Source organism: Virgisporangium ochraceum (genome assembly GCF_016863655.1).
In the GTDB taxonomy this organism is placed as follows: Bacteria; Actinomycetota; Actinomycetes; order Mycobacteriales; family Micromonosporaceae; genus Virgisporangium; species Virgisporangium ochraceum.
Genome location: NZ_BOPH01000145.1, coordinates 1 through 57,217 on the forward strand (window position 1 = coordinate 1; position 57,217 = coordinate 57,217).

A 57,217-nucleotide genomic window follows, 5' to 3' on the forward strand; every position below is an offset into this window, starting at 1 on the left:
ATTGTGAGTCCGATGCTCGGACTTTCTGGCCACCACAGTCCGAGCGGGGTGTCTAACTGGGTGACAACGGGAGCACCCGCGGCCGGTCATGGATGGACGTTCGCAGACTGCTGGCCCACCTCACGATGATTGAACGCCCGGCCTGGGTGCCATGATCATTGCCTGGGGGTCAAGGGGTCGTCGGTTCGAATCCGGCCGTCCCGACACGATGGCGGGGCCGCTTGGCCGGATGAAAATCCAGGTCAGCGGCCCTTTCTGTTGCGCCATCATCGCTGGCTCATGATCTAGACCGCCCGGGGCCGGGGACCGTCTGGGGACCGGCGGACCGACAGGTGCCTGCTCAGCGCCTCACCGGCCGCTTCGATCGACCGCCTGTCCGGGTGCAGGTAGCGCTGCGTTGTCGACAGCGACCCGTGGCCGGCGATCTTGCGGAGCACGTGGACCGGTACCCCGGCGTCGGCCAGCCAGGTCAGCCCGGTGTGCCGTAGGTCGTGCCGGCGTAGGTGCTCGAACCCGAGCTCGGCCACCACGTCGTCCCAGTGGGTGGCGTCGCGGAGCACGGCCGTGCTGATGCGCCCGCCGCGAGGGCCGGTGAACAGCCGCGAGTCGGCGACTTGGCTTGGTCGAGCCGATGGCCGACCATCTCTCGGATCTCCTCGATGAGGGGCACCCGGCGTGCCCGCTTGCCTTTGGTGCCCTTGTCGACCAGACCGCCGGGACCTGGGGTGGTCTGGCGTCGGACGGTCCAGGTCCAGGTGTCCCGGTCGATGTCACCGGCCCGCACACCGGACACCTCGCCGATGCGCGCGGCGGTGCAGGCGGCGAACATGACCACGTCGCCCCAGCCGGCGAACCGGTTTGCGGAATGTTTCACGAGCGAGGACGCCAGCCAGACGAGGGAGTCCCAGTCCGGCAGCGCCAGCGAGCGCGGACACTTCTGATGCCGATGAGATGACATGCATCGGCTTCGCCTCGTGGACGCCTGCCATGCCTCCGAGGCTTGCTTGAGCCGTGTGCCGCGACGAGTGGCACGCACGGTTCTGCGAGGGCTCCGGCGCAGCAATGCGCCGGAGCTACCCGACATCGAACGGAGGGCCCACAGGTGGCCGTCGTAGCGGCAGGTGCGCAGCGGGGCGTCCAGGAAGCCGATGGTGTCGGCGTCGCCGCGGCCGGCGGACAGGGCGCGGCGACGATCTCGCTGCGCTGGGCGTCGGCGACCGCGGCGATCTCCGTGAGGAACCGCCGATCATGGCCCGCGGCTCTCGCCGATCGTGAGGGCCAGGGTGGCCCAGTCCATCAGCCGGCCGGCGATCTGATCGGCCCGGGCGTCGGCGCCCGGTACGAACGGCAGTATCAGCAGCGCCGGCCCGCTGACGATCGCGGTGATCACGAGCGTGACGCCGACCGCCACCGCGATGACGAGCCGGGGAACGACGCTGATGCGGACCTGGGGGATGGTGAACATGGCGACTCCATTCCGAGGGTGCCGCGTCCTTCGCGGCTCCACCCATCAGACGGCAGGCCATGGACGTCCGGCATTGGATCCGGAGAAGGTCGGAGCATCTCGGAGACGTTCAGACGATGTCACGGTCCGCGACGGGCAGGTTTCCTGCAGTAAGGCGAATCGGACACTGCGCACCCCCGGCAGGAGCTCATCTGACCATGCATCACGCGCGAGGAGCACTGGCGGCGGAGCTGGAGCGGCTGCTGCGAGCGGCGGGCTCGCCCTCGTACCAGGCCCTCGAGAGCCTGGGCGGCCCGCCCCGCTCGACGGTCAACAACTGGATCACCGGTGCCTCGGTGCCGCGGGAGCCCGATCAGCTGCTGCGACTCATCGACGCGATCGGGCGGGCGGCCCCCGAAGTGCCCCCTGACCTGCTCGACCGGGGCCGATGGCGGGTGCTGCTGGGCAACGTGCGCGCCGAGGAAACCGCGGTGCGCCGAGGGACCGCGCTGACCGGGCGGAGCGAGCCGGTGCCCGACGGGGTAGGCGGGCACTTGCCGCCGAACCCTCGGGCGGCCGCCGACGGCGCCGTGCCGGACCCTTGGCAGTCGCACGCGACGTGGTTCCTCGGCCAGATCCGGGCCGACCGCAACCCTCGGGTCTGCATCGTCGGTGCCGTCGACTCCGGCAAGAGCAGCTTCTTCCGGTTGCTCGCGCAGGACCAGCCGCACCTGATGCACGGGTTCCGGTACGCCTACTGGCGCCTCACCGCCGACCGGGAGGCGACCAGCGGCGCCGGCTTCTGGGTGTCCCTGTCGCAGGTGCTCGGCCTGACCGAGGTACTGAATCCGCAAACGGCCGTGCGGCGGCTGCCCGAGGCCCTGGCGGAGCGGTACGCCGACGACGGCACCCGCGTAGTCGTGCTGGTGCTCGACGAGTGGGATGACGCCCAGTGGCACGCGGACGGCTTCGTCGACGCGGTCAGTGTGTCGCGGCTGGTGCAGTTCGTGCACAGCGACCAGATGCACCACGAGCGGCCCGTCCGGCTCGGACTGTGCTACATCACCCGATTTCCGAGCATCCACTATCTGACCCGCTTCGCGCGGCGGTCCAACAGCAAGGAGCTCGTCCGCCTCTCCGGCGAGCTGGCCGAGCGCGGCTTCGTGCCGGCGCGGTTCCCCTTCCTCGACCGCGAGCCGGCCGCGGCCCTGCTCGCGGCGCTGGGCTGCCCCGGTGAGGACGCCGAGGAGGTGCTGGGCGCGTGCGGCGGCTGGGCCGGGCTGCTGGCCTCGGCTGTCCGCCGGATCGGGGCGGCGGGGCGGTGGGGTGCGGCGGCTCGGTCGGCAGTCCTGGACGACCTGGAGCTGATGCTGGACAAGACACTGCTCCCCGAGGTGATGGACCAGGCCAGACTCACCGACCGCGAGGCGGCCTGGGCGAGGATCCTGCGCGACATCGACGCCGGGGCCGATCCGCCCGGGCGGTACGGGCTGCCGACCGCGTTCGAGGCGGCCCCGGGCACCGGTACCGCGGCCCTTCCCGGCCTTCTGCGGGCGTTCCTCGCCCCGCCCGTCGATCTCGTGGTGGACCTCGAGAACCTGTGCATGCGGTTCAAGCTGCACTTCGACCGGGACCCCGTGGCGTACCCGACCGGTCTGCTGAACTTCTGGCGCAGCGTGCTGCCGGCGGCGATCGCGCACGCGGCCCGGGAGTACGACATCCCGGCGACGAACGTGGTGATCGCGGCGAAGAGCAAGGAGCGAGCCTACGAGGTGCTGGGGCCGCTCCCGACGGGATGGCGGGCGCTGCCGCCCGGCATCCGGGTCGAGGCCGGTCACCCGTCCGAGGCCGACGACAAAGTCGCGGTGGGGTACATCTCCGGCGGCGCCGGCGCGAACCCCGCCGCCCGGTTCGTGCTGCTCAGCGAGGACAGCGAGAACCTGGGGATCCTCAGGGCGCTGCACGTGGCGAACCTCGTGGCCTGGACACCGTTCGAGGCGCCCCGCGGCACCAAGGCGGCCGTCGCCGAGTCGTGGACGGTCCGCGAGAACCTGCTGCCCGCGGTCGGCGTGGCCCGCCCGCCCGTCAACCCGTCCAAGTGAGGAGTCGTATGGCAGCCGGTGCGGCGAACAGCCGGGCGTCGTGGTTCATGCTCAACCAGCGCGCGCAGACGCTGCGCCCCATGAATCTGCGCGGCGGCGGTCCGTCGGTGCGCTCGAACATCAGCGCGGTCCGCCTCGGCGCGGGCGGCGACGGTCTGCTGATCACCGTGGTCGACACCCAGGCCCCGGCGCTGCGGCCGCTGCACGTGCAGCACGAGCGATTCGGCCTGATCCTCGCCGCGCCGCAGCTGGAGCCGTGGGCCGCCGACCACGACGGGCCGCGGCCGGCCGACCTGGCCGGCGACCCGGCCGGCCGGCTGACCGTGTTCGGGCCGGGCGGGCAGGCGGTCGTGGCGCAGCACGCGCTCACCGTCGGCGACGCCGCCGAGGGTGGCCGGATCGAGCTGCGCCTAGCCGACGGACGCGGCAACCCGGTGGTCGCCGGCCGATGGCGGCTCGAGCTGCGGCGCGGCGGCCGCCACCTGACGATCGACCAATGGGCCGCGGCGACCACCGGCGACGCCGCGACGATGCTCGCGCACACCCTCGCCCGAGCCGACGCCCTCGGCGACCTGATGCCCCAATGGCCCGCCCTCACCATGATCGATCCGGCGCCGCCGCGGCGCGCCACGGTCGAGGCCTGGTTCGCCTTCCACAAGCGGCAGCTGAAGCTCAGCGAGCTGACCATTCCGCAGACGAACCCGTACCGCAGCCCGGTCATGCTGGTCGGCTTCCGGTCCTCGGCGCCGCCGCACATTCTCGTGTGCGAGACGACGCACGGCTGGTTCGACGCCGCCGAGGTGCCGACAGACACCGGGACGGCGGTTCGTGGCGCCGGATTCCTCGACTGCGTCACGTCGGCCACCGCCCATGCGGCCGCCGAGCGCCTGCTGTCGGTCCTCGGCGAATCCGAGGTCCTGATCACCGTGGTCGACGTGTGCCCGACCCCCGGCGTCGAGACGCCCCCGGAGCCCGTGTTCCGCCACGACCTGGTCGGCGGCCTGGCCGCGGCGGTGGAGCTTCGCGACGATGTCCCGGTCGTCAGCGAACCCATCGTCGAGCGAGTCAATGGCGGCTTCAGCATCCGCGGCCAGAGCGGGGCGTTCCTCGGCGGCGGCACCGAGGAGGCCGGACCGGCGCTGCTCATCGGGGTCGCCCATCCCAGCGGCCGCCGGTACGTGATCGAGTATCTGCTGCCGTTACCGGGCGGCGATCTGCTCCACGACCTGTTGCAGACGCTTGGGCAGCTACTGCGGGAGCTCGGCTTCCATGACGCGCTGGGGCTCGACTTCGGGCCGGTCCCCGCGCTGGAGCTGGTGCCCGGCGGAGAGCCGGCGGATGTCGCCGCGCGCGACACGTTCACCAGCCAGGAGCGCACCTTGGAGCGCGCGCGGATGCTCCTGCCCACCGAGGCCGAGGACGGCGATCCAGCGTCCCGGGCGGCGCTGCAGTTCGCGCTCGACGACCTGGTGCAGAGCGCGCTGCGCGACCCGGACGAGCACTCACGGATCTCCCGGCTGCTGCGGGTCTACCGCGTGCCGTTCGACGACCTGCTCGCCTTCCGGCAAGGGCGGCTCGTGCTGTCGCTGATCGTCGCCGAGCTGTGCGTGGAGGCCGCGTTCCCGGTCGTGTCGCCCTCGGCGGGCCCGGGCGAGACGGCGGAGCTGCGGCACCTGACCGCGTCGCTGTTCGCGGCGCGACCTGCGGTGGATGTCTTCACCGACGCCCTCACCAGCTTCATGCGGGCCCAGGTCACCGATCACGCCCGGACCCGGGCCCGCGCCGTGTCGCGGGTCCTGAACCTGGTCAACGAGTGGCTCGTCGGCCGGCAGAACCGGCCGCACCACAGCCGCATGACGCTCGACGCGCGCGGGCTCACGGGCCCGCAGCTGCTGCGGCTGCACGAACTGCTCCGGAGGGCCCCGTGGCTGGCCTGGTATGTGATGAACCGAACGGGTCCGCGCCGCTTCCGTATCAGGCTCGACCACGCCGCCTTGCTGGAAGTGCTCGGCCTGACCCGGCCCCGGACCCGGTACGTGCCGGGCGAGAACAGCGCGAAGAGCAACCCTGGCAACTGGCGCTCGGTCGTCGGTCAGCTCGACCTGTCCGAGCTGCTGGACCGCTACGTCATCGACGCGCAGGTCGCCGAGCGCCTGGCCGACGAGCCCCGGCTGCTGGACGACCTCGCCCGCGCCTGCGAGGCGATGTACCACCTGCCGTGGCAGGCCCGGCGGGCGGTGCAGTCTCTGACCGAGCTCGGCCCGCTCGCCGACGAGCTCGACGGGCTCGCCGGCCGCGGCGCCGAGCAGCGGACGGGATCACTCGCCGACGTGGCGGTGGTGGTGGACGCGCCCGGCGGCGAGCTGCCGCCCCGCGTGTGCCTGGTCAACGCCGAGGGCACCCGACGCTGCCAGGTGCTGCTGGGCGAGAACGCACGGTTCACCCTGGCCGAGTACGCCGTGGGCGTGCCGGACGCGGCGTTCTACATGAGCGCGCCGTTCGCGCTGCCGGGCACCGACGCGCAGCTCACGCTCGGCGACGGCGTCGAGGAACGGACGGTCGAGCTCAAGCCGCGCACCGGGCTCGACGGGGGCAGCGGGTCGGACTCGGAATGGGTGGACCTGACACTGTTCCGTGGCCGTCATGAGCAGCTCACCCAGATCCTGGGCACGATGCACCCGAGCGCGACGGTCCGGGCGCCCGTCGCCGTGTTCGGACCGCGGGGCGCCGGCAAGACCACCCTGGCCGTGCACGCCTGCCGGCAGGGGATGAGCCGCGGCTGGCTGCGTGGCTTCATGAAGGTCGACCTCTTCGTCGACCCGGTCGACGCCGAGGGCGATGCCTACCTCGAGTCACTCGCCCACGTCCTCATCGACAAGGCCGGCAGCGAGCTCGACCTGTCGATCGCCCGGCCCGTCGCCGACCCGGCCACCGCCCTCGACCAGATCGACCTGGCCGCGGCGGGGAGGCCGGTCGGCATCATCCTGGACGAGTTCGACCGGTTGCTCTCCCACGGGGCCGACTCGCCGCTGCAGCGCCTCGCGGTGCGCCTGGGCCACAAGCGGTGGCGGAACCTCGCCGTCATCGCCACCGTCCAGCGCTTTTACCGCAACGCCGCCGAGCTCGAGACGTGGGAGCTGATCGGCTGTCCGGCCGACCTGAGCTGGCGCGACGGCATCACCTACTTCGGGCCGCCGCTGCTCGCCGTCGAGGAGGGCGTACGGGTGATCGACGAACTGCGGGCCCCGGTGGTCCTGCCGATCGCCTTCCGCGACTTCGTCCACCGCCGGCTCGGACTGCGACCGTTCCTGTGGGGGCGGCTGCGCCGGCGTATCGAGAGCGGCCTGCTCATGAGCGGCGGCTACGCCGTGGCCGATCCGGCGGAGCTGGACCGGATCATCGACGGGTTCATCGATGACGTGCAGTACCTTGGGCAGCCGTTGCAGGAGTCGGACGGCGTATCGGTGTCGGAGGCGCGACGGCGCGACCTGTTCACCGCCGGGGAGAAACGGATCCTGGCGTGCTTCGCCACCTCACAGCGCAAACGGCTGTCGGTCGAAGAGGCGGTCCGGGTCGGCGGTGCGCTCGCGGTGCGGGAGCTGCAGGAGCGTGCGTACGCGCGGGTCGCCGACGGGCAGCTGCAGCTCGCGGTGCCACTGTTCGGGGAGTACCTGCGGGCGCACGCGCTTGACTTCGAGGAGTACGTGGTGCCCGCGTGAGGCCGCCGCGAGCCCGCAGCCGGTCGGTCTCCTGTTCGGAACCATCGCTCCGGACCCGGCAGGCCGCCTGCGCCGACGATCGACCGCCTGTCCGGGTGCAGGTAGCGCCGCGTCGTCGACAGCGACCCGTGGCCGGCGATCTTGCGGAGCATGTGCGCCGGGACCCCGGCATCGGTCAGCCAGGTCAGACCGGTGTGCCGCAGGTCGTGCCGGCGCTCTTGCTCGAACCCGAACCCGGCCACGACGTCGTCCCAGTAGGTGGCGTCACGGAGCACAGCCGTACTGATGCGCCCGCCACGAGGCCCGGTGAACAGCCGCAGGTCGGGCGCCTTGGCCTGGTCGAGCCGGTGGCCGATCATCTCCGGATCTCCTCGATGAGCGGCACCCGGCGTGCTCGCTTGCCCTTGCTGCCCTTGTCGACCAGGGCGATGGAGTTCGACCGTGAGGTGGTCAAACGTTCGGCTGAGGGGGAGGCGGGACCTTGCCTCCGCTCAGATTGCCGGCGGCGGTGACGCTGGCCGCCGAGTCCGCCGCAGCTCCACTTCCCGGTGACGGGGTTCCGGAACCGGCTGCGCAGACCACGGCCAGTGTGACCACGGCCAGGAAACGGAATGGTCGACGTGTGATGCGCATAGGACCTCCTAGGACAGGTGTCTTCGAGGCGTTCGTCCGTGTTCCCTGCCGTCTGCCCGGGGCGCCCAACGGATCGGCGCTACAGCCAGAGCCCACCCGGACCCGGTGGCGGCGGCGGGGGTGGAACCTTGTATGTGCCCATACCACTGGGTATGGCGGTCCCGCCCGTCGGCAATGCCTGGCTCAGAGCGGCGCCCATGACCGCGGAGAGCATGGTCGCAAGCAGCCCACGCGCGAGTATCGATCGTATTGACACGGTGTCCCCTCGGATCCGGTAGCCAGTCTCACCGAACGGGCGTTCCACAGACGTTCCGTGGACGGCAGCCTTCGCGGGTGGCAGCCGTGGTCGGGTACCGAGCCGGTCAGTGCACACACGTGGCGCTTCGGAACTGTAGTACGAGCGGCCGATCATCGCCCGGCATCGGCCCCCGCTCGGGACGAAAGGCGATTCGGTCAGCTCGTCGACGCATTCTCGGGTCGGCAATGAGGCGGCGCGGCCTCGACGAAGAAATGATTCGCTCACACGGACTTGGTTCTCCGCTGAGCAGCGGAGACAACACGAATGTGTTACTGCCTCGGTTGTTTTCGAGGCCGACAGTGAAAACGCCGAACGAGCCACCCTTTCCGCTATTCGTCCTTGTTGCCCATACCTTCGGTTGCGCTTTGACTCGAAAGGTTCCGCCGCCTGCCGGGCGTTGTTGTCCATGCTCTTTCCATGCTTAGTGTGGTGAAGCACCAAATCACCGGTCACTGACGGTTGAAACGGCTAGGGCTCTCTCTCCCGCCGTCGTCGGCAATCGCCAACTTGAACCTCACCACGAAGGGCACAGCACGCGTATTCTCGGCACCCTCATCTCCACCGTTGCCATTTCGGCGACGGCGCTCACCGTCGGCGTCGCCCCCGCGCTCGCGTCTGTCACCTTCGACTCGACCACCGGCAAAGGCTTCGTCGGCAAGGGCGACGTGCAGACCGTCCTCGGCTACAACAACACGGCGTTGCAGCGGGCCGTCGACAACAAGAGTCTCTCGTTCACGGCGACGCAGCCGACGTCCCAGTAGCTGTCGCAGGCCGCCACCCAGGCCGGTTCGCAGGTCGGTGTCCAGTCCGGTTTCATCCTCAACGGCTGGGCGGCGAGTCCGTCCTATGCGCCGGGAACCACCACTACACGTTCGTACCGGTCAGCAGCACGCAGTGGGGGGACTGGGACGCCGCCCCCGGCGAGAACCCGAGCTCGTGCCTCGGCGGCTCCCCGGGCGTCACGATCATCAGCAACGACACCACGGAAGGTGCCGTCACCGACGGAGCGATCGTCGACGGCACCGTCACCGACGGGGTGATCACCGCCGGCAGCACCACCGACGGCGCCATCACCGAGGGCGAAGCCACATACGGGACCGTCACAACCGGCGCTGTCACTCCCAGCGGACCGGCCCAACTGCTCGTCAACGGCAAGGCTCTCTGAACGCCCGCACCACAACGGCAGCCCTCGGCCACGTCCAATGGCCGAGGGCTGCCGCCATGACCGCAGGCCGGTAGCAGCGTGTCCGCCTGCGGTCATGACGATTCAGGCCGGCGGTGCCGGGGGCACGGCGGCACCGTCGTCCACTTTCGGCGGACGCCGAACGCCCGTGACCACTGGCAGTTCGGGTGATGGCCCTTGGGTCCGCCACAGGTTTGGCTGACCGGTGTAGCCGAGTGAGCCGAGGTGAGCCGCCGTGTGGTCATGGTTCAGGCCGGGAGATCAGATCCGCGCTGTCGGAGACATCCAGGGGTCCGGCGGCCTTCACGTGGGTCACGGAAGCATCGGACACGTCGAGGGGTCGGCACCCGGATCACGCATGTTCCGTCCGGCCACGTGACGCCCTGTCTCACGGGCCTGTACGGCGCGGCGGAGCCGGTGCGGTCGGGCCGGTACGTCGAGGGCTCGTCGAGCGGCTCGGGCCCGGGCGACCTGGCAGCGGCCATGGCCGTACCGGTGTTCCTGTACCTGGTGGTCACCGGGCTGACGCTGCCGCCGCTGATGCTTCTGGGCAGCTGGGTCGGCGCACGGTGGTGGCCAGTCGGGTCCTACCCGGTCGACGGGATACACATTCCGCTGACGGGGGCGGTCACGGCGCTCGCGGCAGTCTCGGTGCTGATGGCGCTGCGGTGCCTCCTCAGGGCCGGGCGCCGCGCCGGTCGTCGCATTCGCTGTGTGCGCGGGACTGGCGTGGACGGGCTGGTTCAACACACTGGCGGATCGGTTCGGATCGCCTCTGATGTGGCGTCAGCCCGTCGCCGTCGGATGGGCACTGGCCATCGCCGTGGTGGTGGCGGTGGCGGTGGCGATCGTGCTTCGCCGGCTGCGGCGCGTGATCCCGGGCTGGCTCTACCCGGGCCTGCTCGCCGTCGCCCTCGGCGTGGCTGCCGCGGCGGCGTACCGGTCGGACGCATGGAGGACGTCGTACTGGGCTGCGCAGTGGTGGAGCAACTGGGTCCGGGAGAGCCGGTACCCGCTGTCGGCACCGGTCGGGGCTCTGGTGTCCCTCGGTGTCCCCGCCGTGCTTGCCCTGGGGCTGGCGGTGGTGCGGGTCAGGACTTCAGCGGGGCGGTACCGGTCAGCTGGCCGATGAGGTCGGGCACCGCCATCGATTAACCTTCGCGCGCGTGGTCACGACGGCCGCCGGAACCGAAGGAGGGGCGAGGTGCGACGGATAAGGGCAGCCGTAGCGACAGCGACGGTGGGCGCGGCAGTCATCGCGGGTGGCCTGTTGGCACCGGGCGCCGCGTACGCGGCGAATGCGCCGGTGGTCAACTGGGCCACCACCAACGAACAGGACCTGTCGCGGATCCAGGTATCGGTGACCGCCGACGCGCCGATCACCCGGATCACCGCGCATTTGTTCCGGCAGTTCACCACCGATGAGGTGGCAACCACCAGCGCGTTCAGCCTGGTGCAGGATTCCGGCGCCACCACCGTGTGGGAAAGCGCGTCCCTCCGGTTGCCGGACCTGGGGGTCTACCGGCTGGACATCGAGGTCACCGACGCCGACGGCGCCACCACCCGACGCAACGACGCCGGTGTCCTCGCGTACTTCGCCCGCACGTTCTTCGACCAGATGAGCACCAACCGCACCGAGGTGACCTACCAGCAGCGCCAGGTCACCATCCGCGGACGCCTGATGGGACGGTGGCCGACCGGCCTGGTCCAGCCGCTGGCCGGCTTCCCCGTGTACGGGACGGCATATCCGCCGGCCGGTCCGGGTGGCGCCCCCTCGACGACGACACGCGCAGACGGCACCTTCGCCGTGACCGTGACCATGGGCGGCCAAGGTTGGGTCCAGGCCCAGTACCCGTCCACCGACGACCACCCCGGCTTCTTCGCCGGCAACTCGCCGCAACTGCCGATCGGTGTGCGGGGAGCGCCGACGCGGCTGACCCTGTCGGTGAGCAGCACCAGGTTGGTCTACCCGCAGGAGCTCACCGTCACCGGCCAGCTCACCCGCAACCTCGGCGAGGGATGGCAGCCCGTTCCCGACGCCTACATCGGCATCTCGTGGTGCTCGGTCTTCGGCGGCGAATGCAACCCCGGCGTGGACAGCGTCACCACCGACGCCAACGGCAACTACACCGTCACCATGACGCCCGCCATCAGCGGCTGGTTGGAACTCGGCCACCACGACATCGACCCGTTCCTCGGATCGGTGACCAAGACCAGCGCGCAGGTGGTGGTGCTGCACCGGACCGAGTTCGTCGACTTCACCGCCACCCGCACCGGCACCGACCAGGTCGCAGTCCAAGGAAGCCTGAAGTTCGTCACCGGTGGGAACCCCACCCGCCAACCGGTGGAGATCCAGTACCGGCCGCTGACCGGAGGCGAATGGCAAACCGTCGCCACCGTGACCACCACCACCTCCGCCCCGCAGGGACACCGCTTCGCCGGAACCGTGACCCAACCGGCAGCCGGATTCTGGCGCGCCCACTACGCCGGACGGCCACAGCAGACGCTCCCCGCCACCAGCGGCCGTGTACGCGTCGACGACACCGCCCCGCGGGCGACGTAGTCGACGTCCTGGGCGGTGACCCACCCGGCCACCGCCCGGGACCACCGACGGCCCGCTCGCCGATCGCGTGGGGCTGCACCCCGGCCTCGCGCCGCCGCTCGACCTGCGCGGCGAGCTCACGCTCGCGGTCAGGAAACGAGTGGGTGGCGGGACGGCGACCGTGCATCGGGAAGGCGCCGACCGAGAGGCTCCTCGTCACGGTGGATGCTCGACCTGCGGCGTGGTCGTGGAGGTCGTCGGGTGTGAGCGGCCCCCGATAGTCTTCCGGTACCGTCCCGCATGAACCGGAAAGAGGCTCGACGTGTCAGTGAAGCGACTCCCCCCGGGCGACGCGCACGCGATCGGCGACCGGGTGTGGGCATACGTCCAACCGGACGGCACCTGGTGGGTCAACAACGCCGGGTTCATCCTCGGCGACGACGGCGTCGTGGTGGTCGACACCTGTGCGACGGAGGAGCGCACCCGCGCGTTCCTCGCCGTGGTGGACGCGCACACCGGCGCCACGCCCGTGCGCTGGGCGGTGAACACGCACACCCACGGCGACCACACGTACGGCAACAGCCTGCTGCCCGCCGCGACCACGATCGTCGGACACGAGGCGATGCGCGAGCACCTGCTCACCGATCCCATCATCGAAGGGTGTCCACCGTTGTGGGATCCGGTGCCGGACTGGGGCGACGTCGAACGGCGCGTCCCGTCGGTGACCTTCCGCGACGCGCTGACCCTGCACCCCGGCGGCCACCGGGTCGAGGTGCGGCATCCGGGCCACCCGGCCCACACCACCGGCGACGCGGTGGTCTGGCTGCCCGACCAGCGGGTGCTGTTCTCCGGCGACCTGCTGTTCCACGGCCTCACCCCGCTCGTCTTCATGGGCTCGGTCACCGGTGCCATCACAGCGCTGCGGTGGATCGCCGACCTGGACCCGGCGGTCGTCGTACCCGGGCACGGACCGCTGATCCACGGTCCCGACCTGGCCCGCGTCCTCGACGAGCACGAGCGCTACTACCGGCTCGTCATCGACCTCGCCGAACGGGCCATGGCGTCCGGAACTCCGGTGCTGGAGGCGGCCCGCGCCGCGGACCTCGGACCGTTCGCCGACTGGGCCGACCGCGAACGGCTGGTCGCGAACATGCACCGGGTCGTCGCCGACGCCCGAGGCGAGCACCTGGACCCGGCCACCGCCCTGATCGACGCGGTCACCTACCTCGGCGGCCCCATGCCCACCTCGGTCTGACCACCTGCGGTCGGCCGTGTCGGCGGGGAGACCCGTCGACGGTGCGGTGTGGCCCGTCCGATCGCTCATGCCGATGACGACGGACCGTCAACCTCGAGGATCAGCACAGTCATGTCCAGGATTCGCTGATAGTACGCACGGCCGTCGTCGTCCAGTTCGGGGATGACGCGAAGGAGCCGCTGTTCCTGGTCCGAAAGGATCTCCAACTCCAATCGTCGAGGACGCCACCCTGCTGCAGCCACACGGATATGCAAGCACTCGGGTCGCTGTCGAGCAGGACCATGTCGGAGCCGGCCACGTCGGCGCCGCGCCACTGGCTCGGGAAGGGCGCGTTCCGGTGGGTCTCATACAGCGCTGCGACCGCCGGGTACACGACACCCGAGGTCCCGACGATCAGCAGTACCCCGCACGCGGCCGCGGCGTTCACCGCGGCGTTCACCGCGGCCTCCAACGCCGCTTCCGGCAATACCTCGCCGAACCACACCACACCCGGCCGGACGAGCGCGCCACAACGGTCGCACCGTGGCGGCGGTACCCGGCGGCCGTCACCGTGATCGTCGACGCCCTGGATCCGGCCCGCTCGTGCAGATCGTCGACGTTCTGGGTGACCACTACGGTGTCCGGCAGGCGGGCCTCGATCTCGACCACCGCCAGATGTCCGGCATGGGGCCCGGCCGCACGAGCCGCAGCCGTCGCCACTCGTACCAGCCCCACACCAGATCCGGGTCGGCGTGGAACGCCTCCGCAGTGGCCAGCCGGGACGCATCGTAGCGGGCCCACAGCCCGGTAAGGCCGTCACGGAACGTCGGCACGCCCGATTCGGCGGACATCCCCGCGCCGGTGAAGACCACCACCCGACGAGCCCGGCCCAGCAGCCGCGCCGCACCGGACAGCGCATCGTTCTCCACCCGACGGATCCTTTCACCCGGGTACACCAACGCGTCCGCACCACCCAGCCACGAGCCGGTGGGCAGCCCGGATTTCGATCGTCTTGTCGATCGTGACCCGGCCGTGTGGTCGGCCATCTACGTCCTCACCGGCGTGGTGCAGGACGACCCGATCATCTCCAGTCCCGGTACGGCGAACAGCTGGACGCGACCCGTGTGCGTCTACGCGAGCAGTTCGGGGAAGGGTTCATCGCCGATCGCGTGGGGTGACGCAACGCCGTAGGAGGGCATCGCGCACAGGACATCCGCGTTGCGCATCGGCACCGCCGCGAGGAACACCGAGAGCGGGCCGGATCATCCGATTGCCCCGCCCTCGATGAGCAGCAGGAAACCCGGGTGGGGGTTCGCCACGGTGACCACGTTGGCCAGCACGACCACCAGCGCGGCCAGGGCCAGCACCGCGATGAGCACGCTGACCCACCGGCGACGCTGCCGCCACGTCACCACCGACAGGGCGATGAGGACGGCCGCCACCACGCCGGCGAGGGCGCCCTTCCACACGTGCCACCGCACGTACTCGTCGAGCATCACGTCCAGGGCCGGTGACACCGGTCCGTTCTCGACCTGGTTCCGGACCTGGGCCACGGCGGCGGCCAGTTCGGCGGTGGCGGGACCGGAGGCCAGCGTCGGCAGCAGCGTGCCGAAGGGTGACACGGTCCCCTGGACGTTGGCGATCAGCAGCACCGCCGCGGCGAGGGCGAGCGCCCCGACCGGTAGCCGGAACCGCCGGAGCCGGACGGCCAGTGTCAGCAGCACCGCGAGCAGCAGCAGGGCGATCACCACCCGCACCAGGTGGTAGCGGAACTGGTGGTCGACGAGGTGCTGGAGGTCGGGCGGGAAGTCCCGGCCGCCGCCCGAGGACCAGTACGCGACGAAGGCACGCGGGAAGTCATCGGAGTTGCCGGGGAACAGCAGCGGCGGCGCGAGGAAGTACGCAACGGCAAGGAGACCGGCCGCGGCGGCGAGCCCGATGTCGCGCCGCCGGGCGGTGGTGTTCGAAGGCGGGAGCCCCGGGTCAGCGGGAGCCGCATCTGTCATGCGTCGACGTTAGGACGACGTCCGCGGCCTCCGACAGCACGTTGAACCGACTCCTGAAGTAGACCCAGCCCTACCTGCGATCAGTGGACGTAGGCCAGCGGTGACGGAGTCGGTTGCCCCTGCCACGTCCCGCTCAGCCGGGCGTCCGTCGCTACGGGGACGGAGTCGAGGCGGCGGAGCACCGCGAGGACGACCGTCGGGGTCGTGATCAGGGTGGGGTCGTCGCCGGTCACGTGGTCGACGGTGCCGATCCCGACCTCGACATCGCTCGACGGCGCGTTGCTGACAACGGTCATGGTGGGCTCACGACGTTCGAGTCGGCCGTCGGTCTCGATGAACTCGTCGGCCTGGGCGGCACCCGCGAGGATCGCGCGGGCCAGCGCCGTCACGTAGACCGGATCGGCACACCCGTCGTACACCCAGCGCTTACCGAGCACGGAGTGGTCGATGTTGCCGACGAGCCACCGGTCGGCGCCGGGAAGCGGCGCACCGCGGTAGGTGAGCGGGACCTGATGGACCGGCCCGCCGCCGGACCGCACCAGCAGGGTCTCGATCCCGACCTCGCCGGCGGGGTCGTCGAACCGGTAGGCACCCACCCGCGTCAGGGCGGTGTCGGCCGTTCCCTGATACCAGGAGCGGTCCGGCGGCCGCGACCGCGAACAGCCCGACCGTCGACGCGGCGCCCCAACCGTCGTCGGCGCCGCGCCGAAGTCCTGCAGGGCGCGGGCGCCGATCAGCGGCGCCCTTTGTTCATGCCGCACCGCCGGCGGTGGTGAAGCGGTACCTGACGTAGGCGACTCCGGCGCCGACGGTCCGGGTCTCGACCAGCCGTACGGGTGTGGCGTGGCTGGTCGCACCGAACAGACGCAGTCCGGCACCGACCACGACCGGGAAGATCATCAGTCGTAGCTCGTCGACCAGGTCGTGTTCGATCAGCGTGGCACCGAGCAGGTAGCTGGCGTAGACGAGGATGTCGCCGTCCACCGTCTGCTTCAGCTTCCGCACCTCCTCCACGGCGTCGCCGTTCAGGACCGTCGCGTTGCTCCAGTGCGCCTGCCTCGGCGTGCTGGACACCACGTACTTGGGCAGGCTGTTCAGCCGGTCGGCGAACGCTCCGTCCCGGGCCAGCCATCGCGCGGCGAACCACTCGTCGCTACGCCGGCCCAGCAGCAGTGCCGCCGCGCCCATCGCCTCCTCGAACTCGACCTCGGCCCACGCCCCGAGGTCCGCCCCGCCGGACTCGTTGAACCAGCCTCCGAGCCGGAAGCCCTCCTTGCCGTCGGGGTCCTGAACCACCCCGTCGAGCGAGGAGTTCGTGCTGATGATGAGCTTTCCCATGTCCGTTGTCTCCCTGCCGTGAACCGATGACACGTGAGGTAGACACCGCGTGGCCGGTAAAGGGGCGCCCCCTTTCCGCCTCGGCCGGTGTCCGTACGGGGAGACGTGGGAAGGGGTGAGCCGCGAATGACCGAGACGGCCGTCGAGGAGTTCCGGGAACTGACCGAGCCGTACCTGCGGGAGCTGCAGGTCCACTGCTACCGGATGCTCGGATCGGTTCAGGACGCCGAGGACGCGCTGCAGGACACGCTGCTGGCCGCCTGGCAGGGCTTCGCCGGGTTCGAGGGGCGCTCGTCGCTGCGTACCTGGCTCTACCGCATCGCGACGAACCGGTGCCTCAACGCCCGCCGGTCCGCCGGTCGCCGCCGGGCCAGGGAGCGGGGCAGGGAGTGGGACGTGCCGAATGTCGAACCGCCCGCGCCGACGCGTCTCGGCGAGGTCGTCTGGTTGGAGCCGCTGCCCGACGCCCTGTACGAGGACCCGGCCACGCCCGGCCCCGAGGCGCGTTACGAGCAGTCCGAGGCCGTCTCCCTGGCCTTCGTGACCGCCCTGCAGCTCCTGCCGCCGCGCCAGCTCGCGGTGCTGATCCTCCGCGACGTCCTCGGCTTCCACGCCGCCGAGGTGGCCGAGATGCTCGACGCGAGCGTCGAGTCGGTCAAGAGCGCCCTCAAACGCGCCCGCGCCACGCTGGAGTACCGGCGACCCACGGCGCCGGCGCCCGCTCCCGGCTCCCCCGCCGAGGAAGCCGTCGTGGCGGCGTTCGCCCGCGCGTGGGAGTCCGCCGACGTCGACGCCATCGTGGCCCTGCTCACCGACGACGTCTTCATGTCGATGCCGCCGATGCCGTTCGAGTACGCCGGCCGGGACCTCGTCGCGCGCTTCTGCACCAGCATCTTCGCTTCGGGTCGCCGGTTCACTCTCGTCGCGACGCGCGCGAACGGACAGCCCGCGTTCGGCGCGTACCTGCGTACCCCCGGCGGTATCAGCCACGGGGTCGGCCTGTACGTGCTCACGCTCACCGGAGACCGGATCGGTGCCCTGACCCGCTTCGAGAACAGCCTGCTCTCGCGGTTCGGGTTGCCACGGTCGGTCCCGGACCGCTGATCATTGCTTCCTGGTCGCTTATTCCAGGCGGCTATTTCGAGGCGGTGCAACCGCCGCTGCCCTCGTCGGCGCCGCCCCAGCTGAAGCCGGTCTCGTAACCGAACGCCGACCGGTTCAGCTCCGCGACCTGGATCGTCAGCGGGAACGACCGGGGCGAGGTGAAGGTCAGGACCATCGGTGTCGGCTGCGACTCGCCGGTGGGTGCTCCCAGCGTCCATTCGCCGGAGCCTTCGGAGAAGTCGAGCGTTCCGACGGGGGTGCGCTCTCCGGCGAGACCCGCCATGCTCGACGCGGCGAACGTATGGTCGGCCCGCAGTGTGAGGGAAAGTCCGTTGTCGCACGACCAGGTGCCGCCCATGCGCTCCTCGGTCACGTCCACCGACACACCGACGACGCTGACGAACGCGAGCGCGCAGCCGGCAGCGAGCACCAGCACCGCGCCGATCAGGATTCCCCGTCTGTGCCGCATGCCCGGGCAATATACAAACATCGCTCAATCACAGGACGGCGTGAGGCTACAGCGGCGGCTGTAGCCGCCGCCGTCGCCGAAGCCGCCCGCATCGCCGTGTCCGCCGGGATCGACGTATCCACCCGATCCCGCGACGCGGCGTCGGGCTTCGTGGGCGATCCGGCGCAGCTGCCTGCGCTCCTCGGAGCAGGACGCGATCGTCGAGGCGTAGGCCCGTAGGCGGCTTCCGTCGTCGCCGCGAAGGTCGGCCAGAATCCGGTCCCAGATCCGTTCCCACGCCGGCGACCGGCCGTCCCACCACCGCTCCAGCGGCGCCACGGCCCGCGGTCATCACGTCGATCAGGGTGGCGACACGGGACCCGTCCACGTCCTCGCGCCGTGCCACCCACGCCGTCGCGAGCACGCCGACCGGCCACCGCCGGACGGCCAGCCACCGGAGTGCTCCACCCGCCATCCGTCCATCGTGCCGGATCCGAAGGGGTCCGATCACGGTCGGCAGCATGTGCGTCCCGCCGATCGGGGCCACAATACCGGGGTGATCATCGCATCGACTGCTCCGACCATCGCGGAACAGCCCTGGGTCGGCGTCGTCATCGGGCTCGTCGGCATGGCCGTGACCGCGTTCGTGTTCGTCCGGCTGCGGCGCATGCCGAATCCGCCGCGCGGCCAGATCGTCGGGGTCGCGGTGGTGTTCGCGGGGATGCTGGCCGCGTTCGCGCTCGGCGTCTACCACCTCACGCGCTGACGTGCGTCCGCAGGTCCGCGTCGCGCCGTGACCGCCGGGGCTCTGGTGTCGTCAGGCCTGATCGCGGTCGATCTGCGCGTCCCAGTGCCTGGTGAAGACGCTGTGGACCTGGGTGGCGATGGCCCGCAGGTCCCATTCGGGCACCTTGACGATGACGAGCTGGACACCCATGGTCGGCCCCTCGAGACCGAGGGTGAACTCGGGAAACCCCTGGCGCCAGGCAGGGTCGCGGACCTGGCCCTCCTGTTGTTCGGGACCGAGCGCCGCGAGCTCGCGGTACCAGGCCGGGTCGAGGAGCTGGTCCAGCTCCGACATCGCCGCTCCCGCTACCCGGTTGCGCAGACCCCTCACGTACTCCGGCGAGCACGTCCGTCCGCTCCGCGAGTCGCCCAGGAGCAGGGTCAGTCCCACCTCGGTCGGTTCCGGGTCGACCGGAGGCACGCCCGGGCCCTCAGGGTCGGTGTCCTTCCTGCCCTTACGCCTGCCGAACAGATTTCCCAGCGCCATGTGGGTGGCCTTCCTCACCAGCCTGGAGCATGAATCGGTCCCGGCGGATTATAGGCGTGCGCGGCGAGCGGGCGGGGACGGTGCGCGAGGCGCGGAGGGCGCGGGAGACCCGGACGGCGCGGAGGGCGCGGGAGACCCGGACGGCGCGGCGGGCGAGGGCGCGGCGCCGTCCGCCGATGCCCAGATGACGATGTTGTCGTCCCCGTCGTAGGCGGCGTCGTAGATCCGCCACGTCCCGGGTACCCGGTCGACCGGTCCCGTCGCGCATCCTCCGACGTTGTACAGGAGGCTCCTGCCCGTGGCCGCGGCGATCGCGCGGGCCTCGGCGACGGTCCTGCCGCGCAGCGCCGTGGTCTCGGCATCGACGTTCACGACACAGATCTCGGCCAGCTCGCCCGGCAGCGCGGCACGGCCGAACACGATCCGGGCGTGGGACGTGAAGTCGAGCGGAACCTTCACGCCGACGACGCAGGAACCGTGGGCCGCGCAGCGGCCCGGGGCTTCGATGTAGAACAGCTCTCCGCCCTCGCCGATGTCGCTGAAGACGACCTTGCCGACGTTCTCCGGACGGGTCGGCACGAGGGCGATCCTGATGTTCAGCCCACGGCGCCTGATCTCGGCCTCGTACCGGGCCGGGTCCGCGGCCGGATCCTTGATCGTGATGACCAGATATCCGGCGTCCTCGGTGATCGACAACGCGTTGGCCGGCAACGGTCCACCGACCGGCGACGGGAACGGCAGCACCGCGAAGACCGCGAACACGGCCGCGGCGAGTCCGGTGACAGCCACACCGGCGACGAGTCGACGCCGTCGGGGGTCGACCCGCGCGGGCCGGCACGCGGTGGCCATGATGCCCTGCAGCAGGGCCTCGTCCGGGCGGGTCCGCAGCTGAAATGTGGGGGCAAGCAGGCGGATCAGGTCGTCCTGCTCCTCGTCCAGGTCGTGCATCGTGGCTCCTCTATGGCGTAGTGGTGGCAGGCCTGAGTGCGTCGGCGAGACGTCTGCGGGCGCGGTGCAACCGGATGCGGGCGGCGTTGACGGAGCAGTCGAGCGTGACGGCAAGGTCCTCGGCACTCAGGCCCTCCCAGGCCACGAGTCGCAGCACCTCCCGGTCGGCGTCGGTCAGCGTGGCGAACGCCGCTCTGAGTGACGCCGGCACGTCCGGCTGAACCACCGTCTGCTGCGACAGCTCCAGGCGCAGCCGCTCGGCCAGGTCGGCCCGTCGTCGATCCGCCCGCTGCTGGTTGGCCATCACGTTGCGAGCCACCCTGAACAGCCACGGGCGTGCCCGGTCATCGGGAATCTCGTCGATACGGCGCCACGCCACGAGAAACGTCTCGGCGACGACGTCGGCGGCGTCCTGCGGCCGGTCCACCCGACGCAGTGCGTACCCGAGAAGATCCTGGGAGCACCCGCGGTAGAGGTCTTCGAACCGGGCGGCGCTGAAAGGTGCACGTGCCAAGGCATGGCTCCCGGGTGTCGACGGACGGTTGTCACCAGATACGTGTCCGTCCTAGACCGATCATTTCACCGCCGATTTCGCCTTCATCCCCGGTCGCGCCGGACCGGGCCTCGGGTCACCAGGCGAGTTGGTCGATGACGGCGAGGACCCGGTCGCGGGTCAGGTGTCGGCCGTCGTCGGAGAAGTTCATGGTCATCGTGAAGCCCTCGGCCTGCCAGCGCAGCGACCAGTGCCGGTCGTGGTCGGCGAGGACGGCCGTGCGACCGCCGATCGCGATGGTTTCGCCGGGTGGTCCAGCGGGTTCCGTCCCGCCGGTCGGGCTGATGAGGATCGTCAGGGCCGGCGGGTCGGGTCGGCTGTAGGAGAACGCGAACAGGTCGCCGTTCGGGGCCGGCGCCCGGACCGTCACCGGAACCTCCCGCCACGGCGGCGGGACGACCGGCAGGACCCGCTCGGGGTAGGCCGGTGCCGGCCGGCCGGTCGCCGCGTCGACGAGGACGCGGCCGGCGAGCGGTTCGGACAGCGTGAGTTCGACCGGCACGGCGGCACCGGACTCCCGGCAGTCGGCGGCCCGCCGGCTGTCGCCGCGCGCGGTGACCACCACCCGGTTGGCGTCGCCGGTGAACGTCGCCGTGACGCCTGCGAGTTCCATGCACTCACCCCCGGCGGGGAGCGGGTAGACGGTGATGGTCCGGTCGTCCCGCCCGATCACGGCCAGCGGCCACCGCAGCGGGGCGCGGTCGGGCACCGCGGTCGGGTCCGCCGGGGTCACCGTGGCGTCGCGCGCCGCCGGCAGCGCGGTCACGACGGCGCCCGCGAGCGTCAGCGCGAGGACCGCACCGGCGGTCGCCGCCGAGGTGACCAGGACGCGGCGCCGACCCGCACGACGCCGGATCGCCGCGATCGGCGGAGTGCGCAGGCGATCCGGGATGGTGGGCACCGACCGGTCCAGTAGGCGGTCGAGTCCGCTCTCGTTCATGACGGCATCCCTTCACCGACGAGGTCGCACAGGCGTGGATCGGCGCGGAGCCGGGCGAGCGCCCGCGAGGTGGACGATTTGACGGTGCCGACGCTGATGCCGAGAGTCCGGGCGGTCTCGGCCTCGGTGAGGTCGGCGTGGAACCGGAGCATGAGCACCGCCCGTTGCCGGTCGGGCAGGGCCGCCAGGGCCGCGCCGATCACCTGGCGAAGCTCGACGGCGTCGTGCTCGTCGGCGGTGGCGTTCTCCGGCAGGTGCCGCGTGGGCAGTTCGCCCCGCCACCGGCGGCGCCACCAGCTGAGGTAGGTCGTGGCGAGCATCGCCCGCAGATAGGCGTCGGGAGAGCCGTCCCGGAGCCGGTTCCATCGGCCGTAGGCACGCGCGAGGACGGTCTGCAGCAGGTCCTCCGCCCGGTGCCAGTCACCGGTCAGCAGCCAGGCCGACCGCAGCAACCGCTGCCACGCGACGGCCACGTACCCATCGAAGTCTTCCATCGGCGTCCCTCCAGCCCATCAACAACCTGGGACGGGCGGAAGGTTCCATCGTTCGCGTGGTCCGCGCCGCGCTCCACCGCACCGTCTAGTCTCGGTCCAGATCCACGGCTCGGTGAGGAGGTGGCCCGATGGACGTCCACAGGGATGTGGGAACAGCGGCGCGGTACGGCACCCGTGCGGAGTTCCTCGCGGTCTACCAGCCGTCCGCGGCGGCCACGTGGGCCGACCGGGGCCGCGGTCTGCTTCATCAGGCCCTGTGCAACAAGGACCCGGTGGAGCGGACGGCCATCGCTCATCGCCTGCTCGACGACGGCGCGGACGCCGCGACGGTGACCCCGGACGGATGGTCGACGGCTCAGCTCCTGACCGGGCGCGTGCCGGTCGACCGACGGGCGGATCTGGACGTACCCCTGCTGACCGCGCTGTTCGACGCCGGCTGCGACGTCAACCATGTGCATCCCGCGCGTGGCACCGCCCTGGTGCAACTGGCCGCGCAGTTCATGATGTCCGACGACGAGCTGGCACCGTACTACGAGGCGTTCCTCGCTCGACCCGACCTCGATCTGACCTCGGTGCGGGGCCGACGATCAGACCTGGCGACGATCAGACGGTGGCGTACGCGTCGCGGGAGGCTGGTGGAACTGCTCGAGGAGCATGTGCGGTCGCACGGGATGGAACTGCCCTCCGACACGGCGTTCACGCTCGCGCCGTGGGCGGATGCCGCGCGGATCCTGGCCGCCTACGAGCCGGACGACGCCGACCGGGTCGAACCCGGGTCCGGATGGACGCTGCTGCACCTCGTGCTCGACAATCCCGACGTCGATGCCCGCCTGCGGGTGGCACACCGGCTGCTCGACGACGGCGCGGATCCGGCCCTGGCAACTCCGGAGGGCCTCACTCCGGCCCACATCCTGCTGCGTCGTCACGGCGAGAGGGACTTCGTTCGCGAGGCGGCGTTCCTGCGGCGACTCCTCGACGCCGGAGCCGATGTCAACGCGGCCGCCGGGAACGGGGTGGGTACGCCACTGAACTGCCTGGCGGGGATGTCGAACTACGAAGAGACGAGCCGCATGCCGCTGTATGACGTCCTTCTCGCACATCCCGGGCTCGATCCGCAGACGAAGGTCGGCAGGTCCAGGACGGCATGGGACCTGATCGCGAAGACCCGGACCGAGGTGCTCCGGGCGCGGCTCAAGCAGCGGTTCGGGCTGGAGGGATAGGACCGGCCCGGGCAGGGACGGCCTCAGCGCCACCGCTCGCCAGGGGTGAGGAGGTACTGCCGGACAACGTAGGGCCACGGCACCACCGCCAGGAAGATGACGACGAGAAGGCACGAGATCGTGTACCCCCACGTCTCGTCGTCCATCCGATCGGAGAGCCACGCGGGCAGAGCCACCGCCCCCAGCCAGATCACCTTCCAGACCGACTCGAACACGAGCAGCGGAAGCATCGTCACGGGGTGGCGCAGGCCGACGAACGACAGGATCGACAACGCGGCCAGGATGCAGTAGACGAGGCTCTCCGTCCCTCGCCAGGACGGGTCGTGGTGCAGGACGACGGGCCACGTTTCGAAGGCCAGGCCGATCGCGAGCACCGAGTACCCGAAGCGCAACGCGTACAGGCGCGGCAACGACACATCGGCGTCTTTCACCAGGGTGTTCGTGGTCATGGGCCAACGGTAGGAAGAACGCTGTCGACGCCCATCAGTGGAGGTACGGAGCCGGTACTGAGCTACCGTCGTGGCGTGGCCACCCGCAGTCGACGACCGGGCAACCTCCCCGCCGAGGCCACCAGCTTCGTCGGTCGCCGCCGTGAGCTGGCCGAGGCGAGGAGGAAGCTGGCCGACGGACGTCTGGTGACCGTGGTCGGGCCCGGCGGCGTGGGCAAGACGCGCCTCGCGGTCCGGCTCGCCGCCGATCTCGCCCGCGGGTTCCGCGACGGCGCGTGGCTGGTCGAACTCGGCAAGCTGCGCGATCCGGCGTTGGTGACCCACACCGCGATGGCGGCGCTCGACCTGCGCGACCAGGCCGCCTCCGAACCGCGTGAGCTACTGCTCCGGCACCTCCGCGACGCCGAGCTGCTGCTCGTGGTCGACAACTGCGAACACCTGCTCGACGCCGCGGCCGGGCTGATCGGCGAGGTGCTCCGGGCGGCGCCGGCCGTTCGGGTGGTCGCCACCAGCCAGGCGCCGCTGCGGGCCGCCGGGGAGCACGTGCTGCCGGTCCCACCGTTGCCGCTCCCGCCGGACGATCCGACGGACCAACCGCTGGAGCGTCTGCGCGGCAACGACGCGGTGCGGCTCTTCGTCGAGCGCGCGGCGGCGGCGTCGGGCGACTTCGAGCTCACCGACGCCAACCGGGCGGCCGTGGTGGACCTGTGCCGGCGCCTCGACGGGCTGCCCCTGGCGATCGAGCTGGCGGCGGTGCAGACGCGGGCGCTCGCCCCCGCGCAGATCCTCGACCGGCTGCACGACCGGTTCGCGTTGCTCACCCGCGGCACCAGGGCGGCCCTGCCGCGCCACGAGACGCTGCGCGCGACCCTCGAGTGGAGCTACGACCGGCTGACCCCGGCCGAGCAGACGCTGCTCTCCCGGCTCTCGGTGTTCGCCGGCCGGTTCACCCTCGACGACATCGAGGCGGTGTGCTGCTTCGGTGACGTGCCGGTGGAGCGGAGCGTCGAACTGGTGTCGTCGTTGGTCGACAGGTCGCTGCTGCAGCGGGAGCCCGCCGCGGGCACGGCCGTCTACCGTCTCCACGAGACCACGCGCGAGTACGCCGGCTCGACGCGGTCCCCGGACGGCCTCGAACAGCGCTGGGCGGACCACTACCTGCGACGATGCGCGCGATTCGCTGCCGAGGGCCGGTTCCGGCTGGTGGAGTGGCTCACGTGGATCGAACCGGAGATCGACAACATCCGGGCCCTGCTGCGGGCGTTGTCCGGGGACGTGCGCGGCGCCGCCCTGGCCACCAGCCTCATCTGGTACTGGATCACCCGCGCCACCACCGAAGGTGCCCGGTGGCTCGACGAACTGGCTCCCGCGGCGGCCTCGCCGTGGACCTGCTTCGTCCGGGGCTTCCTGGCCGTGCTGCAGCGCGACCCGGGCGTCGCCGTGCCGGTGTTGGAGCGTGGCGTGCTCGCCGCTCGCGGGGCCGGGCAGCCGGACGTCCTGTGCCAACTGCTCGCGATGACGGCAATCGCGGCGGACCTGGCGGGCGACCGACGGTCGGCCGAACGGCTCCTCGACGAAGCGGTAGCCCTGTCAGCCGACCGGGACGACGTCGGAGCAGCGCTGATGGTGCACCAGGCGCGGACCCTCACCTCACTCGGGAACGGCGATCTCGAGACCGCCCGTTCCGCGGCCGCCGACGGCGCGCGGCTGAGTCGCTCGGCGGGCGATCTGTACAGCCTCACGATGATGCTGCTGAACCAGGGCTTCGCCGCACTGCGCTCCGGTGACGCCGACGAGGCGGAGCGCCGGTTCGTCGAGGCGCTGCCGATCGCCCGCCGGGTGGACGACCGGGTCGCGCAGTGCTACCTGCTCGGCGGCCTCGGCGCGTGCGCCGCGTCGGCTCGCGACCCGCGACGTGCGGCCCAGCTGCTCGGTGCCATGGAGGGGCTGCGTGTCGAGGTGGGTGCGATCGTCCACAGTGGAATGGAGCCCGCGCTGTCGGCGGCGAGCGCGTCGGTGCGGGCGGCGCTCGGTCCGGCGCGCTTCGAGTCGTCCTTGCGCGAGGGCCGGCGGATGAGCCGTGCCGACGCGCTGCGGTTGGCGCTGCGCGAGGTGGCCGCCCCGGGCCCTGACGGTCCGCTGACCCAGCGCGAGAAGGACGTCGCCTGGCTGGTGGCCGGTGGTGTGAGCAACAAGGACATCGGCGCGCGGCTGTTCATCTCCGAACGCACGGTCGAGAGCCACGTGCGCAACATCCTGACCAAGCTGGGCTTCCGCACGCGCACCCAGATCGCGAGCTGGGTCAGCGCCCCCGAGAGCTAGGTTGTCGTACCACCGTCTACGCACGGAGGATGTCCGCTCCGGCGGCAGGCGGTCAGCTCACCGGTTGGTCGCCTGTACGAGGACGTCGCGGATCTCCCGCACCGAGGCGAGCGCCCGCGGATACGACTCCTCGGCCTCCGCCCAGAGTTCGCGCCACTCCGAATCGTCGCCGACGATGCGGTCCAGGGCCCGCACCGCGATGGCGGGAATGTCGGCGGCCACCTCGACCCTGCCGCCCTCCAACAGGAAGTCGGGCGCGTACGCAGTCTCGATCGGCGTTCCGCCCGGCAGCTGGGAGGACACGATGGCCGCGGCGGCGATGGCCTCCACCGCGTCGTCGCTGTCGAGGTACTCCTCGCCGTGCTCGGCGACCCGCGTCAGCACGTCGCGGATCAGAGCTTCCCGTTGCTCCGGCGCGGCCTCGTCGAGGTCGCCGCACCAGTCCGCGGCGGTGTCGTTGTCGAACGGCCCGACATCCCACGTACCCATCGCTCATCCCCCGCTCGCCGACCGGTTCGGACCCGCCGTGATCCTAACGCCCGTCGGCCGCCGGTTGGCCCGTAACGTGGCGGGCGTCCGCGGACCCGGAGCCGCGCTGTCAGCCGGATGTGACGTTCCATTGCGTGGGTAGGGCGCTGTCGCACGGGGCGCACGTGAAGTCGTCGTCCCGCACGATGTTGCGCTCGCCGCAGCTCGGGCAGCGGCGGAAGACGAACCGCTCGGTGAAGTCACCGGGATGGGGCAGGCCGACCCGGTCGAGGGCCCGGGCCACAGCCGTCCAGCAACCCGGATCGGGACAGTACCCGGTCGACTGGTTGGACACCCCGACGATAGGTCACCGGTGGCGGCGGTGACCTATGCTCCGCGATCGTGACGATCAGGGACGCGCGCGCGGTGCTCCGACGGATGCTGGTTCTGTCGAGGGTGGTGCTCCACGGCTTCAGCGCCGACAACGGCAACCGGCCCGACCCCGCCGCGAACCGGGCCCGGCTGCGCACGTTCGGGCTGGAGGCCGACCTGCTGCCGGCCGAGCGCGCCTTCCTCCTCGGCACCGACCCGACCTACCGGCAGATCACCGACGCGACCTGGCGTAGCGAGGCGCTCGTGGCGCTGCGCTGGGCGGTCGGCGACCGCACCGACCTGCCGGTCGGCGGTCAGGTGTCGCTGATGCAGGCGGTTCCCGACCTCCCCGCCGACGCGACGCTGCGCGCACAGCTCGACGGTGCGGCCGACCAACCGGTGCGGCTGCGGCCCGGGTCGGAGGTGGTCCGGGAGCGGGAGCGGTGGTTCGCCGTCTACTGGCGGATGCGCCTGCGCTCGATCGGCGTGGAACGGCTGAACCTGGCCCGCTGGGTCCAGGACAACCCGTACCTGACCGTGCTGACGCCCGCCGATCTGCCCCTGATCGACGGGGACCTGTCGCTGGACGCGTCCGTCATGGAGGTCGCCCGCGACGACGAGTCGGCGCGACCCGGCGGGTGGCGGCTGGTCCTGCCCGAGGGTGTCGACGCCGAACCGGCGGACGACGACTGGCCGGTCCGGGACGGGCGGGTGCCGATCCGGGTGTGCGAGCCGTGGATGCTCGAGGCCGGCGAGAACGTGCTCCGCGTGGCGTCCGAGCGGTTGCAGGCGTTGCGGTGGCTGCTGGGTGACACCGGGCCGTTCGGCGAGGACCCGACCGGTCACTACGAACCCGGCTCGTCGGCCGCGTTCGACAAGGCCGTCCTCTACCGCGACGGACAGTTCTCCGTGCGCGGCGGGCTTCCCTGGTGCGACGCCGCCTGGCGTGGCGACGTCGATCGGCTGCGGTCCCTGCTCGACTCGAACGTCCCCACGATGCTCGCCGACGTCGACGGCGACCTCGCGCTGCACTGCGCGGCCCTCGGCGGCCACCGCGAGGCGGTCGCCCTGCTGCTGGAGGCGGACACGCCGATAGGGCACCACCTGGAGGACGGCGCCGGCCGCACCGTCCTGGACCTCGCCGCGGCGCGCGGTGACCTCGACCTGATCGACACCGTCGTCGCCGCCGGCCCGGACTGGCGCCGCGACACCGCGCTGCTGGCCGCTGTCCGGGCCGGGCACGCCGACGCCGCGTCCCACCTGATCGGTCTGGGCGCACCGATCGACGGCGCCCTCGACGCCGCCGTCGACGCCGACCTGCCGGAGCTGGTGCGGCGCCTGGCCGCGCACGGGTCCGCAGTGGACGGTCCGGCACTGTACCGGGCCGTCGGCCGCGGTCGGTTCGCCGCGGCCGCCGCGCTCGCCGACCTGGGCGCCGACGTCGACCACGCCGACGACACCGGCACCGCGGTGCTGCTCCTGGCCGCCGACCGCGGCGCCACCGCGCTGTGCCTGCGCCTGCTCGACGCCGGCGCCGACCCGACCGTCCGCCTGCAGACGTTCGGCCCGGTCCACTTCGCCATGCTCGGCGGCCACGCCGACACCGCACTGGCGCTGATCGACCGCGGCGCCGACGTCTCCGGTGCCGACCAGCCGCTCGTGTCCATCGCCCTGTCCGGCGGCTCGGCCGCGCTGGTGCGCTGGTGCCTCGACCACGGGCATGCCCCGCCACCCGACGCCGTGGAACGGGCCGTGCTGGGCAACCACGCCGAGATCCTCCGGACCCTGATCGCCGCCGGCCAACGCGTGGACGTCGCCAACGCGTCCGGCATCACACCCCTGCACCTGGCCGCGGACCGCGGCCACGCCGACCTCGTCGAGATCCTGCTGACCGCCGGCGCACCGACCGACCCCCGGGTCCCCGGCCAGAACCGCACCGCCCTCGACCTGGCCGAACTGCACGGCCACGAGGCCTGCGTCCGCCTTCTGACACCCTGACCCCGCCCGGCCGGATCCGTGCGGCTCGGCCGTCCCGAACTGTCCGATAGCCGCCGGTCGACGGTGGACGCGCCCGTCCCGGCCGACGATGGGCCTGCTCCACCCACGCCCAGCATGAAGAGGTTCGACGATGATCCCGTACGCAGTCTCGACCGACGACGCACCGCGGGCGATCGGGCCCTACAGCCAGGCGATCGTCGCCAACGGGTTCGTCTTCTGCTCGGGCACGGCCGGTATCGACCCCGCCACCGGCGTCGCGCCGGACGGAATCGAGGAGCAGACCGAACTGGCGCTGCGCAACCTCGACGCGATCCTGACCAGCGCCGGCGCATCCCTGGCGACGGTCGTCAAGACCACCATCTTCTACACCAACGTCGACGACTTCGCCGCGATCAACGCCGTCTACGAGCGGTTCATGCCGGACCCGCCGCCGGCGCGCTCGGCACCGGGCAACGTCCGCCTGCCGCGCAATTTGCTCATCTCCATCGAAGCGATCGCCGTGCTCGCCACCGGCTGACGGCGTGTGCGCCGCTGTGACCCGGCCGCGGGCGAGCAAGACCGCGGAACATCCGGGAATGGTGCACTCCTGGACGACAGCCTGTCGAATCGGGGCGGCTCGACCGTCCCGCGCGGAGCGCGGCTAACTACCCGGGGCCTCCAGGAAGGCGATTCCCATCACGCCGCGCACGCCGGCCACCGTGAATTCGCCATCACCGAGTGCCGTGATAGACCACAGGTGAGATCCGATCCGGAGATGGCGCTCCTCCTGTGTTTCGACATCGATGAAGCCGAGTGTGCAGGTATGCCCACCGGTGATGACGTAGGTGCGGCCGGCAATGGTCCCGATCTCGATGGCGTTGATCGCCATGCCGTTCGTGCGCTCAAGGTATCGGGACCACACGAGGTCGCCATCGTCAGCATCCCAGACCTGGACGTGCGACCCGGCTCCGGCGATGATCCGCCGGCCGCCGTGGGCTCCCCACGCGAACTCGTACAGGTCGGGGCGGATGTGGACGCGGCCGGGCGGATCACTGACAGGCAGCGTGACCGAGTGGGGCGTGCCCGAGTTGGTGAGTGTCCAACGGATCACCTGCGGTGCCGGAGGATCCTGAGCGGTGACGAAGCTGAATTCCCGGTCAGCCCGGTCCGGACCGAGCGCGAGTGCGTAGTTCCCGTTATGACACCGGATGGTCGGCCACCGCGTCGATCCCGATGCGAGATCGAGGAACGCCATTGCACCGTCGGTGGCGTAGAGGACGATGACGGGAGGCTCGGTCGGTCCGACAGCAAGTGTGTGCCAGTCCCCGGGGGGCGTGTTCAGTGTGCGTACGTGTCCGTCGTGAGCGGCGGGGCGTAGGGATATCGTGCCGTTGCTGTGCAGTGTGACAAGTGTCGGTTGCGGGGCGGCGTCGATCGCTAGGTCGCGGACAGGATCGGTGTCGGCGAACGGGTGTGTGTGGACAGGTTCTCCGCTGGCCGGATCGATGACTCTGACGCGCCCGTCGATGTCTTGCAGGGCCATGAGTTGGCGTGTGCCGTTCCGGTGGGTGGGGCGGCGGATGAGCCGGGACAGGGCAGGCGAGGATGTCACGCGGTGGGGCGGGGGGCGTACCAGCCGGACGGTTCCGTCGCGTCCTCCGGTGACGAGAACGTCGGTGCCGTCGCAACGGGTGACGTCGAGCCATTCCACGCCGTTGTCGTGGATCGTCAGTCGCAGCCACTCGCCGGCGGTTGGGCGTAGATGGACGACGCCGAGGGAGTCACCCACCGCCAGCAGGTGGGGATCGGTGTTACCCACGGCAGTGCTCAAGGCACCGTCGAGAGCGGAGTACGGTTCCATTGATCCGGTCGTTCCACTCTCCGGCTCCCATCGGAATACGTGGCCGCCGTTGAGCGATCCGCCGACCAGGACCGTCACCACCCCGTCGACGGAATAGATCGCCGCCGACCACACCACAGCTCCGGCTCTCCAGCCGGTCACCTCGTCTTCGGGCCACATCCGCCGGCCCAGGACGGTACCGGTCCGCAGATCTCTGACCTCGATGCACCGCTCTTCGGGGATAGGCGTCCGGGGGCGAGACCAGTACAGAATGTAGGAGAACACCCCCAGTGGGCGACCGTCCACGACGGCCGCGGCGACGATTCGACCCGTGATCGGCAGCCTGGGCCAGGCGATCACGGTGTCGGTGTCCGGGTCGAAGGCGAACGTCTCGTCATCGACATCCTGGACGATCACGCGACGCCCGTCGTGGACCAGCGTCCACATGGCCCAGGACTGGCCCGCGCTCGACAGTTCCCGGCTGGGACTGCCCGTGAGCAGCCCCGCGCGGCGTACCCGGCCGTCGACATGTGACGTCACTACGACCACATCGGCGTTGTCGGCGTATGCGACCATCCCGTTGATCGCGGCATGGGGGTGGCCGATTCCGCCTCGCACAGCGGATCCGTCGCGCACGTGCCAGGCCCGGACTGCCCACTGTCCCGCGGCGACCACGATCGGCCCGTCGGGAAGCTCGACCACGCGGACCTCGACCAGCGTGTCGAAATGCCCGAGGATCTCAGACTCGTCCGGCGTCGACCACTGCGCCCACGTCACCCGCCATGGCCGACCGGGATCTATGCGGTCCACGCGCTCGGCGAACTCGTCGTCGCCGGCCATCCGGGCGGCCAGTTCCAGATAGCTGACCCGCTCGCGCGGGTCCGTCGTCAGCAGTTGCTGGCCAATGCGCTCGACAGCCCGGGCACGTGGGTTACGTGCGCTGGCCAGTGCGGGCAACAGCCGGGACACGTCGGCGACCACGAGGAAGTCAGGGTTGTCGAGAAACCCGTCGAGGCAGCGGCCCACCGCCGCATGGGTCGCCAGATGGGTCCGGACATACCGGCCCGCCGCCGGCCAGTCCCGCACGAGGCCGGCGAGCGCCGTCGTAATTCGACGCTGGACGTCGGCCTCGGTGCGAAACCGTAACGTCGATGCACGTAGGTGCTCCGCCAGAGCCTCGTGGAAGACACACGCGGTCCAGCGGTCACCGGTGCGGGCGATGCTGATCAGGTTGACGGCGGCCGACCGGAGTAGCCGCTCGACGTCGCTCTCACCATATTCGGCGGCGCCCAACGCGGTCGCCGTCGCCGCCCACGTGGAAAAGCTGTCGAACCCGTCGCCCTCCGCCCACGCCAGCGCGACCAACAGATCGCGGGCCGCGTCGCCGTCGGGACCGGCCTCGCGCAGGTAACGGTCCATTGCCGGTCCGACGCCGGTCGCGGCCGCGACAAACTCCCGGGTGCTGCGCTCATCACGCGCATCGGTAGCCGCCATCAACGACAACGCATGCAACTGGGCGACCAGGAAGCTGTGCCCGGCACCGGCGGCCACGACCCGCGCCACCCGGCCAGCAAGCTCGGGCTCACCCCTGTAGGGCGTGGGAAGGCCCGGATCGACCGTAGCCAACAGAGTCTGCTGTACATAGGTTACGAGGCCAGCCGGATCCGCGTACGGCTCCACATCGAGGTCGAGGATCGTCACTGACTCACCGAACCCGGTGAGAAGATGACCATCGCCGCCGCGTCGACTGCCGAAGGCACACCGGAGGCCGGTGACCGCCGAGCTCGCCGCCAACGGTTGGAGAAGGTCCTGCACCAGCTCAAACGGCTGCACGGCCTCGTCAACCGCGTCCACGACGACCACGGCGTCGCCCCTCCACGACCGTAGGTCCGCGATCAGACCGGCCGCACCCGACGGCTCAAGCCCAAGCCCCGCAGCGACCTCGTCAGCAACCTCGGCGACGGTACGGCCGCGCGCATACACCGTCACCACCGGCTGTGAACGGCATTGAGCCGCGAGCCGGCCGAGCACCGCCGACTTGCCCGAGCCCGGATCACCGGTGACGACACGGCCACGGCCGTCGCCACCGGACCCGACCCAGCCGGTCAGCTCCGCCAGCACCGCCTCCCGTCCGGTGAAGTAGTCGCCACTCCGGACCTGTGTGGGCAGGACGCCCCGCGCACGCGGATCAAAATGGACGCGGGAGCTGTCTGTGTTGCGGCCTGCGATCGCCTCGGTCCTCCGAACCCGGTCCCGAAGCCGGTCGACGGCGGGAGCGGCGAAGCCCAGACCGATCACGACGGCAACCACCATGACCAGGGACGGTCGGAGATCATCGACGGACAGAACGGCGATGAGCGCACCAAGCGCCGCAACGGTGCCCGGAACAAGGTAGACGACGAGCCGGCGCCATCGCGACATGCCCCGTTGATAGACGACAGCGGCCCAGATGTAAACCGGACATGGGCCGACACCTCCAGGCGTGCTGTGTCACCTGCGCGGGATCTGTGGATCGACGCGGCTCAGCCGCACTCCACCGGCGTCCGTGGAGGGCTCGTCTCTATCGACACCTTCATCACCGTGATGTCGTCGACGGCGGGCAGGTCGGCCACCGGATCGAGGATGCCGCAGTCGAACTCGGCCCGCTCCGTCTCGAAGTAGAACGACTCCGGCAACAAGTCCGGCGTGACGGACTCGACGAGTTCGGGGGAATCCTCGAACAACCTCTTCAATCTCTCGTAGGCCTGCTCGCGGGACTCGTACCTGACGCCGTCGACGGTCTCGATGCCGGCGAGTCCCGACCGGACCGCGTCGCGGTCGGCCACGGAGATGTCGGACTTCAGCCACACCGAGACCTCGAACGTGTACTCCGTCGGGTTGAGCCGGTGGTACAGGCCGGGCAGCACGAACGCGGCCATCGTCGCACCCGCGCCGACCAGCAGCGCCGCCACCGCGACGACGGCGGCGATCCTCCAGGGCCGCTTCCCGGGCGGCGGGCCGGCGGGAGCGTACGGCACGGGCGTCACGCTGATCGACGGCCGCGGATCCGTTTCTGACACGGAACCCGTTCTACCAGTTCAACCAGGTCGATGGAGGCCCGTCGACCCGTCGAGGCTGATCTTGGTGGTGGGCTCCCGGGGCGCCCTCGAAGCGATGAAGGAGGTGGGAACCGTGGTCAGGATGACTGTCGTGTGCTCCCACCCCGTTGCAAGGGCGTCGCGGGTCTGAACGGGAGCCTCCGCTATCCGGAAGGATCCCCCATGACCGACGTGGTCATCCGCTCCCTCGCCCCGGGCGAGAAGGAGCTCTTCGAGTCCCTGCCCGACCCGGGGCTGGTGGGCTTCGCCGCCTTCGGCGACACCTACATCGCGATGGCGGCCGCCGGCGAATACCGTCCTGAGTGGACCTGGACTGGTTCGACTTCACCGACCCCGACGCCGCGGTGCGACTGCTTCGCACGGCGCCGCTGCGCGCCCGGTACTCCCTGAAGCTGCCACCGGGGTGGCGGGCCGATCCGGCGGTCCGGGAACAGGCCCGGATCAGGATCGACGCCGCCATCGCCGCCGGGCTGTCACCGCTCGTCGAGCGCTTCCGGTACCGGTGGACGCCGGACTGCGGGATGCCCGCGCGCCCCGGCCGTCTCGAGTTCCGCCCCGAGCCCGACGACGCGGTCGTTCTCGACGTGTTCCGTCGCATTCACGAGGGCAGTCTCGACGCGCACGCACGACGCGCCCATCGCCCTGCACGGGTTGGACGCCGCCGTCACCGCCGCCAGGTGCCGGTGTTCCACATCGGGAAGTTGAGCGGGTCGTAGATGACGACGTTCCCGTCGTCCTGGACGTGGAGGGTGCATGTACGAATGACCGGGCACGGCCCCTGCCAGGTACCGGAGTCCCATACCGCCTGGCCGCCACTGTTGTAGATGACGAGGTTCCCGTCGGTCTGGAAGGTGCCCCGCACCCCCGTCCCGCGGTTGGAGGCCCACACGATGTTGCGGGGCAGGTCGTGCCAGACGACGAAGATGCCACCCGTGGTGAGCTCGAAACCGGTTCGCCCGTTGGGCGAGATGGTTTCGGCGCCCCGCAGCCAGGTCTTGCCACCGCGGACGATGGCGTCGGCTGCCGCCGCCGGGGTCGCGGCGAAGAAAACAACACCGGCGAGCATGACGAGGACCATGCTTATCCTCGTGACCACTCCTCGCATGTCGGTCCGTCCCTTCAGGTGAGTTTGTCGGTCGGGCACGAACCTAAGCGCCGAACGGGCCGCGCCGCCGCGGCGCGGTCTTTCCTTAACGTGGTGTTGATCCCAGGGCGGGGATGTCGTCGCGGTCCGACACACCACCGGCGCATGTGAGGATGCTCGGATGTCAGCTCGCGCGCGTGCCGTCGATCCTGACCACCTCGCCCGGTGGTGCGTCGACCATCTGGGCAGCCCGCCGGCGGACGAGTTGTTCCGATCCGGCCACCTGTCCGCCGTCGTCGGGCTCCGGCTGGCCGAAGGCCGCGAGATCGTGGTCAAGGTACGTCCGGACTCGCCGCGGATCGCGGGATGCGTGGACGTCCAGCGCCGGATGTTCCGGGCCGGCTATCCGTGCCCCGAACCCCTCACCGGCGCCGAACCCCTCGGCGACGGCATCGCCACCGCGGAGTCCCACATCCCCGGCGGGGAGCTGCTTCCGGGCGACCCGGCCGTGGCTTTCGCGGAGGCGTTCGCGCGGCTGATCCGGTTGGCGCCCCGGCCGGCCGAGGTGTCCACACTGGACCCGCCACCGTCGTGGGCGGCGTGGAACCACCCCCGGACCGGACTGTGGCCGTGTCCGGAGACCGCGGACGTCGACCTCGACGGGGTGACCGGCGCGGAATGGATCGACGACGTCGGACGCCGGGCCCGCGACCGGCTGCTAGCCGGTGACTCCGAAGCCGTCATCGGCCACTGCGACTGGCTCGCCGGCAACCTGCGCTGGACCGGCGACCATCTGCTCGTGGTGCACGACTGGGACAGCGTGACCACCGACAGCGAAGCCGTCCTGGTCGGCTTCGCCGCCGCGTTGTACTCCACCGTCAGCGCCGACGAACTGGCCACCGTCGAGGACACCGGGCGGTTCCTCGACGCGTACCGCGACGCCCGCGGCCGGCGGTTCAGCACCGACGAGCTCCAACGGTCGTGGGCGGCCGGCGTGTGGACCAGGGCCTACGACGCCAGGTACCAGTACGCGACCGGGCAGCCCGTCACGTCGTCGACGCCGCCCCCAGCGCGCCGCGCGCGACGTCGCGTCCGGGACGGGCGCGCAGTGCGTCGCCGAGTTCGCGCGCCGCGGCGGTGGCGGCGCCGTGCAGGATCGCGGTCGCCGCGGACCGCAACTGCGCCGCCGTCGCGGTGTTCGGGTCGAGGGCGGCGCCGAGTGCGGCGCCCTCGATCGCGGCGGCGGCCGCGAACTGGTCGGTGGAGAACGGCAGGACGAGCAGCGGCACGCCCCGGTTGAGGGCCTCGGTCACGCTGTTGTTGCCCCCGTGGGTGACGGCCAGTGCGGCCCGGCCCAGGACGGCGACCTGCGGCAGGTGCTCCCGGACGAGCCAGTGCCCCGGCAGCGGCGGCCAGCCGCGGGTATCGGCTGAGCCGGTCGTCAGCGCGACCCGCACGGGAAGCGGGCGCAGGGCCGCCACGACGCGGGCGAGGACGTCGTCGCGGGCGGACAGGAAGCTGCCGAAGCTCACGTACACCACCGGCCGCGGGTCGGACCTGTCGAGCCAGGCGGCGACATCGCCGTCGGGGGTCTCGTCGCGGACGGCCGAGCCGAGGAACGTGTGCGGTGGCAGCAGCCGGGTCCGGGCCGGGTCGTGCAGGCGCTCCGGGTAGTTGAACAGCAGCTCGGGGCCCGCGGCGGCGAAGGCGTCGTCGACCGTCGCGGCGCCCGGGTCCAGGACGCGCAGCGCCCGGTTCCAGTCGTCGGTGAACCGCTCGCGGACCTGCAGACAGCGTTGCCGCAGCGCGTCGAGCGCGGCGGCGGCGGGCTCGAACGCGGCCGGCCAGGCGGTCGGGTAGCCGTACAGCTCGTCGCCGACGACGAGCGCGGTGGGATGGCCGAGGACCACGTCGGCGTGGTGCGTGCCGCTCGCGGCCAGGGCGAGCCGGGCGCCGAACGCGAGGTGGTCCACCAGGATGTGGTCCGGCCGCACGGCGTCCAGGACGCGCAGGACGGCGCGGGCGGTGTCGACCGGTTGCCACAGCAGGTCGGTCCGACGGGCGTCGGCCTGGAACCGCAGGGTGGCGACCATTCCCTCGGCCGTGGCGGCGAAGAACCCGCGCAGCGCGTCGTCCTCACCCGGTGGCTGCTGTTCGGCGCGGATCACGCCCGGGTTCGAGCCGCGGCCGAGGCGCAGGTCGGTCCGGGAGTAGCCGAAGGACCGCACGATGTGCGCGGTCGCGGGTCCGGTCGCCACGACGACGCGTTCACCGGCGTCCCGCCAGGCTGTCGCGAGCGTCGCCAGCGGCAGCAGGTGCGACGCGTAGTCCGGGCTGATCACCAGCAGCGTCATGCGGCCACCCGACCGCGGGAGGCGACGTCGCGGTACACCTCGACCAGCGACTGCGCCATGGAACGCACGGCGAAGCGGTCCCGGACCGTCCGGTAGGCCCGTTCGGCCCGCGCGTCGGTGTCCGGGGCGATGGCCAGTTCGAGCGCCCGGCGCATCGCCTGCGCCAGTTCCGCCGGCCCGGTGCCGTCGGCGAGGGCGCCGGTGACACCGTCCTCGATGTACGTGGCGGGACCGCCGGTACCCTGTGCGACGACCGGCAGCCCGGCGGCGAGCGCCTCGAGGATCGCCAGCCCGAACTCCTCCTTGACGCTGCCGCTCACCGAGATGCCGCCCGGCGCCGCCAGCCCGGGTCGGCCCGCGCGGGCGGCGGCGAGCCAGCGCGCGACGACGGCGTGGGGCCGGTGACCGGCGAGCACCAGCCCGTCCGACGACGGCAGGTCCGCCGCCGACGCGGCGATCCGGCCGAGCTCGCGCCGCTCCTCAGGGGACGGGTCGGCGAGATCGCCGCCGACGATGAGCAGGTTGCAACGGGCGTGCAGGTCGGGGCTGCCGGCCCACGCGGCGACGACGTCCGACATTCCCTTGACCCGGTGCAGCCGGCCCACGCTGACGGCCAGCGGCAGGCCGCGCCGGGCCGCGGGAAGCGCGGCGAGCAGCTCGTCCAGGTCCGTCACGGCCTGGCCGCCGGTGTCCTCCGCCTCGGCCCGGGCGGCGTCGGTCACCGACAGGTCGATCCCCTCCGGCACGACGGTGTACCGCGTACCGTCCTCGACGTCCAGCGCCAGCAGCTGCCGCAGTGTGGACCGCAGCTCGGGGCGGGGCAGGAGGACCACGCGTTCGGCGGCCTGCGCGAGACGCTGCACGAGCCGGACCCGGAACCAGTAGTGCTCGCGTTCGTCGGCGTCGCCGAAGGTGGCGCGGGTGAGCGTGCCCGCGCGTTCCAGGGCGCGGATCAGCACGTGCGGGTCGGGGGCGAGCGTGAACACGACGGGGATCCCGAGTTCCCGCGCCGCCTCGGCGGCGACGAGCGAACCCACGTCGGCCATCCGCAGGTGCAGCACGTCGACCGGGGCGGCGACGCGGAGCAGCCGGCGGATGCCGCGGCGCACCGGGACGCGCGCCGACCAGGCGCTGCCGGCGTCCCGCGCCTCCGGCGGCACCGGCACCGGGAGCAGGTGGTGCCCGTCGGACAGCGGGCGGGTCGCCGCGACGGCGTCGGCCAGGCTGCCCCGCGACAGGGTCAGGACCCGCCGGACCTCGGGGAGCCGCTCGAACGCGTCGCCGAGCCGGACCAGCAGCGTGGCGATGCCGCCGTTGTCGCCCTTGCCGGTCCAGGTCAGGTCGCGGTCGAGGTCCGCGTGCAGGAACAGCTGTGCGACGGTGAGACCGTCGACGGGCGCCGGCTCCCCGGCCGCCACCATGTCGGTCGCGGCGAGGCGCGCGGCGTCGGCGACCGGTCCCGTACCGGCCGACAGCCGCGCGACGAGGGCCGCCGCCTCCGGGTCGCCGGTCCCGTCGCCGGTCCTGTCGCCCAGCGCGCCGACGGCGGCGATCCGGACGCGGTCCGCCTCGTCGTCGCGGCCCGCGAGGTGCCGCAGTGTCCGGCCGGCGATGGCGCCCGGCACCAGGCCGAGCGTCTCTACCAGCCGCGCCCGCACGGAGGGGTCGCGGGCCGCGGCGAGGGCACCCTCCAGGGCGAGCGCGACGTGTTCGGGGGCGGCACCGGCCCACGCCTCGAGGGTCCGCTGGGCGAGGACGCCGGAGAACCCTCCAGCGTCGGCGAGCGCGACCAGGCGTCCGATCGCGTCGAGCCGCGGCAGGCGCGCGCCCAGCACCCAGGCGGCGTGCTCCCGCACGTACGGCCGGGGGTGCGACAGCAGCTCGGACAGCACGGCGTCGGCCTCGTCGTCGAAGACCCGGCCGAGCGCGTGCACCGCCGCGATACCGGTCGGCTGGTCGCCGACGTCCTCGACGGCGGCGACGAGCTGACGCACGGTGTCGCTCCCGGGCCCTTCAGCGGCGGCGTCGGTCAGCTCGCCGGCGAGGTTGAGCACGTCGACGACGGACGGCGCGGCACGGAGCCGGTCGAGCACGGACCTCACGGTGTTCACGGCGCGTTCCTCCCCCACAGTCGCCGGAACTTCGCCGCGTCCGGCCGCCGTGGATGCAGGAAGTCGTCCACGTCACGTCGTCCGCGCCCGTCGGGCGGCGACGAATCGGACGGCGACGGGCATTCCGACGCGGGACAGGCCAGCGCCCTGACGCTGAGATCCGGAGGCGCCGCTCCGCACCGCGCTTCACCGCGGCACGGAGTAGCCGGGGGGCGGATCTCAACGGCCGGGTCTCAGCCGCACGGCAGATCCCAGATTCGGACGGTGCGATCTGTACTTGCCGTAACCAGATGGCATCCGGTTCCGGCGAACCTGACCGAACGCACAGGACCGGTGTGCCCTCGGAAGATCGCCAATCGGCGACCCGAACGGAGGTCCCACACCATCACGTCGTCGTGGAGACCCGCTGCCGCGACGAACCGACGGTCGTGGTCGATACTGGTTCCGCCCCCTTCTCCATCGTTCGTATCGGCAAGGACGGCAAAGCGATCTCGTGTGCTGTTCGCTATCACGTCGCGGATCTCAACGTTCGTGCCCTGGTCGATGACAGCCGTTCGCCCATCACCGAACCATTTGACGTCACCGGCGCTGGTGGTCTGACTGGCCACACTCAAGAGGTGGCCCGTGGTCACACTCCAGAACCGCACGCCGGAATCGCTGGTGACGGCGATCGAACTGGTGGGATCGAACCCTCCGTCGCCGGGCCCCGCCCAGCCGGCCACGCCCGGCAGGACCGCGATGAGCCGTGCTCCCGCTACATCGAACAAGCTGACCTTGTCGTCGGTCCCGTCGTCGGGCGTGTCGTACCCGCTACTCAGCAGAACGACCTTGCCGTCCGGACTGAGTTGAAGGTCGTCGATTCCGCCAGGCACGTCGGCGATCGACCCCATTTGTGCGCCGGTGCGGGCGTTCCAGAACATAAGTTGGTCATCGTCTGGATCAGCGTTGTCGACACCGACGTGCACAGCCAGAATTTCGCCATTCTCCGAGAAGGACACGGTGCCAATCCCGTTCGACACCGGGAAGCCTGATATCAGCGGCGTCTCCTTGCCCGTGTCCCAGAGCCACACAGCATCGTCGTCCACACGGCTCGTCTCCCCGCCCTGTACGACAACCAGGCGCGTTTCGCCCGCGCCGAACTGTATTGATTCCGAGGTATCTATGTCGATACCATCGATTCCGATCTTCGCTGCGGCGGTTACGCCGGTTCCTGTAGTCGCGTTCCAGATGCGAATGGTGTCAGGCCTTTCCAGCAGAACCAGGAACCGCTCGCTGTCGCTGGTTTTGATCCGCGAGCCGCGCTCCGCGACGAAAAGACGCCTGAGCGGTGCGACCGTCCACACCTCGATCTGGTTGTCGAGCAGTTGCCGGAGATACCAGGTGCCCTTGTCGCTCGCCCCATTCTGTTCACCATTTCCGGTCAATTCGGGGATCGGACTCCCGTCGACCGCCGACCATGCCTCGGTGACGTCGTCGTTCCCATCTGCCGTCCCCTTGTCATCAATCGTGACGAACGACTGCCCGGCGCCGACGCGCCCGAAGGGCGTAAAACGATTGAGAACGAACTTCTCGGTCCCGTCCTTCGCATCGAAGAGACGAAGCGAGTCGTCGGTGACCGTCGTCGTACGCCTGCCGCTCTGGGCGGCGATCGTCCGCCCTCCCGCCGTGAACGCGACCTCATCGACCTCCCCCGGCATCCCCCGTAGAAACACCGTCGGGTCACCCGCACCGATCGTCCACACGGCGATCGGCGCGCGACCGCCGTACACGGCGATTCGCTTCCCGTCCGGGCTCAGCGCGTACGAGGTGCCGAAGCCGTACGTACCGTGGCGCGTGAGCCGTGAACGGTCCACTGGCAGCCCCGACAACGCGGGCACCGCGGCTATTGCGATCAGGACCACGGAGGCGAATGCCAACCGTCGGCGGGTAACCACCACGCCGCCGATCCGGCGGACAGTCGGTGGCGCCACCGCCGGTGAACGGCTGACCAGATGCTCCTGCAGTCGCGCGTGCCGGAACTGGTATGCACCGCCGGCCTGCCGGAGCAACTGGCGTCCACGAGCATCCTCGAGGAAGTCGGCGAGCCGCAGGGGCAGGCGCCCGGTGGCGGCGAGGATCAGCCGGGCCAGCAGGAACCGGGTCCACGCCCGGGTCAGCAGCACCAGTACGGCGAATGTGACGCCGGGCAGAACGAACGCGACACCCGTCATCAACCACGTGCTGCCGAACCGGTCAACCGTCGCGGCCTGTCGATTCGCCAACGCCACCTCGACCGGCTGCCATTCCCCTGGCCATCCCGGCCAGTCCATGAACGCACCAGTGACAAGATCCGCGACTGTGGATGCGACGACCAGGCCGGGGTAAGCCATCACCGCCACCAACACGCCAGCGGCGAACGCCGCGACCAGCGATGACAACCTGTCTTCCCGGAGCATGGTCATGGGCGTGGTCCGTTTGGCCCGCTGAGGCGGCGTGATGAGATACTCGTGGACCGCCAGCGCGCAACCGACGATGATCGTCACGACAAACATCTGCGCGACGAGTTCGAAGTACCACTGGACGTTGTAGACGATCCAGATGTCCAGGATCGTCATGCTGGCCGCGACTGCGGCCAGCGCCGGGACAGCGGGAATGGCGGTCACCAGAACGCCGGTACGGAAGCCGGACCAGACCCGGGCCGATGAGCGGGCGCTCCCGATCGACAGCCGGCCCGGCCGGCGCCCAACCGCGGCGTACCAGACAATCGTGATGAGGATCGCGGCCACGGTCCCGCCCCCGCCGATCATCGAGGTGTCCTGGAATGAGATCGGCTTTCCGTTACGCACCAGCAACAACCATGTCGATGCCGCCATTATCAACAGGACCCCGCCGATAACGCCGATCGTCGGGCCTACCCATGCTCCCAGCAGTCGCCGGCTCATCAGCCACCAGGCAAGGTCACGTTCCCGGTAGCGGTGCATGTACCTGGCCAGGAACGTGAGCCAGCGTCGGGCGTTCGCCGCCTTCCACCGTTCGGGCTCGGAGTCCGATCCAGCCGTCGCGTAGGCCGCATCGATCACGAGGCCGGTGACGTGATCCTCGATCGCGTGCCGTGAGTCGAACCGTTGCTCATCGGCGAGTTCGGCCGGATCGCCCCCGAGTCGTTCGTAGACCATCCGGACCATCGACACGATCAGCGGGGTCGACAACGCAGCCCGCAATGCCGAATCGGCGCCGCTTTCGATCCGGTCGACGACACTCGTCCACGATGTTCCCGGCGGCCAGGTGACGGCTCCCAGGTACGCTGCCACATCGCGGGCCGCCAACCGTCTCACCTCGACGACCGGCGCTCCACGCAGGCGCGGGGCGCCGTCCCTGACGAGGTCCTGGTATTCGACCGCGCGACAGGTGACGACAATGGCGCTGCCCTGGTCAAGGCTGTCGTTGATCTCACGGATCGCTACCCGGCGAGCGTGTTCGGAGACCTCATCCAACCCATCGATGATGGGGAGAATCATCCGGCGGCCGAGCAGTCGACGCACAACCTCTGTACGTCCGTTGTAGAAGGACGTCGCCAGCGAGCGTGCGATCCATTCGGAAAGCCGCTCGGTCACCGGGTCCCAGGTCGACGCCGACAGCATGACAGGTACTGCCGCCCCCTCGGTCCGGGTCTTCAGAAGCCCAAGCGTCAGCAGCAGAGCCAGGACGGTCTTGCCGGAGCCTGGCTCGCCCAGGACCACCAGGCGCCGAGTCGGCAGATTCGCGAAGCTCTGCGCGAGTTGGTCGACCGCTTCCTCGAAGTTGTCGCCGATACGGCCCGCGAAGCGAGTCGCTGTGACCCGCCCGCCCGCAGCCAGTCCGGTGATCGACTCAATGCTGTCACCGACGTTGCGGGTGGTCAGCGACCAGGCTAGCGGAAGGACATGGGGATCTCGGAGACGGCGTGCGGTGGCCTCGTCGAGCCATTGGTCCCTGACGATCTCGGCCAGGTCGTCTGCGAGTTCCTGAACTGAGGGACGATCCCGGTCCGGTTGCCGTAGGAACGAGACGATGTCGAGGCCAAGCGTCAGAAGTGCGACCAGGAGTGCCGCTGCGCCGGCCACCTTGGCGCTGGTCTCGGCGTCGGCGGTCAGAATCCACGCCAAAGAACCCACCGCGACGATCGACACAACTGCGTAGACCGCAGTCCGGAGCACTCGCGACCGCATCACATCGGGACTATCAGTCAAGTCGATGGCATGTCATAAGTGGTCGAACGGACAACAGTGCGCGGCGTCCCGACGACCACGATCGTGAACGATCCGATTCCACCCTGGCGGTGCGGGTCGGCCTCATCCAAAGCGGCCCGCCCCATTCAGGAGGGTCTACGCCGGCGCGGTTGCGGCTGGTCACGTGGTGAGGACGCGCAACGACTCCGTGCCGTGCTGGGGGAAGCCGCGCGCGGCGTACGCGAACGACAGGTCCGCGGACGGGTCCAGGCGCAGGCGTGGGCACGCGGTCAGCAGGACGGACAGCGCGGCCCGGGCCTCCAGGCGGGCCAGTGGCGCCCCCACGCAGTAGTGCGGCCCGGCGCCGAAGCCGAGGTGCGCTCCGGTCCGGTCGAGGCTGAACGTCCCGGGTTGCGGGTAGGCGGCCTCGTCGAAGTGCGCGGCGGCGATCGCCAGGTACACCATGGACCCGGCCGCGACCGGTGTGCCGGCGATCTCGGTGTCGTGCCGGACGAGGCGGTACAGTCCGGCCGTCGGCGCGGCCCAGCGCAATGCCTCGTCGAACGCGGGGTTCATCAGGGACGCGTCAGCGCGGACCTGTTCCAGCTGACCGGGATGCAGCAGCAACGACGTGATGGTGGCGGCGAGCAGCTGCACCGTCGTCTCGAAGCCGCCGAGCAGCAGCCCGATCACCGCGACCGTCACCGCCTCGGGGGTGTAGCCGCCCTCGTCGACGTGGGCCTGGATGATCTGGCCGAGCAGGTTGTCCCCGGGGCGTGCCCGGTGCTTCTCCACCAGCGCGGTGGTGTAGGCGTGCAGCTCCGCGAAGGCCGTCGTGCCCGGCGTGACGAGCGTCGGGTCCATCGGGGCGGCCAGCCAGGCCATGATGGCCCGGACCCAGGCCAGACCCTGCGGGCCGAGGTCGTCCGGCACTCCGAGCAGGGCCATGAAGACCGTCATCGGGTACCGGTCGAGCACGTCGCCCATCAGGTCGACGGACCCGTCGCGGCCGGCGAGGTCGCCGAAGGCCCGCTCGGCGACCGGCTCGACGATCCGGGCGTAGTGCGCGCTGGCGGCCGCGCCGAAGAAGCGGTTGTGGATCCGCCGGCGGCGGGCGTGTTCGGGACCGTCGAGCGCGATCATCGAGTCGCTCATCGGCCCCATGCCGTAGAACTGCGTGCCGAAGGTCGCCGGGTTCCGCAGCGCCGCCGAGACGTCCCGGTGGCGCAGCACCAGCGGCGCGCCCATGAGCTCGTCCACGACGATGGGCCGGTTCCGGCCGATCGCCGCGAGCGCGGTTCCCAACGCCGCCGGCGACCCGGACCGGACCCCGAAAGCACTCTCAGTACTGGCAATCACAACGCTGAGTATCGGTCCGGTCGGGAACGGCGCCGGCGGACAGGCTGTACGGCACGCGACGTCGTATCCGGCGCCGGGAGTCCGGTCGGGTCACCCGCATGACCCTTCTTATCCGTAGTCGACGGAAGTACGCTGCGTGGCGTGGAAGCGGTAACTCTGGCCGCGATCGGGGCGGTCGCACTCTCCGAGGGCGTCAGGTTCCTCTACGACCAGGCCGGTGAGGCCATCCGGTGGTGGCGCGAGCGCCGCGCCGGGCCCGACGCCGAGGCGCGTCCGCTGCCCGTCGTCGACGACGCGCCGGTCGACCTGGAGCCCGCCACCGTCGACACGGCGGCGTTGGAGCGGTTGGAGCCGGACATCCGCGCGCTGCGGGCCGCGCTGCGTCCGTACGTCGACGACATCGATCCGGACCCCGTCGATCCGGCCGACGCCGACCTCGTCGCCGTCGTCGACGCGCTGCGTCGCGCCATGGAGGCGGTGCTGGGACAGCGGATCCGCTTCCGCGGCGAGGCCGACCGGCCGGCCGGTCCCGAGATCTCCGGACAGGTCGACGTCGAGCAGGTCGCCGGGTACGCGGCCGCGGTGCGGGTGCGCAACCTCGCCGACGGGCGCATCGTGGGTACGGCCCGGGCCCGCCGGGTCGAGCACGGTGGCGAGATCGTCGGCGTCGACGCCGACGACGTCGGACGCTGAACCCGTCGCGGCATCCGGAGCCGTGAGCCGTTGACACCACCGCCGCACCCGGGGGACCTGGTTCCGCGCTACTGGGCGCTGGAGCGGATGGAGGCGTGGCTCGGCGCCGCGGACCCGCGGGTATTTCTCGTCACCGGCGCTCCCGGCACCGGCAAGACGTTGCTGTCCGCACAGCTCGCCCACGTGCGTGACGCGGTGCCGCGCGCCGCCGACTACCCGCGCCTGTGCGCGGCGACGGTGGTCCTCGCGCACTTCTGCGACGCCAACGACGAGCGCACGCTCGACCCGCTCGACTTCGTGAGCGCCCTGTCCAACGGCCTCGCCCGGCACGTGCCCGGTTTCGCGGCCGCCCTCGCCGACTCGGTGGCGGGCACGTCGGCGGTCGTGACGATCCACAGCTCGCTGACCGTCGGGTCGGTCGAGGCCGGCGGAACCGTGACGAACGTGCGGATCAGCGTCCCCCGCGACATCCCCACCCGGCAGGCGTTCGCGAACCTCGTGCGCCGGCCGCTGGAGGCGACCGCGTCCGACGCGGCGGTCGGCGACCTGCTGGTCATCGTCGACGACCTGTCCGGCGGGTTCGCCTACGACCCGCAGGACAACATCGGGCAGCTGATCGGCCTCGTCGCCGGCACCACCGGCGGGCGGCTGCGGTTCCTGGTCACCAGCCGGTCCGACCCGTGGGTGCTGCGCACGCTGCCGCGGCCGGCGCTCGACCTGGTCGACGACCGTCCCGCGGAGACCGACGACATCCGCGCCTACGTCGACGGGCGGCTCGGCCACCTGGACCCGCTGTTGCGGCTCGCGTGGACCGACCGGGTGACCGGCACCGCGGCCGGCAACTTCCTCTACGCCCGGTACGCGCTCGACCACGTCCTCGCCGACGAGTCGGTCGTGCTGGCCGGCCCGGCCGCGCACCCGTTGCCGGCCGGACTGCTCGACCTGTACCGCACCTGGTTCCGCACCGGGATCGCCCGCCACCGGGACCTGTGGTGGAACTGCATCCAGCCGGTGCTCACCGCGCTGACCGCCGCGCTCGGTACCGGCCTGACGGGCGCACAGCTGTCCGGAATCACGGGTCTCCCGACCAGTCGCACGCGCCGGGCCCTGGAGGAGTGCAGCCAGTACCTCACCGGCGAGCTGCCCGACGGCCCGTTCCGGCTCTACCACGACTCCTTCCGCGAGTACCTCACCAGCGAGGAGGTCGCGGTCGACGAGGGCGAGCGGGCCGTGGTCGACTTCTTCGTCGGCCGCCACGGCGACGACTGGCTGACGGCCGACGCCTACGCCCGCGAGCACCTGGCCACCCATCTCGGCGCCGTGGGTGAGCTCGCCGCGCACGCGGGCCGGCCCGACTTCATGGTCGTGGCGGAGCCGACGGTGCTGCTGCACCAGCTGTCGCGGCTGGGCGAGGACGCGGAGGTCTACCGCCGCACCGGGTGGCTGCTCGCCGGCCGCGACCACGGTGAGCGCGCCGCGTACCTGCAGCTCGCCGCGCACGAGCTGGGCGAGCACGACCTCGCGGAGCGGTTCGCCCGGCTGCCGCTGCGCCGGGGGTGGGCACCGCGCTGGACGTCGCTGGTGCGCCACCGACCCGGCAGCGTCGTCGGCAACCATCCGCAGGGCGTGCTCGACATGTTGACGCTGCAGGCGGCCGACGGCTCGGCGACCGCGGTCACGCTCTCCGACGGCAGCGTGCGGCTGTGGAATCTGGGCAACCACACGATGACCGGGGACTTCGCGATTCCGCCGCCGTTGCCGGTCACCTGCATGACGTGGACCTCGAGCGGCGGGGGCCGCGTGGTGGTGGCCGGGCCGCACGGTCTGGTGTTCGTCGACCTGGACCGGGGGCCGGTGGAGTCGCGCCAGGCCCGCCCCGACGCGGCGGTCACGGCCGTCGCGACCGCGTTCGTCGGTGGCCGGGAGGCGCTGGTCCTCGGCTACGACGACGGGTACCTGGAGGCGGTGGACATCGACACCTGGCAACAGGTCGGCGAACCGGTCCGGGCACACGACGGGCCGGTGACGGCGTTGACCGCCGCCTACCTCGACGCCGTCGCGTCGGCCGGCGCCGACGGCCTGGTGGCGGTGTGGGTGCTGGATACGGCCGGCTTCGGCGAGCCGGCACTGAGCCTCGTCGGCCAGGACGGGTGGGCCAACACCTGTGCATTTTTCCCGCGCGACGCCGACTTCGTTCTGGCCGGTGGCCTCAGCAGCGGTGCGGTCGGCTGGGTGCGGCGGGTGGGCGACGACGACCTGACCGGCTCGACGACCGACCACGAGCCGGCCGGATGGCGGTACGGCGTGCACGCCGCCCATTCCGCGGGCTACTCCACGTCGGTGCACACGGGCTCGGGCGTCGCCGGCTACGCCGAGGCGGAGCGGCGTCTACGCGACGAGGAACGCGAGCAGGCGGAGGCCGCGGAGCGCGCCGGCCCGGACGGCGGCCGGGAGCTGCCCGGGCCGTCGACGATCGTCCGGCTCTCCGGCGGTGTGAACACCATCGACCTCGGGATCGTCGACGACGAGGTCTACCTTGCCTCTGGCGGCGAGGACGGGCGGGTGCACCTGTTCCACCTCAGCGCCGACCCGCTCACCGGCGAGAACGTGGTCCCGTACGGCGAGCCCGTCTCGGCGGTGCGGTTCGCCGTGGTCGACGGTCGCATGGTGTTGGTCGCCGCGGACTCGGGCGTCAGCGGTGCCGTCCGGGCCTGGCCGGTGGGAACCGGACCCTCGCCGCTGCCACGGGCCGTCAGCGACCTGATGCACCAGTTCACCCACATCGCGTCCCTGGCCGGCCCGGACGGCCGGCCGCTGCTCGTCGCCGCGTCGGCAGACGGGTCGGTGACGGTCCGGGACGCGGTGACCGGCGCGGCGCTCACGCCTGCGCTGGAGTGCCCGGACGTCGTGCTGACCGGTCTGCACGCCGAGGGGTGGGACGACGGTCTCACCGTCGCCGCCTACGGCAGCACGACCGGCGGGGACACCGGTGCGCAGGTGGACGGGCACGCCGTCGTCACGCTGTGGCAGCTGCGGTCGGAGACCGACGTGGAGGCGTGGGACCTGCGCCTCCCGGAGCTCGAGTCCGTCAACGCCCTGGTCGGTCTCGGCCCCGGCGAGCTGCTCGCGGCCGGCTACCGGAGGGACGACGGGCCCGTGCTGTGGCGGCTCGTCCACGACGGCCACGGCTGGACGTGCGAGCCGCTGCCGTGGTCCGTCCACAGCGACGACTTCGACATCGAGTTCGTGCTCTTCGAGTGGGCCGCGGTGGTGCCCGGCACCGGCGGACGGCAGGTCGTCCTCGGCGGCGAGTACGACCCCGTGTGCACCATCGACCTCGACCGCCACAGCATGACCAGGGACCGGATGCTCCCCGGAACCGCGTGTGTGGTGCGGTACGGGGGCCGGCCGTCCCTCCTCGCCGTCGACGGATCCCTGTCCGGAGGCTCGGTGGAGGTGCTGCCGCTCGGTCCCGACACCACCGACGCGGGTGAGGCGCCGGCCTTCGAGAGCTCGGCCGGCGCGAGGCTCATCTCGCTCACCGCCACCCCCGACGGCGATCTCGTGGTCGCCGGCACCGAGGACGGGCAGCTGCTCGTGTGGGAGACCACCGGTCCCCCGGCCCGGGTGATCCAGATCGGTTCCGTCCCCCGCCGTCTGGCCATGTGCGGCCCGGCGACGGTGGCCGTCCTGACCGATCTGGGCCTGTACTCGCTGGAGCTCCGCCCGGCAGCCTCGATGCCGTCCCCTCGCGGTGCGAGTTGATGACCCTGCCCACCGGGTGACACCGTGTGCCGGATGCCGCGACGGCGGCACCCGGCACACATGACCCCGAACTAGCAGATCTGTGCGGTCGGCCCAGGCTCCGAGTCAGCCCAGGAGTCGCCGGCGTTGCTGAAGGAGACGTTGAAGCCGCCCTGTCCCGCGCCGATCGAGCTCACCCCCGTCGAGTCCCAGGTGTGGACGTAGTCGACGAACATCTGGGCCCTGCGGCACACCCCGTTGAGAGCGCGGAAGCCGATGACGACCGTTCCGGTGTACAGGCTGTAGTCGTAGACGAAGGGGTTGACGCATGCGCCGTTGGACTGCATCCCCTTGGCGGAGTCCTGCCACTTGAAACCCGCACCGTACTGGTTGACCACCGACGACGGCATCTCCTGGTAGCCGAAGTCGTTGCCGTAGGAGTTACGGGCCGCGTTGCCGTCCGCGGCCGCGAACCGGCTGATGATCTGGTACTCGCCGCCGCTGAGGCGCAGCGCGACGCCGTCGTCGTCACCGACCTCGTTGTTGATGCAGGTGACCCAGTCGTCGTCGGTGAAACGGTCGTTGAGCCACCTCCAGTGTGCGACCGCCAGGTAGTAGCCGTAATCCCGTTCGTAGTACAGCGACATGCTGTACCAGTCGGTGTCGTTCGCGGTGTTGAACGGCTGGACCTGCCCGGCGGGCTCCTCACCCACGTTGGTCAGACACCACTCCTTCTCCAGGGCTCTGCCTATCGACTCCCCGGTGCGGCCGTCGGCCTTCGCGGCCGACACGAACGCGCTGACGGTGTGGACGTCGCCCGGTTTGCCGGCAGCCACACCCTTCCGCACGCATCCCTTCGCCGCCGCGCCCGCCGGCCCGGTGGCCGTGAGCCCCGCCGCCACGAACAACGCCAGGACCGCGGTGACGCCAGCCAGTCTCGACAGCGTTCTCATGAAATCCCCCATGTGGCGACTGTCGGGTACCGCTCCGGGAGATGGTGGGACTTCGGACGAGTCCGGACGCCGTTACGGTGTCTTCTTTCCGTAGATGAGGCTGAGAACGAGGACGAACACGGTCCACAGCGCCAGGATCTCGTACGGCAGCAGGTACAGGACCCACAGCCACGGCGTGAAGCCGGCGGCCTGGGCCGCCACCGCCAACCCGACCGGGATGACGAACACCGTCGACCAGGCGACGGCCAGGTACACGACCCGCCGCCATCCGTGCAGGTTCAGTTCCAGCCCCTGGTCGGACATCAGGTAGGCCAGGAGCATCACGGTTCCAACCATCGCGGCGAGGAGCCACACGACCGTGACGACGACGAGCCAGCCGACCCCGTACCCGCCCATCCGCTAGAAGGTGGCGACCCGGCCGAGGCTGCGCCGCGCCTGGCACCAGTTCGCGTGCACGCGGTCGTAGCTCACCGGGTGGCCGTCCCAGGTGCCCGTTGCCGTGAACCGGATCGCCGGTCCGCCCGCGCCCGCGCAGTCCAGCGGACGGCCCGGTAGCGACGGGAAGTCCCCGCCCGCGGCGGCGAGGTCGCCACAGGCGAGCTCCGGATCCAGGTACCACTCCTCGCCGCCGCCGGCAGGGGAGCACGTCAGCGTGGTCGTGAACACCTGGTTCGACACGCTCGGCGCGCTCCACGACAGGCTCAGGGTCGCGCCCGGCAGGGCAGTGGCGGTGGCCGGTGACGCGACGACAGACGTGAGAGACAGGGCCGCCGCCATCGTGGCGGCGGCTCGTGCGACCCGCATGGTCTCCACCTTCCTCGGATTGCCGTGCCCGTTACCCGATCGGTGTTCCATCCCGTTCCAGGTCCGTTCCGTGCCGGTCGGGTCGAGGTGTCAGGCTCCGTCGGAACCCCGGCCGAGGCCGGCCTCGCGGGCCCGCACGATGGCCTGCGTGCGTTGCGACAGGTGCAGCTTGCCGAGGATCGCGGAGATGTTGTTGGCCACCGTCTTCGGCGCCAGGTGCAGCAGGCGACCGATGTCCACATTGGACTACGGCGCCGCCGCCGTCACGGTCCTCATGTCGTTGCTGAACCTGCCGTTCGCCTTCGGGGGCAGGGTGGTCGGATGGCTCGTCACGCTCCTCGGCGTGGTCGGCCTCGTCGCCGCTGTCGCGCTCCTGCGCCGGGTGTCCGGTGCGCCGTCGGCGGTCACGGCCGTCGGCGTCGTGAACCTCGCCGGCGCCGTGCTGGCGCTCGGATGGGACCGGGACGGCGCCGTCGTGGGCATCGTGGTGAGCGCGCTCGTCACGGTGCTGGGCCTCGCCTGCCTGCGGACGCCGGCCTGAGCCCGGGTGGATCGGGGGCCGTCCGCCGTACGGCGGGTGGCCCTATCCGCGCGCGATGAAGTCGGGCAGGGCGGTGCCCTCGCGGACCATCAGGACGCCGGCACCGGACGGCGTGTCGGCCGTGACGGAGTCGGCCCGCTCGATGCCCGGCGGCCGTTCCCGGCTGTCGTAGGCGTCGACGTGCAGCCACAGCCGCTGCTCCGCGGCGACGTCGGCGAGGTCCGGAATCGGGTCGGCGTCCGCCGTTCCCGCGGTGGCCACGACGCAGAACGGTCGCTGGCCCCAGCTCCGGTCGGCGACCACCGCACCGCGCAGGGCGTCGGGGTCCATGCGCCGGTGCGCGTCCATTGGCACGACACGGATCGCGGCGGGCGGGAACCCGGCGATCCGCACCGCGTCCACGACCGACCGGCGGGTCCGCCCGGTGACGTAGATCGTGCCGGTGAGGAAGTCCGGCGGCAGCATCGCCGTCCGCGCGGCGACGACGGCCGACAGGGTCGCCATGGACGTGCCTGTCATGGTGTACCGCTTCATCGCGTGGCTCCCGGCGGCGAGGTGACGTTTCCTCCACCGTCGCCGGCGTCGGCGCACAGCGACAGGGTCACGGTTCCCGGTCGTCGGGCAGCCGTCCCGGCCGGTCCGGGAACCCGTTCCCGCAACGACGGGACGCCGCGCGGTCACCGACCCGTCCGGGTCTCCCAGACCGGCCGCCCGGGCTCGTCGTTGTGCACGACCACATCGGCGTGCCGGGTCGGTTGCGCCGTCGCGTGGTACAGCTCCTGGGCGGGGACGTACCGCGTGCGCCAGCGCCGTTCGACGTCGGCCCGCCCCTCGCGGACGACGGCGCGGGCCACGGTCGTCTCCGTCGCCGCCGACACGAAGACGCGAAGCTCCCACCGGTCGAGCAGTTCCGGGCGCAGCAGGAACACGCCGTCGAAGACCAGCACGGCGTCGGCCGCGGCGGTCGCGACCGGCGGCGACAGCACGGTGTCCGCGACGCGGTCGTACACGGCGGGCTGGAACCGCCGGTCCCCACCCGGGCCGAGCGGGTCGAGCAGAACGCGTGTCAGCGCGTCACGGTCGTGGGCGTCGAGGTAGCACCCTGCGGCCGAGTACTCGCCGCGCGGGTAACGCAGCGCCCGCGGGAAGAGGAAGTCGTCGATGGTCGCGCGGATGACGTCGCGGCCCTCGTCACGCAGGACCTCCGCCAGCTCGTCGGCGAGGGTGGTCTTCCCGGCGGCGGGCGGCCCGTCGACGGCGACCCGCGTCGGATGTGGGACCGTGACCGACCGGACCGCCCCGGCCAGGCGGTCGAGCAGCTCATCGCGGGTCCCCCGACGCACGGAGCCGAGCATATCGGCCGTCCTCTCAGCCGCTGGCCGGCCTCCCGCGCGGCTGGCCTTCTCCGGCGGCTGGCCTTCTCACGCCGCGGCCGGCTGGCGGCGCAGCTCGCGGATCACGCCGTGGCGCCGGAGCGCCAACGCGAGCCGCCGGGCGTGGCGGTGCCGCACCACGAGGAGCACCGCCTCGCGGATCAGCGCCCATCGGCGTCCCCTGAACTGGTTCTCCGCGACCTTCCAGATCACCGCGCGCAGCGGCTTGGACTCCAGCGCCTCGCGCAGTTCGGCGCGGACGTCCGGGTCGTCGAGCGCGGACCGGACCGCCCGGGCGAGGTCGGGGCGGTCGGCGATGCTGGCGGTGATGCCGGCCGCCAGGTTGTGCCGGACGTCGTCGTCCTCGACGAGCAGCAGCGTCGCGCGCCGGATCTCGGCCGAGTCGAGGCCGGAGCGGAGCAGGTCCATCGCCCGCAGCTCGACCTGCCGGTCGTGGTCGTCGACGGAGAGCGCCGCCAGCAGGCTGGTCACCTCGTCGAGGTCGATCAGATGCTGGAGGCCGGCGCGGAACTCCGGCCGGTCCCAGGCGAAGAGCAACGCCTTGACGAAGTGACGATCCATGCCCGCTGATACCCCCGCGACGGATCTCCCGAAACGGGTGGGGCACGTGCCCGGGACACTAGAATCGGGGGATCGCCGGATACGAATACTTCGACCGTGCCGTCATGCGTGACGGTTGGGAGAGCGCGTGCCTGCGCTACCGGCACCTCGCCACCGGCGGGAACCTCGCCGAGCACCCGCCGCAGGGTGGCCTGCGTCTGCTCGCCGACGAGTCGAGCTACTCCGAGGCGATGCTCGGTTACGCCCGCTTCTACGGTCACAACCCGACCGACCTGTTCATCGCGGCCGGTCCTGGAATCGTCAACCGCGCTGTCGGCCGTCGGGTGGACGAGATGGCGACGCCCGCCTGGCGTGACCACACCCAGGCCCGCAGCGTCCTCACCGACCGTCGGATCCTCGTCGATGCGCACGGGCACTGGCGGACCTTCCCGCACGACCGTCTCCTCGAGCTCACCGGCGACGGACGCTGGACGTTCGTCATGCGCTTCGAGGGCGACGAACCGCTGATGCTGTACGGACCGTGGGCACCGTTCTTCATGGTCGCCACCGCGTGGCTCCTGTACGGACCCGGCGGGCTGCGTCTGCCCGCACTGGCCGGCATCGCCGCCGCCGAGCGCGGGTGGGCCGAGCACCCGGACTCCGACCCGTCGATGCCACCCGGTGACGACGAGGACGAGGACGAGGACGGCTGAGCGGGAGGCGCGATGTGGCGACGGCGGCACAGGCGGCAGGAACCGACCGAGGTGATCGAGCGGGCGTCCGTCCTGTCGTCCCGGTCGGTGCCTGTTCGGGGCGGAAGGCGGCTACACCTTGCGGGCGACCCCGCAGTAGACGTTTAGCTTGCGGGGATCGGTCCCCGGGTCGGGCCGCCACAGCGGGGTCGGTACGACCCCGGGCTCGACCAGTTCGAGACCGTGGAAGAAGCCGCGGATCTGGTCGGGCGTGCGCAGGTGGTAGTCGGCGCCGCCGCTGCGGGCGGTGTTGACGGCCTCGATCGACTCGGGCGTCACCACGCTGTCGTTGATCACCAGGTAGCTGCCGACCGGAACCGCGTCGACGAAGCGGTCGACGATCTCGCCGGGACCGGGATCGTCGGTGTCGGCGACGTTGCCCAGGATCCCCAGCATCATCACCGCGACCGGCTGCGAGAAGTCCAGGGTCGCGGCCGCCGCCTCCAGCACGGCGTCCGGCCGGCGGACGTCGGCGTCGACGTAGTCGGTGACGCCCTCGGCACTGCCGGTCAGCAGGGCCCGCGCGTGGACCAGGACCAGCGGGTCGTTGTCCATGTACACGATCTTGGACTCGGGCGCGATCCCCTGCGCCACGTCGTGGGTGTTGTCGGCCGTCGGCAGGCCGGTGCCGAGGTCCAGGAACTGGCGGATGCCGACCTCGCCGGCCAGGAAGCGCACGACGCGACCGAGGAAGGCGCGCGACGCCACGGCGACCTCGACGACGTCGGGGTAGACCTGCCTCACCTGGTCGCCGACCGCCCGGTCAGCGGCGAAGTTGTCCTTGCCGCCCAACCAGTAGTTCCAGATCCGGGCGCTGTGCGGCACCTCGACGTTGAGTCGCGACGACACGTCCTGGTCCATCACGATGCCCCTTCGTGGCGCGGTGGTCTGGATCGGAGCATACCGATGCCGGTACCGCCGTAGCGGCACCGGCACCGGGCCGCCGTGGCTACCGGGTGGACTCGCGGTTGAAGAGCCGCTTCGACCACAGGTACCCGCCCGCCGCGATCACCGCGCACCACGCCACGCCGATCGCCGCGCTGTTGCCGATCGGCGTGCCCATCAGCAGACCGCGGATCGTCTCGATCAGCGGGGTGAACGGCTGGTACTCGGCGAACCAGCGCAGCGCCGTGGGCATCGAGTCGGTCGGGACGAAGCCGCTGCCGAGGAACGGCAGGAGGACCAGCGGCAGCCCGACGTTGCTCGACGACTCCACGGTCCTGCTGGCGAGACCGAGCGCGACCGCCAGCCAGATGAAGGCGAACGACATCAGGGCGAGCATGCCGGCCAGCGCGAGCCAGTCACCGGGTCCCGCGGTGGGCCGGAACCCGATCGCGACGGCGACGCCCGTGACCAGCGCGACACCGAGCACGGTCTGGACCAGGCTGCCGAGCACGTGCCCGGTCAGCACCGACACGCGCGCGATGGCCATGGTGCGGAACCGGTCGACGATGCCCTCGGTCATGTCCATCGTCACGGAGATCGAGGTGCCCTGCACCACGGCGGTGATCGTCATGAGGAGGATCGCCGGGGTGACGTAGTTGACGTACTCCGCGCGGCCGCCCGACGGGCTGCCGATCCCGGCGCCGAGGGTGCCGCCGAACACGTAGACGAACAGGAGGAGGAAGACGATCGGCATGCCGACGAGGGTCAGCGTCATGCCCGGGTAGCGCAGCATGCGCTTGAGGTTGCGGCGCAGCATCGTCGCCGAGTCGATCAGCGGGTAGGTGAGAGTGCTCATCGCGAGACCACCAGTTCCTTGTCGGTGAGGGCGAGGAAGACGTCGTCGAGGTCGGGGGTGTGCACGCTGACCGAGTCGATCCGCACAGCGTGGTCGTCGAGGTGGTTGAGGAGGCTCCGCAGCGCCTCCGGGCTGCCGTCGTCGGGCACGCGCAGGCTGAGCGTCTCGGCGTCGCTCGTCGCGCGGGTCACCGCCCGCGCGGCGGCTTCGAGGTGACGCACGTCAGCAAAGCGAAGTTCGACGTGGCCGCCGGGGATGCGGCGCTTGAGCTCCTCGGTGGTGCCTTCCGCCACGATCCGGCCGCCGTTGAGCACCGCGACGCGGTCGGCGAGCTGGTCGGCCTCCTCGAGGTACTGCGTGGTCAGGAAGATGCTGACGCCGCCCGCCACGAGGTCGCGCACGATCTGCCACATGTCGCGGCGGCTGCGCGGGTCCAGGCCGGTGGTCGGCTCGTCCAGGAAGATGACCCGGGGGTTGCCCACCAGGGTCATCGCCAGGTCGAGCCGCCGGCGCATGCCGCCGGAGTACGTCGAGGCCGGCTTCCTCGCGGCCTCCACGAGGTCGAACCGCTCCAGCAGTTCGTCGACCCGCCGCCGGCCGGTGGCCCGGCCGAGGTGGCGCAGGTCGGCCATGAGCGACAGGTTCTCGCGTCCCGTCATGAGGTTGTCGACGGCCGAGAACTGGCCGGTGACCCCGATCGCGGCGCGGACCGCGTCGGGTTCGGTGGCGAGGTCGTGACCGGCGATCCGGGCACTGCCCCCGTCGGCGCGGATCAGCGTCGACAGGATCTTCACGGTGGTCGTCTTGCCGGCGCCGTTCGCGCCGAGCAGCGAGAAGATGCTGCCGCGCGGCACGTGCAGGTCGATGCCGTCGAGCACGACGTGGTCGCCGTACGAACGTCGAAGGCCGGTTGCGGTGATCATCATTAGTTCCCTTCGGAGGAGCGGCGGACGGT

52 protein-coding genes and 3 pseudogenes (1 of these 55 cut by a window edge) are annotated in these 57,217 nt (G+C 71.3%); 17 read left to right on the plus strand and 38 right to left on the minus strand.

Annotated elements, in window-relative coordinates:
* Positions 1-284: 284 nt before the first annotated feature.
* Positions 285-931: pseudogene (locus Voc01_RS54510) on the minus strand (tyrosine-type recombinase/integrase); the annotation flags it as partial.
* 315 nt (positions 932-1,246) lie between these two features.
* Positions 1,247-1,465 (minus strand): hypothetical protein, encoded by a 219-nt coding sequence (locus tag Voc01_RS48710; protein ID WP_203934617.1) that lies wholly within the window; start codon positions 1,463-1,465, stop codon positions 1,247-1,249.
* 197 nt (positions 1,466-1,662) lie between these two features.
* Between Voc01_RS48710 and Voc01_RS48715 the strand changes: the two genes are divergently transcribed.
* Both Voc01_RS48715 and Voc01_RS53785 read left to right on the plus strand, forming a co-directional pair.
* Positions 1,663-3,546, plus strand: coding sequence for a hypothetical protein (locus Voc01_RS48715; protein ID WP_203934618.1), 1,884 nt, complete (start codon positions 1,663-1,665; stop codon positions 3,544-3,546).
* A gap of 8 nt (positions 3,547-3,554) precedes the next feature.
* The gene (locus Voc01_RS53785; protein WP_239161043.1) at positions 3,555-7,265 is read left to right on the plus strand and encodes an ATP-binding protein; all 3,711 of its coding nucleotides are present in this window, start codon (positions 3,555-3,557) and stop codon (positions 7,263-7,265) included.
* Positions 7,266-7,330: 65 nt separating this feature from the next.
* Here the strand turns inward: Voc01_RS53785 and Voc01_RS54515 are convergent.
* Positions 7,331-7,689, minus strand: a pseudogene (locus tag Voc01_RS54515) (tyrosine-type recombinase/integrase); the annotation flags it as partial.
* Between the two features lie 1,371 nt (positions 7,690-9,060).
* On the minus strand, positions 9,061-9,285 hold the full coding sequence (locus tag Voc01_RS48725; RefSeq protein WP_203934620.1) for a hypothetical protein: 225 nt from the start codon (positions 9,283-9,285) through the stop codon (positions 9,061-9,063).
* A gap of 872 nt (positions 9,286-10,157) precedes the next feature.
* Between Voc01_RS48725 and Voc01_RS48730 the strand changes: the two genes are divergently transcribed.
* The 3 genes from Voc01_RS48730 to Voc01_RS48740 all read left to right on the plus strand — a co-directional run bounded on the left by Voc01_RS48730 (position 10,158) and on the right by Voc01_RS48740 (position 13,176).
* A complete protein-coding gene (locus Voc01_RS48730) occupies positions 10,158-10,511 on the plus strand; it encodes a hypothetical protein (protein ID WP_203934621.1) in 354 nt (117 codons plus the stop codon).
* A 108-nt stretch (positions 10,512-10,619) separates the two neighbouring features.
* The gene (locus Voc01_RS48735; protein ID WP_203934622.1) at positions 10,620-11,942 is read left to right on the plus strand and encodes a hypothetical protein; all 1,323 of its coding nucleotides are present in this window, start codon (positions 10,620-10,622) and stop codon (positions 11,940-11,942) included.
* Between the two features lie 301 nt (positions 11,943-12,243).
* The gene (locus tag Voc01_RS48740) at positions 12,244-13,176 is read left to right on the plus strand and encodes an MBL fold metallo-hydrolase (protein WP_239161044.1); all 933 of its coding nucleotides are present in this window, start codon (positions 12,244-12,246) and stop codon (positions 13,174-13,176) included.
* Positions 13,177-13,285: 109 nt separating this feature from the next.
* On the opposite strand, the gene Voc01_RS55115 is transcribed toward Voc01_RS48740, so the two are convergent.
* The 6 genes from Voc01_RS55115 to Voc01_RS48760 all read right to left on the minus strand — a co-directional run bounded on the left by Voc01_RS55115 (position 13,286) and on the right by Voc01_RS48760 (position 16,499).
* Positions 13,286-13,660, minus strand: coding sequence for a hypothetical protein (locus Voc01_RS55115; protein WP_507772768.1), 375 nt, complete (start codon positions 13,658-13,660; stop codon positions 13,286-13,288).
* Positions 13,612-13,890, minus strand: a complete 279-nt coding sequence (locus tag Voc01_RS55120; RefSeq protein WP_507772769.1) for a Sir2 family NAD-dependent protein deacetylase — start codon at positions 13,888-13,890, stop codon at positions 13,612-13,614. Before Voc01_RS55120 ends, Voc01_RS55115 begins: the two co-directional genes overlap by 49 nt.
* Entirely contained in the window at positions 13,788-14,201 is a 414-nt protein-coding gene (locus Voc01_RS55125) for an SIR2 family NAD-dependent protein deacylase (protein ID WP_507772770.1), read from the minus strand. Before Voc01_RS55125 ends, Voc01_RS55120 begins: the two co-directional genes overlap by 103 nt.
* 216 nt (positions 14,202-14,417) lie before the next feature.
* A complete protein-coding gene (locus tag Voc01_RS48750) occupies positions 14,418-15,161 on the minus strand; it encodes a hypothetical protein (RefSeq protein ID WP_203934623.1) in 744 nt (247 codons plus the stop codon).
* An 80-nt stretch (positions 15,162-15,241) separates the two neighbouring features.
* Complete coding sequence (locus Voc01_RS48755; protein WP_239161045.1) at positions 15,242-15,922, minus strand: maltokinase N-terminal cap-like domain-containing protein; 681 nt, start codon at positions 15,920-15,922, stop codon at positions 15,242-15,244.
* The gene (locus tag Voc01_RS48760) at positions 15,912-16,499 is read right to left on the minus strand and encodes a dihydrofolate reductase family protein (protein ID WP_203934624.1); all 588 of its coding nucleotides are present in this window, start codon (positions 16,497-16,499) and stop codon (positions 15,912-15,914) included. The genes Voc01_RS48755 and Voc01_RS48760 overlap by 11 nt, the downstream gene beginning before the upstream one ends.
* Positions 16,500-16,625: 126 nt before the next feature.
* Between Voc01_RS48760 and Voc01_RS48765 the strand changes: the two genes are divergently transcribed.
* Positions 16,626-17,603, plus strand: coding sequence for an RNA polymerase subunit sigma-70 (locus tag Voc01_RS48765; RefSeq protein ID WP_203934625.1), 978 nt, complete (start codon positions 16,626-16,628; stop codon positions 17,601-17,603).
* A gap of 31 nt (positions 17,604-17,634) precedes the next feature.
* Here Voc01_RS48765 and Voc01_RS48770 read toward each other — a convergent pair whose 3' ends face one another.
* Together Voc01_RS48770 and Voc01_RS48775 are read right to left on the minus strand one after the other, a co-directional pair.
* Positions 17,635-18,072, minus strand: a complete 438-nt coding sequence (locus tag Voc01_RS48770) for a hypothetical protein (protein WP_203934626.1) — start codon at positions 18,070-18,072, stop codon at positions 17,635-17,637.
* A 24-nt stretch (positions 18,073-18,096) separates the two neighbouring features.
* The gene (locus Voc01_RS48775; RefSeq protein WP_203934627.1) at positions 18,097-18,390 is read right to left on the minus strand and encodes a hypothetical protein; all 294 of its coding nucleotides are present in this window, start codon (positions 18,388-18,390) and stop codon (positions 18,097-18,099) included.
* A gap of 217 nt (positions 18,391-18,607) precedes the next feature.
* Between Voc01_RS48775 and Voc01_RS48780 the strand changes: the two genes are divergently transcribed.
* Positions 18,608-18,817, plus strand: a complete 210-nt coding sequence (locus tag Voc01_RS48780) for a hypothetical protein (protein WP_203934628.1) — start codon at positions 18,608-18,610, stop codon at positions 18,815-18,817.
* 51 nt (positions 18,818-18,868) lie between these two features.
* Here the strand turns inward: Voc01_RS48780 and Voc01_RS48785 are convergent, their stop codons facing one another.
* The 5 genes from Voc01_RS48785 to Voc01_RS48805 all read right to left on the minus strand — a co-directional run bounded on the left by Voc01_RS48785 (position 18,869) and on the right by Voc01_RS48805 (position 22,259).
* Positions 18,869-19,342 (minus strand): hypothetical protein, encoded by a 474-nt coding sequence (locus tag Voc01_RS48785; protein WP_203934629.1) that lies wholly within the window; start codon positions 19,340-19,342, stop codon positions 18,869-18,871.
* A gap of 30 nt (positions 19,343-19,372) precedes the next feature.
* A complete protein-coding gene (locus Voc01_RS48790) occupies positions 19,373-20,272 on the minus strand; it encodes a hypothetical protein (protein WP_203934630.1) in 900 nt (299 codons plus the stop codon).
* Positions 20,273-20,282: 10 nt separating this feature from the next.
* Positions 20,283-20,786 carry an RNA polymerase sigma factor gene (locus Voc01_RS48795; RefSeq protein WP_203934631.1) on the minus strand — a complete coding sequence of 168 codons (504 nt, stop codon included), beginning with the start codon at positions 20,784-20,786 and terminating at the stop codon, positions 20,283-20,285.
* 115 nt (positions 20,787-20,901) lie between these two features.
* Positions 20,902-21,765, minus strand: a complete 864-nt coding sequence (locus tag Voc01_RS48800; RefSeq protein ID WP_203934632.1) for a hypothetical protein — start codon at positions 21,763-21,765, stop codon at positions 20,902-20,904.
* Positions 21,762-22,259 carry a SigE family RNA polymerase sigma factor gene (locus tag Voc01_RS48805; protein ID WP_203934633.1) on the minus strand — a complete coding sequence of 166 codons (498 nt, stop codon included), beginning with the start codon at positions 22,257-22,259 and terminating at the stop codon, positions 21,762-21,764. The genes Voc01_RS48800 and Voc01_RS48805 overlap by 4 nt, the downstream gene beginning before the upstream one ends.
* Before the next feature lie 128 nt (positions 22,260-22,387).
* Here Voc01_RS48805 and Voc01_RS48810 point away from each other — a divergent pair, with 128 nt between their 5' ends.
* On the plus strand, positions 22,388-23,479 hold the full coding sequence (locus Voc01_RS48810) for an ankyrin repeat domain-containing protein (protein ID WP_203934634.1): 1,092 nt from the start codon (positions 22,388-22,390) through the stop codon (positions 23,477-23,479).
* A gap of 23 nt (positions 23,480-23,502) precedes the next feature.
* On the opposite strand, the gene Voc01_RS48815 is transcribed toward Voc01_RS48810, so the two are convergent.
* On the minus strand, positions 23,503-23,928 hold the full coding sequence (locus tag Voc01_RS48815) for a hypothetical protein (protein WP_203934635.1): 426 nt from the start codon (positions 23,926-23,928) through the stop codon (positions 23,503-23,505).
* A gap of 75 nt (positions 23,929-24,003) precedes the next feature.
* On the opposite strand from Voc01_RS48815, the gene Voc01_RS54355 reads away from it, so the two are divergent.
* Complete coding sequence (locus Voc01_RS54355) at positions 24,004-26,250, plus strand: LuxR C-terminal-related transcriptional regulator (RefSeq protein WP_203934636.1); 2,247 nt, start codon at positions 24,004-24,006, stop codon at positions 26,248-26,250.
* Between the two features lie 57 nt (positions 26,251-26,307).
* Here the strand turns inward: Voc01_RS54355 and Voc01_RS48825 are convergent, their stop codons facing one another.
* A complete protein-coding gene (locus tag Voc01_RS48825) occupies positions 26,308-26,739 on the minus strand; it encodes a DUF4259 domain-containing protein (protein WP_203934637.1) in 432 nt (143 codons plus the stop codon).
* Between the two features lie 109 nt (positions 26,740-26,848).
* Positions 26,849-27,073, minus strand: a complete 225-nt coding sequence (locus Voc01_RS48830) for a hypothetical protein (protein WP_203934638.1) — start codon at positions 27,071-27,073, stop codon at positions 26,849-26,851.
* Between the two features lie 47 nt (positions 27,074-27,120).
* On the opposite strand from Voc01_RS48830, the gene Voc01_RS48835 reads away from it, so the two are divergent.
* The gene (locus Voc01_RS48835; RefSeq protein WP_203934639.1) at positions 27,121-29,088 is read left to right on the plus strand and encodes a DUF4272 domain-containing protein; all 1,968 of its coding nucleotides are present in this window, start codon (positions 27,121-27,123) and stop codon (positions 29,086-29,088) included.
* 130 nt (positions 29,089-29,218) lie between these two features.
* Entirely contained in the window at positions 29,219-29,605 is a 387-nt protein-coding gene (locus Voc01_RS48840) for a Rid family detoxifying hydrolase (RefSeq protein ID WP_203934640.1), read from the plus strand.
* 123 nt (positions 29,606-29,728) lie between these two features.
* Here Voc01_RS48840 and Voc01_RS48845 read toward each other — a convergent pair whose 3' ends face one another.
* Both Voc01_RS48845 and Voc01_RS48850 read right to left on the minus strand, forming a co-directional pair.
* Entirely contained in the window at positions 29,729-33,328 is a 3,600-nt protein-coding gene (locus Voc01_RS48845) for a hypothetical protein (protein ID WP_203934641.1), read from the minus strand.
* A gap of 101 nt (positions 33,329-33,429) precedes the next feature.
* Entirely contained in the window at positions 33,430-33,924 is a 495-nt protein-coding gene (locus Voc01_RS48850; protein WP_203934642.1) for a permease-like cell division protein FtsX, read from the minus strand.
* Between the two features lie 383 nt (positions 33,925-34,307).
* Here Voc01_RS48850 and Voc01_RS48855 point away from each other — a divergent pair, with 383 nt between their 5' ends.
* Complete coding sequence (locus Voc01_RS48855; protein WP_203934643.1) at positions 34,308-34,721, plus strand: hypothetical protein; 414 nt, start codon at positions 34,308-34,310, stop codon at positions 34,719-34,721.
* Here Voc01_RS48855 and Voc01_RS48860 read toward each other — a convergent pair.
* Positions 34,670-35,071 carry a hypothetical protein gene (locus tag Voc01_RS48860; RefSeq protein ID WP_203934644.1) on the minus strand — a complete coding sequence of 134 codons (402 nt, stop codon included), beginning with the start codon at positions 35,069-35,071 and terminating at the stop codon, positions 34,670-34,672. The two genes, Voc01_RS48855 and Voc01_RS48860, sit on opposite strands and share 52 nt — an antisense overlap.
* A 199-nt stretch (positions 35,072-35,270) precedes the next feature.
* Here Voc01_RS48860 and Voc01_RS48865 point away from each other — a divergent pair.
* A pseudogene (locus Voc01_RS48865) lies at positions 35,271-35,912 on the plus strand (phosphotransferase); the annotation flags it as partial.
* A gap of 223 nt (positions 35,913-36,135) precedes the next feature.
* Here Voc01_RS48865 and Voc01_RS48870 read toward each other — a convergent pair.
* The 4 genes from Voc01_RS48870 to Voc01_RS48885 form a co-directional block, all read right to left on the minus strand.
* Positions 36,136-37,443, minus strand: coding sequence for a nucleotide disphospho-sugar-binding domain-containing protein (locus Voc01_RS48870; RefSeq protein WP_203934645.1), 1,308 nt, complete (start codon positions 37,441-37,443; stop codon positions 36,136-36,138).
* A complete protein-coding gene (locus Voc01_RS48875; RefSeq protein WP_203934646.1) occupies positions 37,440-39,554 on the minus strand; it encodes a glycosyltransferase in 2,115 nt (704 codons plus the stop codon). Before Voc01_RS48875 ends, Voc01_RS48870 begins: the two co-directional genes overlap by 4 nt.
* A gap of 233 nt (positions 39,555-39,787) precedes the next feature.
* Positions 39,788-43,702: an NACHT and WD40 repeat domain-containing protein gene (locus Voc01_RS48880; protein ID WP_203934647.1), complete on the minus strand. Its 3,915-nt coding sequence runs from the start codon at positions 43,700-43,702 to the stop codon at positions 39,788-39,790.
* A 219-nt stretch (positions 43,703-43,921) separates the two neighbouring features.
* A complete protein-coding gene (locus Voc01_RS48885; protein ID WP_203934648.1) occupies positions 43,922-45,100 on the minus strand; it encodes a cytochrome P450 in 1,179 nt (392 codons plus the stop codon).
* A 141-nt stretch (positions 45,101-45,241) separates the two neighbouring features.
* On the opposite strand from Voc01_RS48885, the gene Voc01_RS48890 reads away from it, so the two are divergent.
* Positions 45,242-45,793 carry a hypothetical protein gene (locus Voc01_RS48890; RefSeq protein WP_203934649.1) on the plus strand — a complete coding sequence of 184 codons (552 nt, stop codon included), beginning with the start codon at positions 45,242-45,244 and terminating at the stop codon, positions 45,791-45,793.
* A 30-nt stretch (positions 45,794-45,823) separates the two neighbouring features.
* The gene (locus Voc01_RS48895; RefSeq protein WP_203934650.1) at positions 45,824-49,558 is read left to right on the plus strand and encodes a WD40 repeat domain-containing protein; all 3,735 of its coding nucleotides are present in this window, start codon (positions 45,824-45,826) and stop codon (positions 49,556-49,558) included.
* 71 nt (positions 49,559-49,629) lie between these two features.
* Here Voc01_RS48895 and Voc01_RS48900 read toward each other — a convergent pair whose 3' ends face one another.
* From Voc01_RS48900 to Voc01_RS48915, 4 genes are all read right to left on the minus strand, one after another.
* On the minus strand, positions 49,630-50,490 hold the full coding sequence (locus Voc01_RS48900) for a hypothetical protein (protein WP_203934651.1): 861 nt from the start codon (positions 50,488-50,490) through the stop codon (positions 49,630-49,632).
* A 72-nt stretch (positions 50,491-50,562) separates the two neighbouring features.
* Positions 50,563-50,886, minus strand: coding sequence for a hypothetical protein (locus Voc01_RS48905; RefSeq protein WP_203934652.1), 324 nt, complete (start codon positions 50,884-50,886; stop codon positions 50,563-50,565).
* A 3-nt stretch (positions 50,887-50,889) separates the two neighbouring features.
* Positions 50,890-51,294, minus strand: coding sequence for an SSI family serine proteinase inhibitor (locus Voc01_RS48910; RefSeq protein WP_203934653.1), 405 nt, complete (start codon positions 51,292-51,294; stop codon positions 50,890-50,892).
* Positions 51,295-51,384: 90 nt separating this feature from the next.
* Positions 51,385-51,534, minus strand: coding sequence for a LuxR C-terminal-related transcriptional regulator (locus tag Voc01_RS48915; RefSeq protein WP_203934654.1), 150 nt, complete (start codon positions 51,532-51,534; stop codon positions 51,385-51,387).
* Between Voc01_RS48915 and Voc01_RS48920 the strand changes: the two genes are divergently transcribed.
* Positions 51,527-51,835: a hypothetical protein gene (locus Voc01_RS48920; RefSeq protein ID WP_203934655.1), complete on the plus strand. Its 309-nt coding sequence runs from the start codon at positions 51,527-51,529 to the stop codon at positions 51,833-51,835. The two genes, Voc01_RS48915 and Voc01_RS48920, sit on opposite strands and share 8 nt — an antisense overlap.
* Positions 51,836-51,877: 42 nt before the next feature.
* Here Voc01_RS48920 and Voc01_RS48925 read toward each other — a convergent pair whose 3' ends face one another.
* From Voc01_RS48925 to Voc01_RS48935, 3 genes are all read right to left on the minus strand, one after another.
* Positions 51,878-52,354, minus strand: a complete 477-nt coding sequence (locus tag Voc01_RS48925; RefSeq protein ID WP_203934656.1) for a pyridoxal-dependent decarboxylase — start codon at positions 52,352-52,354, stop codon at positions 51,878-51,880.
* A gap of 158 nt (positions 52,355-52,512) precedes the next feature.
* Complete coding sequence (locus tag Voc01_RS48930) at positions 52,513-53,178, minus strand: nucleoside/nucleotide kinase family protein (RefSeq protein ID WP_203934657.1); 666 nt, start codon at positions 53,176-53,178, stop codon at positions 52,513-52,515.
* Positions 53,179-53,256: 78 nt separating this feature from the next.
* The gene (locus Voc01_RS48935; protein ID WP_203934658.1) at positions 53,257-53,790 is read right to left on the minus strand and encodes a hypothetical protein; all 534 of its coding nucleotides are present in this window, start codon (positions 53,788-53,790) and stop codon (positions 53,257-53,259) included.
* A gap of 104 nt (positions 53,791-53,894) precedes the next feature.
* On the opposite strand from Voc01_RS48935, the gene Voc01_RS48940 reads away from it, so the two are divergent.
* The gene (locus tag Voc01_RS48940) at positions 53,895-54,482 is read left to right on the plus strand and encodes a hypothetical protein (protein ID WP_203934659.1); all 588 of its coding nucleotides are present in this window, start codon (positions 53,895-53,897) and stop codon (positions 54,480-54,482) included.
* A gap of 111 nt (positions 54,483-54,593) precedes the next feature.
* Here Voc01_RS48940 and Voc01_RS48945 read toward each other — a convergent pair whose 3' ends face one another.
* From Voc01_RS48945 to Voc01_RS48960, 4 genes are all read right to left on the minus strand, one after another.
* Positions 54,594-55,382, minus strand: a complete 789-nt coding sequence (locus tag Voc01_RS48945) for an SAM-dependent methyltransferase (RefSeq protein ID WP_203934660.1) — start codon at positions 55,380-55,382, stop codon at positions 54,594-54,596.
* An 88-nt stretch (positions 55,383-55,470) separates the two neighbouring features.
* Positions 55,471-56,262, minus strand: a complete 792-nt coding sequence (locus Voc01_RS48950; RefSeq protein ID WP_203934661.1) for an ABC transporter permease — start codon at positions 56,260-56,262, stop codon at positions 55,471-55,473.
* On the minus strand, positions 56,259-57,185 hold the full coding sequence (locus Voc01_RS48955; protein ID WP_239161046.1) for an ATP-binding cassette domain-containing protein: 927 nt from the start codon (positions 57,183-57,185) through the stop codon (positions 56,259-56,261). Before Voc01_RS48955 ends, Voc01_RS48950 begins: the two co-directional genes overlap by 4 nt.
* A 2-nt stretch (positions 57,186-57,187) precedes the next feature.
* On the minus strand, positions 57,188-57,217 hold the end of the coding sequence (locus Voc01_RS48960; RefSeq protein ID WP_203934663.1) for a DUF4097 family beta strand repeat-containing protein. It continues 804 nt past the right edge of the window; 30 of the gene's 834 nt are visible here — the last part of the coding sequence; its start codon lies off the right edge, out of view; the stop codon is at positions 57,188-57,190.

Bases quoted from the DNA above. Each gene is read 5' to 3' on its own strand.
- Voc01_RS48710 (WP_203934617.1), bottom strand. From the start codon at position 1,465: ATGTTCACCATCCCCCAGGTCCGCATCAGCGTCGTTCCCCGGCTCGTC.
- Voc01_RS48715 (WP_203934618.1), top strand. From the start codon at position 1,663: ATGCATCACGCGCGAGGAGCACTGGCGGCGGAGCTGGAGCGGCTGCTG.
- Voc01_RS53785 (WP_239161043.1), top strand. From the start codon at position 3,555: ATGGCAGCCGGTGCGGCGAACAGCCGGGCGTCGTGGTTCATGCTCAAC.
- Voc01_RS48730 (WP_203934621.1), top strand. From the start codon at position 10,158: ATGTGGCGTCAGCCCGTCGCCGTCGGATGGGCACTGGCCATCGCCGTG.
- Voc01_RS55125 (WP_507772770.1), bottom strand. From the start codon at position 14,201: ATGGCCGACCACACGGCCGGGTCACGATCGACAAGACGATCGAAATCC.
- Voc01_RS48750 (WP_203934623.1), bottom strand. From the start codon at position 15,161: ATGACAGATGCGGCTCCCGCTGACCCGGGGCTCCCGCCTTCGAACACC.
- Voc01_RS48760 (WP_203934624.1), bottom strand. From the start codon at position 16,499: ATGGGAAAGCTCATCATCAGCACGAACTCCTCGCTCGACGGGGTGGTT.
- Voc01_RS48765 (WP_203934625.1), top strand. From the start codon at position 16,626: ATGACCGAGACGGCCGTCGAGGAGTTCCGGGAACTGACCGAGCCGTAC.
- Voc01_RS48770 (WP_203934626.1), bottom strand. From the start codon at position 18,072: ATGCGGCACAGACGGGGAATCCTGATCGGCGCGGTGCTGGTGCTCGCT.
- Voc01_RS48790 (WP_203934630.1), bottom strand. From the start codon at position 20,272: ATGCACGACCTGGACGAGGAGCAGGACGACCTGATCCGCCTGCTTGCC.
- Voc01_RS48800 (WP_203934632.1), bottom strand. From the start codon at position 21,765: ATGAACGAGAGCGGACTCGACCGCCTACTGGACCGGTCGGTGCCCACC.
- Voc01_RS48805 (WP_203934633.1), bottom strand. From the start codon at position 22,259: ATGGAAGACTTCGATGGGTACGTGGCCGTCGCGTGGCAGCGGTTGCTG.
- Voc01_RS48810 (WP_203934634.1), top strand. From the start codon at position 22,388: ATGGACGTCCACAGGGATGTGGGAACAGCGGCGCGGTACGGCACCCGT.
- Voc01_RS48815 (WP_203934635.1), bottom strand. From the start codon at position 23,928: ATGACCACGAACACCCTGGTGAAAGACGCCGATGTGTCGTTGCCGCGC.
- Voc01_RS48825 (WP_203934637.1), bottom strand. From the start codon at position 26,739: ATGGGTACGTGGGATGTCGGGCCGTTCGACAACGACACCGCCGCGGAC.
- Voc01_RS48840 (WP_203934640.1), top strand. From the start codon at position 29,219: ATGATCCCGTACGCAGTCTCGACCGACGACGCACCGCGGGCGATCGGG.
- Voc01_RS48845 (WP_203934641.1), bottom strand. From the start codon at position 33,328: ATGTCGCGATGGCGCCGGCTCGTCGTCTACCTTGTTCCGGGCACCGTT.
- Voc01_RS48860 (WP_203934644.1), bottom strand. From the start codon at position 35,071: ATGCTCGCCGGTGTTGTTTTCTTCGCCGCGACCCCGGCGGCGGCAGCC.
- Voc01_RS48870 (WP_203934645.1), bottom strand. From the start codon at position 37,443: ATGACGCTGCTGGTGATCAGCCCGGACTACGCGTCGCACCTGCTGCCG.
- Voc01_RS48900 (WP_203934651.1), bottom strand. From the start codon at position 50,490: ATGAGAACGCTGTCGAGACTGGCTGGCGTCACCGCGGTCCTGGCGTTG.
- Voc01_RS48905 (WP_203934652.1), bottom strand. From the start codon at position 50,886: ATGGGCGGGTACGGGGTCGGCTGGCTCGTCGTCGTCACGGTCGTGTGG.
- Voc01_RS48910 (WP_203934653.1), bottom strand. From the start codon at position 51,294: ATGCGGGTCGCACGAGCCGCCGCCACGATGGCGGCGGCCCTGTCTCTC.
- Voc01_RS48920 (WP_203934655.1), top strand. From the start codon at position 51,527: ATGTCCACATTGGACTACGGCGCCGCCGCCGTCACGGTCCTCATGTCG.
- Voc01_RS48925 (WP_203934656.1), bottom strand. From the start codon at position 52,354: ATGACAGGCACGTCCATGGCGACCCTGTCGGCCGTCGTCGCCGCGCGG.
- Voc01_RS48935 (WP_203934658.1), bottom strand. From the start codon at position 53,790: ATGGATCGTCACTTCGTCAAGGCGTTGCTCTTCGCCTGGGACCGGCCG.
- Voc01_RS48940 (WP_203934659.1), top strand. From the start codon at position 53,895: ATGCGTGACGGTTGGGAGAGCGCGTGCCTGCGCTACCGGCACCTCGCC.
- Voc01_RS48945 (WP_203934660.1), bottom strand. From the start codon at position 55,382: ATGGACCAGGACGTGTCGTCGCGACTCAACGTCGAGGTGCCGCACAGC.
- Voc01_RS48950 (WP_203934661.1), bottom strand. From the start codon at position 56,262: ATGAGCACTCTCACCTACCCGCTGATCGACTCGGCGACGATGCTGCGC.
- Voc01_RS48955 (WP_239161046.1), bottom strand. From the start codon at position 57,185: ATGATCACCGCAACCGGCCTTCGACGTTCGTACGGCGACCACGTCGTG.